The sequence below is a fragment of the Brevundimonas sp. T2-11 genome (assembly GCF_055397675.1).
The window spans coordinates 1,209,257-1,262,536 of the sequence record NZ_AP027920.1; the positions used below are offsets into that span (position 1 = coordinate 1,209,257).

Sequence of the window (53,280 nt, forward strand, 5' to 3'; positions counted from 1 at the left end):
AAGGTCATCTTGTTGCCGGGCAGGAAGGTCCGGGGGTTTTCCAGCCAGTGATCCAGTTTTTCGGCGTCCCAGGTGAAGCCGGCCGACCGCAGGGCGTGGGAGTAGCTGTACTTGTCCAGGGCCCCGGCCTGGCGCCCGAAGACCCCGTAGAGGTTCGGTCCAGCCATGTTGGGGCCGCCCGGCGTAATGGTGTGGCACGAGCGGCAACGGGCGAAGGCGCGACGGCCGTTCTCCAGATCGCCGTCGTTGTAGGGGGCGGGCAGGGCGGCCAGCATGGCCGTTTTCTCCGCATCCGTCAGAGCCGGGGGCGGCGGCGCCTTGGGCGCTTCATCGGCGGCGGGCGTGGAGGCGTCTCCGCAGGCGCCGAGGGCCAGGGGAGCGATAAGGGCGGCGGACAGGGCGAGAAGGCTGCGCATGACGGCCTTCATAGGCCATGCCGCCAGGATCGCCGATGGGCATTTGGTCTCAGCGTCGACGGTTATCATTACTGGACGCAGGGTCTTCGCGCCTGATAATCGCTGTCAACAAATGTGAGCGGCGCCGGGCGCCGTCGTAATGAGCGCCATGACCGACACCATCAAACTCAGCCAGGCCCGACGCGGCGACCGCGGCGTCATCGTTCAGGTCGGCGCCCACTGCCACCATCTGGACCATGAGATCGAGCTGGAGCGCCGCCTGCTGGAGCTGGGCTTTGTCGAGGGCGCGCGCGTCGAGCTGCTGCACGAAGGTCTGTTCGGGCGTGATCCCATCGCCATGAAGGTGGACGACATGCGCGTGGCCCTGCGTCGGCACGAGGCCGCCAGCCTGACCATCCGTCTGGATGGAGGAAAAGCCTGATGGATGTGGCCGTTCGAACCGCCCGCGTCGCCCTGGTCGGCAATCCCAACAGCGGCAAGACCGCCCTGTTCAACGCCCTGACCGGCGCGCATCAGAAGGTCGCCAACTACGCCGGCGTCACGGTGGAACGCAAAGAGGGGCGCATCCACGCCGCCGACGGCCGCACCCTGTCGGTGCTGGACCTGCCGGGCACCTATTCGCTGCGCGCCCGCAGCCTGGACGAGGAGGTCACCCGCGACGCCGTGCTCGGCGCCTTGCCGGGCGAGACCCCGCCGGACGTTGTGGTCTGCGTCGCCGACGCCACCAACCTGCGTCTGGTGCTGCGGCTGGCGCTGGAGCTGAAGCAGGTCGGGCGGCCCATGGTGCTGGCGCTCAACATGTTCGACATCGCCCAGCGTCAGGGCCTGCGCATCGACCTGGAGAAGCTGTCGGCCGAGATCGGCGCCCCCGTGGTCACCACGGTCGCCACGCGCAAGCGCGGGATCACTGAACTGGTCGCCGCGGTCCAGGCCCAGGCCGATCAGGCCGTGGGCGAGACCCGCAGCGAATGGCACGCCCCGTCCGCCGCCGAAATCCGCGACGCCCACCGCGAGGCCGAGCGCATCATGAAGGCTTGCGTCCGCCCGCCCGAGCGGCCCGACACCCTGACCGGCAAGATCGACAGCGTCCTGCTGCATCCCGTCGCCGGTCTGGTCATCCTGCTGGGCATCCTGTTCGTCATGTTCCAGGCCGTCTTCACCTGGGCCACGCCCGCGATGGACGGCATCGAGGCCTTCTTCGCCCTGGTCGGCGGCTGGGTGGCCACGGTCCTGCCGGATCAAGGCTTCACCGGCCTGCTGCAGAGCCTGATCGTCGATGGTCTGATCGGCGGGGTCGGCAGCGTCCTGGTCTTCCTGCCGCAGATCCTGATCATCTTCCTGTTCATCATCGTGCTGGAAGACTTCGGCTACATGGCCCGGGCGGCCTTCCTGATGGACAAGATCATGGGCGGGGCGGGGCTGCACGGCCGGGCCTTCATCCCCCTGCTGTCCAGCTTCGCCTGCGCCATTCCCGGCATTATGGCGACGCGGGTGATCGAGGCGAAGCGCGACCGGCTGACCACCATCCTGATCGCGCCGCTGATGACCTGCTCGGCGCGCATCCCCGTCTACACCCTGATCATCGCGGCCTTCATCCCCAACGAAACCGTCTGGGGCTGGGCCAGCCTGCAGGGCCTGGTGATGTTCGGCCTCTATGCGGCGGGCATCGTCAGCGCGCTTCTGGTCTCGCTGGTGATCCGTCGGGTCTTCTGGCGCGGCGCCGTCGAGCCCTTCATGATGGAACTGCCCGCCTACAAGATCCCCGACATCAAGAGCGTCCTGTTCAATCTGTGGCTGCGGGCCAAGATCTTCATCCGCCGCGCGGGCAAGATCATCCTGCCGCTGATGGTCATCGTCTGGGCCTTGTCGACCTTCCCCTATCCGCCGGAAGGGGCGACGGGACCGGCCATCGACTATTCCTTCGCCGGCATGATCGGCAAGGCGCTGGAGCCCGTCTTCGCCCCCATCGGCTTCAGCTGGCAGATGGTGGTGGCCCTGGTGCCCGGCATGGCCGCGCGCGAGGTCGCCGTGGCGGTCCTGGGCACGGTCTATTCCATCGCCGGCGCGGAAGAAAACGTCGGCGCCCTGGCCTCGGTCCTGTCGGCCGACTGGTCGCTGGCCACGGGTCTGGCCTTCCTGGCCTGGTACGTCTTCGCGCCGCAATGCCTGCCCACCCTGGGCGTGGTCCGTCGCGAGACCGGCTCGATGAAGTGGACCATGATCATGGTCGGCTATCTGTTCGGCCTCGCCTATCTGGCGGCCTTCATCGTCTATCACGTCGCCGTGGCGCTGGGCGGGGGCTGAGCCAGATATCTCCTCCCCACCTCGTGGGGAGGGGGACCGCGAAGCGGTGTAGGGGCTTGGTTGAGCTTTGGCTCGCAGCGCCCCTCCGTCACATCGGCTTCGCCGCCGCGCCACCTCCCCACGAAGTGGGGAGGAAAAGTCAGCGCCCCGTCGTCAGTTTCACGACGATATGCGCCGTCGTATCGACAATGGCCTCGGGCGTGTCGGCGCGGCGCATCAGGGCGAAGCCGGCGGCGACGGACTCCACCAGATTGGCGGTCTCATAGGAGGTCAGGCGGGGGCTCAGGCCCTCAGGATGCATGCCGTTGGCCTTGGCCTGGGCGATGCGGCGCTCCAGCGCCAGGTGCAGACGCCGCATGCGCTTGATGCGGCTTTCGGCGAAGCCCGGCTCGCCCTTGTCGGCCAGCATGTGCTCGACCCGCAGCACCGGCCCGTGGTCGTTCCACAGGGCCAGGACCTCCAGCACATAGGCGCGCACGGATTCGAAGGCGCGGTCGGCGGTCCAGTCGGCGTGAATGTGCCGGGCCAGCCGCTGGAAGTCCTCGCCGGCCTCCTCGCACAGGATCAGCAGGCCTTCCTCGACCGACTTGAAATAGGTGTAGAAGGTCGGCGCCGAGACGCCTGCCGCCATCGCCACGTCGGCGGCGCGGATCTCGCCCAGGTGCTTGTGGTTCAGCAGCTCGCGCAGGGCGTCGAGAATGGCCCGGCGGGTCCGCGCCCCGCGCGTCCCGATCTTGTGGCCCAGCTTGTTGGTCGTCTCGGACATGGGAGGAGGCGGCCAGAAGAAGTGGTGCCGGATGCAGGATTTGAACCCGCGACCTTCGGTTTACAAAACCGCTGCACTACCACTGTGCTAATCCGGCGTTGCGGGCCTTATGCTGGTGGAATCGTCAGGACGCAAGCACAGTCCGACCATGCCGATGACGCCCTATCTCACGCCGATCCTTCTGCTGGCCCTGTCGAACGTCTTCATGACCTTCGCCTGGTACGGCCATCTGAAATTCGGCTCGAAGCCCTTGTGGATCGTGGTGATCCTGAGCTGGGGGATCGCCTTCTTCGAATACTGCCTGGCCGTGCCCGCCAATCGCATCGGTCATCAGGTCTATTCGGCGGCCGAGCTGAAGACCATGCAGGAGGTGATCACCCTGGTGGTCTTTGCCGTCTTCTCGGTGCTCTACCTTGGCGAGAAGCTGACCCTGAACCATCTGGTCGGCTTTGCGCTGATCGCGGGCGGGGCCTTCTTCATCTTCAAGGGGCCGTTGTAGTCAGTCCAGTTCGGCGGCGATCCGCGCGGCCAGGGCCTTGAGCTGTTCGGCGTCGGCCATGGGGGCATGGCCGTGGCCCTTCAGGGCGCGATCGGCCCAGCGCGGCACGATGTGGAAATGCAGGTGGAAGACGGTCTGGCCCCCGGCCTCGCCGTTGAACTGCATCAGGCTGAAACCCTCGGGCTTCAGCGCCTTCTCCACCGCGCGGGCTGTGCGCTGGACGGCGGCGGTCAGCTTGGCGAGGACTTCCGGCTCGATCTCCAGCAGGTTGCGGGCCGTCGAGGTCTTGGACACCACCAGGACATGACCCTCGGATTGGGGGAAGACGTCCATGAAGGCCAGGACGTCGTCGTCTTCCCACACCTTCACGCTGGGGATTTCGCCGCGCAGGATCCTGGCGAAGATGTTGTCGGGGTCGTAGGCGCCGTGAAGGCTCATGGGGAGGCTCCGTCAGAGGTGTCCACGGAAGGCTAGCAGGGCGGGGCGGATTTCGCACGGGAGCGAAAAGCGATCTGACGCACTATATGGTCAAGGTTCACGGAGATTGCTTTCCATGCTGCGTTTCATCGTTCAGGCGGTCGTCACCGCCCTTGGACTGTGGTTGTCGGCCAAGGTCGTGCCAGGGGTGGACTTCACCTCTACGGGATCATTGGTCGCGGCGGCGGTGATCCTCGGTCTGGTCAACGCCATCGTGCGGCCGATCATGGTGATCCTGACCCTGCCGCTGACCATCGTGACCCTGGGTCTGTTCCTGCTGGTGGTGAACGCGGCGATGATTGGACTGACGGCCTGGTTCCTGGGCGGTTTCTCGGTCAACGGTTTATGGGCCGGGATCGGGGCGGCTATCGTGACGGGGGGGGTCAGCTGGATCGCGGCCTCCCTGTTTGGCGAGGGCGAGCGGGCGCGCTGAATAAATCCGGGTAATATTGACGCGGATATTTTGCCCGGGTAAATCGTCGCGACCTCAAGGAGCTGATGATGCCCACTGAAACCTGCACCGCCTTTGCCGGAAATCGTCTGATCGCTTCGGGCGCGCCGTCTGAGGTCGTGGCGGCGGTCAAGGCGGCGCATGATGCGGGCGAGTCGGTCCTGATTTTTGACGACGCCGACGCCCGACCGATGGAGTTCGATCTGCGCGGCGATCTGGCGGCTGTGCTGGCGCGTCTGCCGGTCGAGGCTGTGGAGAAGCGCGGCCCGGGACGGCCCAGGCTGGGAGTCACGGCGCGCGAAGTCACCCTGTTGCCGCGTCACTGGGACTGGCTGGCGTCCCAGCCGGGCGGGGCTTCGGTCGCGCTGCGGAAGCTGGTCGAGAACGCTTTGCGCGCAGCCGAGGGGCCGGATCGCGTGCGCCGCAGTCGCGAGGCCGCCTATCGCTTCATGACCGCCATGGCCGGCGATCAGCCTGGCTATGAGGAGGCGACCCGGATGTTGTTCGCCGGCGACTGGGTCGCCTTTGACGCCGCGATCGAGGCCTGGCCGTCGGACGTGCGCGACTATGCCCGTCGGCTGGCCGAGGGAAGTTGGCGCAATGGTCGCGGCGCGATCTAGCTGGGGCGGATGACCATGCAGGTGACGCGACGTTCGCCCAGAGCCTCGCAGGCGGCCTCGGCCGAAGCCTGGGTCATGCCGGTGAAGCGCGAGCGATACCAGCCATCGGCGCTCTGAACATCGCGCTGCGCCTCGGTGAACTGGGTGCGGAATCGCCGGCTGACCTCGTTGAGCCAGTTGCGGGCCACGGTCTCGTCACGGAAGGCGCCGACCTGAACCGTCCAGCGTCCGGCGGGCGCGCGTGAGGCTTCACGTGTCGGTGAGCGGGCAGGGGCGGATGCGCGTCGCGACGTCGTGCTGCCGTTTAGCGAAGCGGTCAGGCTTTCGGGCGAGCGCGGAGTCTCCGCGCGCTGCGCTGGGGGCGTTGTGCGTGAGGTTGCGGCGCGGGCCGACGGCGGCGGCGTCACTTCGGTCGGCAGGTTTGCCGGCGGCGAGCCAGAGACATAGGCCACGGCGGTCGAGCCGACGCCTTCGCCGTCTTCATCAGAGACCGAGGCGTACTCGACCGGCGGATTGGGATCGGCGCTGATGCCGTAGCCGCGCTGTTCAAAGAAGGTCTGGGCGACCTGAATGCGCTCGCCCTGGCTGCGTCGGCGCTGGACCTCGAAGCCGGTGTCCATCAATTCTGCGACGTGGTCGTTGCGGGTCCGCGTCGAACGGCCGCCCATGACGATGGTGATGATCCGCTTGCCGTCGCGCACCGAGGAGGCAGCGAGATTGTAACCCGAGGCGTTGGTGAAGCCGGTCTTGATGCCGTCGTAGCCGCGACCGGTGGCCAGCAGGCCGTTGGTGTTCCGGTAGTCGCGGCCGTTGTAGTACCAGTCGTGCAGTCCGAGGTAGCGATAGTACTGCGGATAGTCGCGCATCACCGCACGGCTCAGGATGGACAGGTCGCGAGCAGTCGTCGCCTGGCGTGTGTCGGGCAGGCCGTTGGCGGTCGTGAACCGGGTGTGGTCCATGCCCAGTTCCCTGGCCTTGGCCGTCATGCGGGCGGTGAACTGGGCTTCGGAGCCGCCAATGTGTTCGGCCAGAACCACGGCCATGTCGTTGGCGCTACGGACGGCCGTGGCCTTCATGGCGTCGTCCAGGCTGATCGACTGACCGGCGGCCAGGCCCAGCTTGGAAGGCGGTTGTGAAGCGGCGCGCGGTGATACGGTCAGGTTGTCCGTCAGCTTGACCTTGCCGGATTCCAGGGCCTCGAAAACCAGATACAGGGTCATGACCTTGGTGATCGAGGCGGGGTAGCGCCGGGCGTCTGCGAAGCGTGAGAACAGCACCTCGCCCGAGGCGGCGTCGACCACGATGGAGGCGTAGCGCGAGTTGTCCGAGGACTGAGCGACCGGCGGGGGCGCGCCCAGGGCGGGCGTGAGGACCACGCCGCCCAGAACCAGGGCGGCCAGGAAGCGACGGCGGAATGCTGCGTTCATGGTCAATCTACTAGCCTCGTCACTGTGGCGCGAAGACGACCCTGATCACCGCGCTTTACAAAAGCTAACATCCGTCGCGGGGGTTTCGAGAGGGTTAACAAGGCGTCAACGGAGTTGTGATCGCGCCTGCGCGGGCAGGTGATCGGTGTTTATATGTTGCATCGCACAAAATTCACTTGAAGTCATTTCGCACTTGCACCATATGGCCATCGTCGCGATGGACCCGTTTGTCGCGAAACCCCTCATCGCTTCAGGAGAGTCCCCATGGCTGACGCCGCAGAGACTGTTAAGAAGACCGTCGAACAAACCACCGCCAAGGCGAAAGCCCAGGCTGAATCCATCCAGGCCGCTGGCGCCAAGGCTTTCCGCGAAGGCGTGGACAAGTCGGTCGCTTCGCTGACCGAGCTGAACGCTCACGGCAAGAAGAACCTCGAGGCCGTCGTCGAGTCGGCCGCCGCCGCCCAGAAGGGCGCCGAGGCTCTGTCGCAGGAAGCCATCGCCTTCTCGAAGAAGTCCTGGGAAGACGGCGTCGCCGCCGCACAGTCGATCAGCCAGGCCCGCTCGGTTCAGGAACTGGTCGAACTGCAGACCTCGTGGGCCAAGTCGGCCGCTGAGGCCTATCTGGCCCAGTTCGGCAAGACGACCGAGATCTTCACCGCCTCGGTGAAGGACAGCTTCAAGCCGATCAACGAGCGCGTCACCGCGACCGTCGAGAGCTTCCAGGCCGCCCGCTAAGCCGGACGATCTTCTGTAGCGTACAATCAGGCCCCGGCGGAAACGCCGGGGCCTTTTTTGCGTCCGGCGCCGCTCCGGGTGCGGCAAGTCGGCCGTTCACGCAACGCGTGACTGGACGCCTCTACAAATCAGGCCATCATCACCTATCTGATCCATCGACTCCCCCCGAAGACGGACAACGAATGCCTACCAGACGGCCAGGTGAACAAGGCGGAGGCGCAGGCGCCGCCGTCGTCACCGAGACAAAGCCGAAGCTTCAGCGGCCCTCGCTTTATCGAGTGCTGATCCTGAATGACGACTACACGCCGATGGAGTTCGTCATCTATGTGCTGGAACGGTTCTTCCAGAAGAGCCGGGAAGACGCGACCCGCATCATGCTGCATGTGCACCAGCATGGCGTCGGGGTCTGCGGCGTCTTCACCTACGAAGTGGCCGAAACCAAGGTCGCCCAGGTGGTTGAGACGGCGCGCCGTCACCAGCACCCTCTGCAATGCACGATGGAAAAAGACTGAGAGGATCTCCCATGCCCTCCTTTTCTCGTCCTCTCGAAGAGACCCTGCACCGCGCGGTCCACTATGCGAACGAGCGCCGGCACGAGTACGCCACGCTTGAGCACCTGCTGCTGGCCCTGATCGACGACACCGATGCGTCGGCGGTCATGACGGCCTGCAACGTTGATCTGGGCGCGCTGAAGACGGCGCTGACCCTCTATGTCGATAACGACCTGGCCGCCCTGGCCACGGCGGACGGCGACGACGCCAAGCCCACGGCCGGCTTCCAGCGCGTGATCCAGCGCGCCGTCATTCATGTCCAGTCGTCGGGCCGCGAAGAGGTGACGGGCGCCAATGTCCTGGTCGCTATCTTCTCGGAACGCGAAAGCCACGCCGCCTACTTCCTGCAAGAGCAGGACATGACGCGCTATGACGCGGTCAACTTCATCGCCCACGGCATCGCCAAGAAGCCGGGCGCGGCCGAGACCCGTCCCGCCAAGGGCTCGCCCGAGGAGGCCGAGGACGCCGCCGCCGTCAAATCGGGCGGAGAGGCGCTGGAGGCCTATTGCGTCGACCTGAACGAGAAGGCGCGACACGGCAAGATCGACCCCCTGATCGGCCGTCAGGCCGAGGTCGAGCGTTCAATCCAGATCCTGTGCCGCCGGACCAAGAACAATCCGTTGCTGGTCGGCGATCCTGGCGTCGGCAAGACCGCCATCGCCGAGGGCCTGGCCCGCAAGATCGTCAACGGCGAGGTGCCCGAGGTCCTGAAGGACGCCACCATCTACTCGCTCGACATGGGGGCGCTGCTGGCCGGCACCCGCTATCGCGGTGATTTCGAGGAGCGGCTGAAGCAGGTCGTCAAGGAACTGGAGACGCACGAGAACGCGGTCCTGTTCATCGACGAAATCCATACTGTGATCGGCGCCGGCGCGACGTCGGGCGGGGCGATGGACGCTTCCAACCTGCTGAAGCCGGCTCTGGCGTCCGGCAGCCTGCGGTGCATGGGCTCGACTACCTACAAGGAGTATCGCCAGCACTTCGAGAAGGACCGCGCCCTGGTGCGGCGCTTCCAGAAGATCGACGTCAACGAGCCGACGATCGAGGATACGGTGAAGATCCTCAAGGGACTGAAGACGACCTATGAGACGCACCACAAGCTGCGTTTCACCGACGCCGCCATCCGCACGGCGGTGGATCTGTCGGCGCGCTACATCACTGACCGCAAGCTGCCGGACAAGGCCATCGACGTGATCGACGAGGCGGGGGCGTCGCAGATGCTGCTGCCGGAATCGAGGCGCAAGAAGGTCATCGGCCAGAAGGAGGTCGAGGCCGTCATCGCCAAGATGGCCCGCATCCCGCCCAAGTCGGTCAGCAAGTCGGATACGGAATCCCTGCGCGAGCTGGAATCCGACCTGAAGCGCGTCGTCTACGGCCAGGAGCAGGCCATTGATCAGGTCTCGGCGGCGATGAAGCTGGCGCGGGCGGGTCTGCGCGACCCGAACAAGCCGATCGGCGCCTTCCTGTTCAGCGGTCCGACCGGTGTCGGCAAGACCGAGGTGGCCAAGCAACTCGCCGCCACCCTGGGCATCGAGATGCAGCGCTTCGACATGTCGGAATACATGGAGCGCCACACGGTCAGCCGTCTGATCGGCGCCCCTCCGGGCTATGTCGGCCACGACCAGGGCGGCCTGCTGACCGACGCTGTCGATCAGCACCCGCACTCGGTGGTCCTGCTGGACGAGATCGAGAAGGCCCACCCCGACGTCTACAACATCCTGCTGCAGGTGATGGACAACGGGACCCTGACCGACGCCGTGGGCAAGAAGGTCGACTTCAGGAACGTCATCCTGATCATGACCACCAACGCCGGGGCCGCCGACAACGCCCGGGCCTCCATCGGCTTCGGCCGGGGCAAGGTCGAAGGCGAGGACGACAAGGCCATCCAGCGCCTGTTCGCGCCGGAGTTCCGCAACCGCCTGGACGCCATCGTGGCCTTCAAGCCGCTGGGCGCCGAGACGATCCGTTCGGTGGTCGGCAAGTTCATGATGCAACTGGACGCCCAACTGGCGGACCGCAACATCACCATCGAACTGACCGACGAGGCGACCGACTGGCTGGCCAAGAACGGCTTCGACGAACTGTATGGCGCACGACCCCTGGCCCGCGTCATTCAGGAGCACATCAAGAAGCCCCTGGCCGACGACATCCTGTTCGGCCGTCTGACGCGCGGCGGACACGTCAAGGTCGAGCTGAAGGACGGCAAGATCGCCTTCGACATCACCCCGGCCAAGGGCGCGGCGGTGAAGGAAGAGGAAGAAGAAACGGCCTGATTTCGCTCAGGTTTGCATGCTGAGGCCCGGGCGGAAACGCCCGGGCCTTTTCTTTGGCGCGGGCAGAGGCGCATGGTCGCGCAAGGACGGAGGGGTAGATGACCGCAGTGCTGACGGAGCGACAGAAGAAGTGGTTCGCCACAGTCCAGGCCAATCTGGAAAAGAACACCGGCAAGCCGCTGGCCGACTGGGTGGCGATCATGAAGTCCTGCCCCGAGACCGCGCCGCGCGCCCAGGCGGCCTGGCTGAAGGCGACATATGGCGTGGGTCAGAACCACGCGGCGCAAATTCTCGACGCCTGTTGCCCCGCCGACGGCCCAGGCTGGGACGAGCCTGAGGCCCTGCGCGCGGCGCTGTGGAAGGATGCGGCCTCCCTGGCGATCCTGGAGGCGGTCGAGCGCGTCGCTGACGGCGTCGAAGACGTCATTTCGGGGCAACGCAAGGGCTACACGGCATTTTCGCGCAGCGTGCAGTTCGCAGCCATGCGCCCGTTGAAGGGCGGGCGGGCTTTGCTGGGATTGAAGCTGGCGCCGGAATTATCCTCGCGCCTGTCACCGTCGGCGCGACGTGAAAGCTGGTCCGAGCGGCTGACGGCGACGATCGAACTGGACGCCGCCGATCAGGTGGACGCGGTTGTCGGCCGCCTGTTCGCCCAGGCGGCCGACAACGGTTGAGACCTAGCGCCTGCGGCCCAGCGCGCCGAGAAGCACAGCCGCACCGGCCAGAATGCCGGTGGTCAGCAAGGGTTTGCGACGGGCGAAATCCAGACCCTTGCGGGCGGGCTCGCGCAGATCGGCGGGCGCCTTGTCCACCATGCCGTCCAGACCGTCGATGACGCGGCCATAGGCGTCCAGCGCCTTGCCCTTGACCTCGTTCAGCCTGCCCTCGACCTGCAGCTTGCTGTCGCCGGTCAGGCGGCCGAGGCCGCTCTGGGCCTTGCCCTTAAGTTCCGTCGCGACGCCTTCGATACGTTGATCGGTCATGGTGATCCCTGGATGTGAGTGAGGAGCCTCGTAGTCCTAGCGCCTGGCGTCCTGCCAGGTTCCAGCATCCAGTTGCAGCGAGAGCGAAGAGACTGAATTAGCCGCCCGGCGGAGTGTACTGGACGGAGCCGCTGGTCTGGGTGATGCCACGGGCCTCGATGGCGTGGGCTGCTTCAATGGCGTCCCATTGGGCGCGTGTGCGGCAAACGCGTTCTCGTCTGGATTGCAGGCGCGATTCCACGCCGTCGCGGCTACGGCAGACAAGACGCTCACGCGGTGCGGCCGGTTGCGCGGCGGCGGTTTCGGCGACGCGAGTCACGGCGACGGTTTCAGCCGCAGGAGCCTGATCTGAGGTTTGTCCCATCAACAGGGCCATAAGAACCAAGGGCAGCATCTTCTTTCCTTTGATAGCCAGGCGGCGACGATGGTTTGAAATTACGGGAAAGTCAAAGACCGTCGTTCGTTTACGGGGCGTGGCTGTGAAAGGCTTCGAAGGCGGCAAAAATCGACGTTGTCCCTTCGTGCCGCCGCCTCACGTCAACCTGGCGCCGCGATAGGGCGACAGATCCGCCCGCATGGTTTCCATTTCCGCCTCAACCGCCGGGCGCTCGTTGTCGAGGTAGCGGGCGACCGGATCACGCAGGGCCGGATCGGCGATCCAGTGGGCGGAATAGACGGGGGAGGGCAGATAGCCGCGGGCGATCTTGTGCTCGCCCTGGGCCCCGGCCTCGACGCGTGACAGGCCCCGGGCAATCGCGAAGTCGACAGCCTGATAATAGCAGAGCTCGAAATGGAGGAATGGCACATCCTCGAGCGCGCCCCACTGACGGCCGTAGAGGGCGTCGCGGCCGATGAAGTTCAGGGCGCCGGCGATGGGCGTCCCGTCGCGGAAGGCCATGACCAGGGCGATGCGGTCAGCCATGGTGGCGCCGACGCGGGCGAAGAAGTCCCGCGTCAGATAGGGCCGGCCCCACTTGCGGTCGCCGGTGTCCATGTAGAAGGCGAAGAAGGCGTCCCAATGGGCCTCGGTGATCTCGGCGCCGGTCAGGACGCGGATGTCGAGCCCAGCCTGGGCCTCGCGCCGTTCGCGCCGGATGGTCTTGCGCCGATTGGACGACAAGGCGGCCAGGAAGTCATCGAAGGTCTGATAGCCCTCGTTGCGCCAGATGAACTGGATGTCGCGGCGCGGCAGCAGGCCCGCCTCGGTCACGGCGCGCCATTCCGGCTCGGTCGGGAAGTTGATGTGCAGGGAGGAGACACCGAGCCGCTCGACCAGGGTCAGCGCGCCTTGCAGCAGGGCCTCGCGCACGGTGGCGGCGTCCGTGCCGGGCGCGTTCAGGAAACGCGGCCCCGTGGCGGGCGTGAAGGGCACGGCGCCCAGAAGCTTGGGGTAGTAGCGGCCGCCGGCGCGCTGATAGGCGTCGGCCCAGCTGTGATCGAAGACGTATTCGCCCTGGCTATGGCCCTTCAGATAGAGGGGCATGACGCCGATCACGGCGTCTTCGTCATGCAGGGACAGGTGACGCGCCGCCCAGCCCTGGGACGGGACGGCGCTGCCGGACGCCTCGCAGGCGTGCAGGAAGTCGTAGGAGACGAAGGGATCGCCGGTCGGGGCCGCGCAGGCGTCCCACGTGTCCCGGCCTATCGCGGCGATCCCGTCGTGGACCTGAAGCGTGAAGCTCACTTCACCTCGATGATGGCGTCGATTTCCACGGCGAAGCCGAGCGGCAGCTTGTAGACGCCGACGGCCGAGCGGGCGTGCTTGCCGGCGTCGCCGAAGACCTGGACCATCAGGTCCGAGCAGCCGTTGACGACGGCCGGGATGGCTTCGAAATCGGGGCCGGCCTGGACGAAGGCGCCCAGCTTGACGATGCGGACCACGCGATCCAGGTCGCCGTCGACGGCGGCGTTGATCTGGGCCAGCAGGTTGACGCCGCACAGACGGGCGGCCTCGGCGGCCTGTTCCGGCGTCACATCGACGCCGACGGTGCCCTTGACGCCGCCATTGGCGTCGTTCGACAGCTGGCCCGAGATCAGGACCTGGTTGCCGGTGCGGACATAGGAAACGTAGCTGGCGACCGGCTTGGCCGGCTCGGGCAGGGTGATGCCGAGTTCGGCGATGCGGGCGTGGATGCTCATGTCGGAGGCTCCGTTGAGGGGTTCGGGCGGGGTGTAGCGCGCCGGGCGGGCCACGTCATCCGGGCTTCTTGAGCGCGCGGCCCGCAACCACGGCGGCGGCTCCGAATTTCTCGCGCAGGGCGTCGATGGCGGTCTCGGTCTTCAGGGCGCGCGTCTCGGCGGTGGCGAACAGACCGGCGGGGGCGGCGCCCGCTTCAGCGATCTCGGCCAGGCCGATGCCGATCAGGCGATAGGGCTCGCCCAGTTCGGGCTTCAGCAGGTCGCGCCCGGCGGAAAACAGCACCCGCGCCGTCTGCACCGGCTCGGCCAGGGTGATGCGGCGGGTGACGATTTTGAAGTCGGCCTTGCGCAGTTTCAGCACCACGACGCGGCTGGCCACGCCGTCGCGGCGCGCCTTGGACGCCAGCTTCTCGCACAGGGGCCACAACTCGGCCTCCAGATCTTCGGCGTCGGTCAGGTCGTCGTTGAAGGTGGTCTCGGCGCTCATCCCACGCCGGTCGTGGTCGGGGCGTACCGGGCGGGCGTCGCGAGCGTGGCTCAGGTCGTAGAGGCGCAGGCCCGTCTCGCCGTAGCGCCGGACCAGATCCTTGACGTCGGCGGCGGCCAGATCGCCGACCGTGGCGAAGCCGTCGGACCTCAGGGTGCGCCCGAACACCGGCCCGACGCCGGGCAGGATGTTGACCGGGCGCGATGCCAGCAGGCTCTTGGCCTCGGCCGCGCCGATGACCGAAAAACCGCGCGGCTTGTCCAGTTCCGACGCGATCTTGGCCAGGAAGCGATTGGGAGCCAGGCCGATGGAGACGGTCAGGCCGGTCTCGTCTTCGATCCATTTCTGCAGGCGGATCAACTGAAAGGCGGGCGAGCCGCCGTTCAGGCGCTCGGTCCCGGCCAGGTCGATCCAGGCCTCGTCCAGCGACAGGGTCTGGACCAGGGGCGTCAGCCTGCCGACCGCGCCGAAGATGCGCTCGCTTTCGGCGACGTACTTGCGGAAGTCCGGCTTGATGACGACGGCGTCGGGGCAGGCCTTCAGAGCCTTGTACATGGGCATGGCTGAGCCGACGCCGTGCAGTCTCGCCACGTAGCAGGCGGTCGAGACCACGCCGCGCTTGCCGCCGCCGATGATGACCGGCTTGTCGCGCAGTTCAGGCCGGTCGCGCTTTTCCACCGAGGCGTAGAAGGCGTCGCAATCCAGATGGGCGATGGTCAGCTCGCCCAGTTCGTCATGGCTGATGACGCGGCGCGAGGCGCACGAAAGGCACCGCTCGACCTTGCGGTCGCCGGTCCACAGGCAGTCGCGGCAAACGGCCTTCAGGGCCAAATTGAACTCCGTCGGCGCTCAAGCAGTGCGAAGCCCGATAGCGCAATGAGAAATGGCAGCTTCACTTCAACTTAAGACTGCGCGGCCCAAGGTGCATCCGAAGAAGGCGAAAAGCCCTGCGCAACGGCGCAAATTTTTGGCGAAACAGCCGGGTGGCGGATGTCCAAGAAAGTCCTCATCGTCGAGGATAACGAGCTGAACATGAAGCTTTTTCATGATCTGCTCGATTCCCAGGGCTACGAGACCCTGCAGACCCGTGAAGGGCTGCAGGCGCTTGCCATTGCCCGCCAGCATCGCCCCGACCTGATCCTGATGGATATTCAGCTGCCGGAGATTTCCGGGCTGGAAGTGACCAAATGGCTCAAGGACGACGAGGAGCTGAACCATATCCCTGTCATCGCTGTTACAGCCTTCGCCATGAAGGGCGATGAGGAGCGGATCAGGCAGGGTGGTTGCGAGGCCTATATCTCCAAGCCCATTTCGGTGGTGTCGTTTCTCGAGACGATCCGCAAGCATCTGGGGTAGGGCGGCATGAGCGCGCGTATCCTGGTGGTGGACGACGTCGAGACCAATGTCCGACTGCTCGAAGCCAAGCTGACGATTGAATACTATGACGTTCTGACCTGCGGGGACGGGCTGACGGCCATCGCCCTGGCGACGTCTGAACAGCCGGACCTGATCCTTCTTGATGTCATGATGCCCGGCATGGACGGGTTCGAGACCTGTCGTCGGCTGAAGGACGACGCCAGGACACGCCATATCCCGGTGGTGCTGGTGACGGCGCTGGACGGGCGGCATGACCGGATCAAGGGGCTGGAATCCGGCGCCGATGACTTCCTGACCAAGCCTCTGGACGACGTGATCCTGATGGCGCGGGTCAAGAGCCTGACGCGTCTGAAGATGGTCATGGACGAGTTGCGCGAGCGCGAGGAGAGCGGGCGGCGCGTCGGCGTCGACACCGCCGGCGTGGCGCGGCTGAAGGGTTCGGGCGGGCGCGTTCTGGTGGTGGACGACAACGTCCTGCAGGCTGCGAAGGTGGCGCAGGAACTGGCGCTGGAGCACCGCCCCTTGATCGAAGCCGATCCCGTCGCGGCGCTGGAGGCGGCGCGCGGACCGGTTGACCTGATGATCGTCAATGTGACCTCGGACGGCTTTGACGGACTGCGCCTGATCGCCCAGGCGCGTTCCAAGGAGCCGACGCGGCGGCTGCCGATCCTGGCCCTGGTCGATTCGCAGGACCGGCCCCGGCTGCTGAAGGCGCTGGAGTTGGGGGCCAATGATCTTCTGACCCGGCCGGTGGACCCGGAGGAGCTGTCGGCGCGTGTGCGGACCCAGGTGCGGCGCAAGCGTTATGGCGACTTCCTGCGCGAGAAACTGGATCACAGCCTGGAGATGGCTGTCACGGACGCCCTGACCGGGCTGCATAACCGTCGCTATATGTCGAACCAGCTGCAGGCGCTGGTGGCGCGCACCAATCGCGGCGGCGAGCCGGTGGCGGTGCTGGTTCTCGACATCGACCACTTCAAGGCCGTGAACGACGGCTTCGGTCACGACGCCGGCGACGAGGTGCTGCGCGAATTCTCGGTGCGGCTGGCCACGAATGTGCGCGCCGTTGACCTGCCGTGCCGATTCGGCGGCGAGGAGTTCGTGGTCGTCATGCCCGGTACGACGCTGGAGGACGCCCATCGAATCGCCGAGCGGATCCGGCGCGACGTGGGCGCGGCGCCCTTCCGTGTCATGGACGGCAAGGCGCATCTGAACATCACCGTCTCGGTGGGCGTGGCCGCTACCATGGGAGCCGACGACACGCCCGAGGCCCTGCTGAAACGCGCGGACGAGGGGGTCTATGAGGCCAAGGCGTCGGGGCGGAACAAGGTCGTCGCCCGCGCGGCCTGACAGGGCGATCCTGTTGATCACGCAACGAAAAACGCCCGGCTGAAAAGCCGGGCGTTTCGAATTCTGCAGTCAAGCGAACCCGGGGGTTCGAGCCGTCAAGGGCCTTACTTGATCTTGCCTTCCTTGAACTCGACGTGCTTGCGGACGACCGGGTCGTACTTCTTGACGACCATCTTTTCGGTCATCGTACGAGCGTTCTTCTTGGTCACGTAGAAGAAGCCGGTGTCAGCGGTGGAGTTCAGGCGGATCTTGATGGAAGCCGGTTTGGCCATCGGAATTACCTTTGCGACGGCGAAAGCCGCATGAAACGAGAGGCGCGGAACATACTCAGGCGCTGACCAAAGTCAACGCCCGCGATGTCGCGTTGAGGAAAGGCTCCTAAAGGTTAGGGTGACGAAATGAAAGCCCTGACCTCGATCGCCCTTGCGGCCGCCGCCCTGACCCTGTCGTCCTTGCCCGTCGTCGCGCGCGCCGACACGCCCCAGGACGCCTTCTTCAAGAATCTGAGCGCCCTGTGCGGCCAGAGATTCGAGGGCAAGGTGGTCACCACGGATTCCGCCGATTCGGATTTCGCCAGCCAGAGGCTGTTGATGCATGTGCGTGACTGTTCTGCCGAAGAGATTCGCATTCCCTTCTGGGTCGGCGCCGATCGGTCACGGACCTGGGTGGTGAAGCGCACGGCCACGGGCTTGCGGCTGAAGCATGATCATCGCCACGATGACGGCACGACCGACACCCTGCACTGGTACGGCGGGGACACGGCGGGCGCCGGCACGGCCGAACGGCAGGAATTCCCGGTGGATCAGGAATCCATCGACCTGTTCAACGCCAACAACGCCTCGGTCTCGACCACCAATGTCTGGGCGATGGAGATCCATCCCCGGCACATGTTCGCCTATGAGCTGCGCCGTCCGAACCGTCATTTCCGCGTCGAGTTCGATCTGACCAGGCCCGTCGCGCAGTAGGGCCTAGAGAGCTTTCCACGGCGCCAGCGGGCGGACGGTGGCGCAGGCCGGACCGCCGTCCTTGGCTCGACCCGGCAGGCGAGCTTCCAGAATGCGGCCCTGGCGGGCGGCCTCCAGCAGGTCTGCGGGGATGTCGTGGACGTCGATCTTGGCGCGACGGCTCCATGCCGCGTCGGAAAAGCCCGCATGGGTTCCGATGCCGATATAGACGAAGCGACGCGTCGGCCCCTCGCGCCGCACGAAGGGGCCGGTCAGGCGGTTGTCGTCGTTCAGGACGACGGGCGCGTCCAGCGATAGCGGGGCTTCGGTTGCGGTCATGGCGTCGACCGGCTCGCCCTCCTTGCCCTGCAGGCTGTAGCAGACGCCCGGCACAGGGTTCTCGATGGTCAGGCGCAGAAGGATGGTCTGCCTGGCCATGGCCTCAGTCCTGATGTTCGACGACGTGACGGCCACGCACCATGCGCACGAAGGGCAGGGGGCGGTCGGGATGGCTCAGCCGCTCGGCCACCTCGCCCAGGACGAAGCGGGTGATGGCGGGCAGGTCCAGGCTCTGCGCCTCGTCCAGTGGCAGCCAGGCGATCTCGTCCAGTTCGCCTGATCCCTCGATCCGGTCGGGATCGCGCAGGGCCTCGACCGGGGCCATGAAGAAACGGGCGTCGAAGCGGCGGGTGCGCCCCGGCGGCGTGATGGCGCGGGCCACATAGGACAGGACCGACAGGTCGGGCAGGGCGCCTGCCTGACGATAGTCCCGCCACGGCCCGGCGACGGAGGCGGACGGCGCGGTTCGGCCCAGGATCAGTCCGGTTTCCTCAAAGGTTTCGCGCACGGCGGTCAGGGCCAGGGCGCGGGCGCGGCGGGCAGGCATTTCCGCCTCCAGCCGCCGGGCTACGTCCGACGACAGTTCGCCGGTCGAGGCGGCGGTGAAGTCGGACCGGTCGATGCGCCCGCCGGGAAAGACCCACTTCGAGGCCATGAAGACGTGACCCGGCGCGCGGCGGCCCATCAGGACTTCCGGCCGCTCTGCGCCCCGCGTCAGGATCAGGGTGGCGGCGTCCTTGGGCCGCTGAGCGCCGCCGGTGCGCGGGGCGTCGGCCAGGTCCTGAGCGGCGTCGAAGGGGGCGGCGGGCTTCACCGGCGCTTGCCCTTGCGCACCCCCTTCAAGCCGCCCGACGGCTTGCCGCCGTTGCGCGGCTTGGGACCGCCGGGGCGGCCTTTTCCGCGCATCGGCGGGCGGTCGCCGCCGCGTCCACGGACGCCGTAGCGCGGGGCCGGAGCATTGGGATCGCGCGGTTCAGGGTCGGACAGCATCTCCAGCACCAGACCGCCGGTGACCGGCGTGGCCTCGGCCAGACGAACCTCGACGCGGCGGCCCAGGGTGTAGCGCTGGCCCGTGCGCTCGCCGATCAGGGCATGGGCGCGATCGTCGTGGGTGAAATACTCATGGCCCAGCGAGGATACGGGGACCAGACCGTCGGCGCCCGTCTCGTCCAGCCGGATGAAGAGGCCGAAGCGCGTCACGCCGGTGATGCGCCCGGTGAAGGTCGCGCCGACGTGGTCTTCCAGGAAGGCGGCGATGTAGCGGTCCATGGCGTCGCGTTCGGCGGCCATCGAGCGACGCTCGGTCTCGGTGACGTGCTCGGCGATGCCTTCCAGTTCGGCGATCTCGCGGTCCGTCAGCCCGTCCGAGCCCAGGTTCAGGCCGCGGATCAGGCCCCGGTGCACGATCAGGTCGGAATAGCGGCGGATCGGCGAGGTGAAGTGGGCGTAGCGGTCCAGATGCAGGCCGAAGTGGCCGACGTTGTCCGGCGAATAGACCGCCTGCATCTGGGTGCGCAGGACCACCTCGTTGACGACCTCGGCGTGGGGGCCGTCGCGCATCTCGTCCAGCAGCTTGTTGAAGCGCTTGGTGGTCGGCGCCTCGCCCTTGTTCCAGGGCTTGCCGATGGTGTGCAGGAAGTCGGCCAGGTTGAAGATCTTCTCCTGGCTGGGCGTTTCGTGGACGCGATAGATCAGGGGCGTGCGCGTCCTCTCCAGCGTCTCGGCGGCGCAGACGTTGGCCTGGATCATCATTTCCTCGATCAGGCGGTGGGCCTCCAGCGATTTGCGCGGCTCGATGGCGGCGATGCCGCCGCCGGGGGCCATGATGACGCGCCGCTCGGGGCTCTCGATGGCCAGGGGGCTGCGGCGCTCGCGGCCCTTCAGCATGGTCGAATAGGCGTTCCACAAGGGATAGAGGATGGCGTCCATGATCGGACCCGTCACGTCGTCCTGCTGACCGTCGATGGCGGCCTGGGCCTGTTCATAGCTGAGCTTGGCGTGCGACCGCATCAGGCCGCGCATGAACTTGTGCCCGGTCTTCTTGCCGTCCTTGTCGAAGATCATGCGCACGGCCATGCAGGCGCGGTTTTCGCCCTGCTTCAGACTGCACAGGCCGTTGGACAGGACTTCCGGCAGCATCGGCTCGACGCGGTCGGGGAAGTAGGTCGAGTTGCCCTTGTCGCGCGCCTCGCGGTCCAGGGCAGAGCCTGGGCGGACGTAGGCGGCGACATCGGCGATGGCGACCCAGACGATCCAGCCGTCGGCGTTCTTCGGATCGGTGTCGCGCTCGGCGTAGACGGCGTCGTCGTGGTCGCGGGCGTCGGCCGGGTCAATGGTGATGAAGGGCACCTCACGCAGGTCCTCGCGGCCCTTCAGCGTCGGCAGGGCCTGATCTTCGGCCTCGCGCTCGACCAGGTCCGAGAAGCCGGTCGGCAGGCCGTGGGCGTGGATGGCGATGATCGAGGCGGCGCGGGGATCGTCCTCGCGGCCGATGGACTCGAGGATCTTTCCGCGCTTGGGACCGTAACGGTGGTCGCCCTTTTCGATCGAGGCCAGCACCAGATCGCCGTCGCGCAGGTCGCCCGCCACCGCCGAGGGGATCAGCAGGACGTCCTTGGAGCGTTTGTCGACCGGCTCGACGCGGGTTTCCCGCGCCGACTTGCGGATCACGCCCAGGACGCGGTTGGTTCCGGCGTCCAGCCGTTTGACCAGGCGCGCCTCCCAGCCCTCGGCCCCGCGCGCGAACTTGACCAGCAGGCGGTCGCCCAGACCGGGCGCAGGCGTCTTGCCCTCGCGGTCGGGCAGCAGCAGGGCGCGCGGCGCGTCGTCCCCGCCCTTGACCAGTTCGACATAAAGCTCGCCGTCCGCGTCGCGATCCACCACGTCGACCACGCCGACGGGGGGCAGGGCGCCGGCCTCGGAAAAACCCTTGCGGCCGCGCTTGCCCAGGGCGCCTTCGGCCTCCAGCGTCTTCAGCATTTCGCGCAGCTGGCGGCGTTCGACGCCCTTCAATCCGAAGGCGCGGGCGATGTCGGCCTTCTCGGCCTCGCCCGCCTCGCGCAGGAAGGCCAGCAGGGTGTCTTTATCGGGCAGGCCCGCGGCGGGGCGTTTCGGCGTCTTGGTCATTGCGTCCTATGTAATGCGCTTCGGGCCAAATGGGTGAAAACTTGCGTGAGTTGACCAAGTGCGTGCCGACGCCCAGCTTCCGCCCCTGAACACGCCTTTTTCGGAGCCTTCCGTATGTCGATGTCCGACGCCCCTGTCCTGTCCCGCCCCGTGGGCTCGCTGCTGGACCTGATCGGCAAGACGCCCATGGTCGAGGTGACGCGGATCGACACCGGCCCCTGCCGCCTGTTCCTGAAGCTGGAGAGCCAGAACCCCGGTGGGTCGATCAAGGACCGCATCGCCCTGTCGATGATCGAGGCGGCAGAGAAGGCCGGCTGGCTGAAGCCCGGCGGCACCATCGTCGAGGCGACGGCGGGCAACACCGGCTTGGCCCTGACCCTGGTCGGCAAGCAGAAGGGCTATAACGTCCTGCTGGTCATTCCCGACAAGATGTCCAAGGAGAAGATCCAGCACCTGCGCGCCATGGGCGCCGACGTGCGTCTGACCCGCTCGGACGTGCCGCACGGCCACCCGGAATACTACACCGACATGGCCGAGCGCCTGGCCCAGCAGATCCCCGGCGGCTACTTCGTCAACCAGTTCGCCAACGACGCCAACACCGCCGCCCACTTCAAGACGACTGGTCCTGAAATCTGGGCGCAGATGGACGGCGACATCGACGCCTTCGTCGCCGGCATCGGCTCGGGCGGGACGATCACGGGCAACGCCCAGTACTTCAAGTCGCAGGGCTCGGACGTCAGGATCATCCTGGCCGATCCGGTCGGTTCGGCCCTGGCGGGTCTGGTCAACGAGGGCGTAGCGGGTCCCGACGGCAGCTATGCGGTCGAAGGCATCGGTCAGAACTTCATGCCCGACACGGCCGACGCCGACCTGATCGACGTGGCCTATTCCATCCCCGACAGCGAGGCGATCGCCACTGTGCGCGAGTTGCTGCTGAAGGAAGGCATCCTGGCGGGGTCGTCGTCGGGCACCTTGATCGCCACCGCCCTGCGCTGGTGCCGCGAACAGACCGAGCCGAAGCGGGTCGTCACCTTCGTCTGCGACACGGGCGCCAAGTATCTGTCCAAGGTCTATAACGACGCCTGGCTGGCCGATCAGGGCCTGACCCAGCGCGAGCTGCACGGCGACCTGTCGGACCTGATCACGCGCAAATACGCCAACGGCGACGTGGTGGTGATCGGTCCCGACGACACCCTGGACACCGCCTTCAAGCGGATGAAAGGGGACGGCGTGTCGCAACTGCCGGTCATTCAGGACGGCCGCCTGGTCGGCATTCTGGACGAGAGCGACATCGTCCACATCATGAACACCGACGAGATCACCCGCAAAGAGCGCTTCGCCAAGCCGGTGTCCTCGGCCATGACGCGCGATCTGGACACCCTGCAGGTCAGCGAGACGCTGGACGCCCTGATCCCGATCTTTGATCGCGACCGCGTGGCTATTGTTCTGGACGGCGAGACCTTCGTCGGTCTGATCGCCCGCACCGACCTGATCAACCACCTCAGCCTGAACCGGTAAGACCATGGCCGACCTGAAGAACAGCCAGGGTTTCTCGACCCGCGCCATCCACGCCGGCCAGAAGCCCGACCCGACGACGGGCGCGGTGATGACGCCGATCTACGCCACCTCGACCTACGCCCAGGAAAGCCCGGGCGTGAACAAGGGCTATGAATACGCCCGCGGCAAGAACCCGACGCGCGAGGCCTTCGAGGCCTGCATCGCCGATCTGGAGGGCGGGGTTCAGGCCTTCGGCTTCGGCTCGGGCATGGCGGCGACCTCGACGGCGCTGGAGCTGCTGGACGCCGGGTCGCACATCGTCACCGGCGACGACCTGTACGGCGGCTCGTGGCGGCTGTTCGAGCGGGTGCGTCGTCGGTCGATGGGGCTGGACTTCAGCTATATCGACCTGACGGACCTCAAGGCCGTCGAGGCGGCGATCACCGACAAGACGCAGATGCTGTGGGTCGAGACCCCCACCAACCCGCTGATGAAGCTGGCCGACATCGAGGCCTTGTCCAGGATCGCCAAGGCCCACAAGCTGATCCTAGTGGTCGACAACACCTTCGCCACGCCGTGGAGCCAGCAGCCGCTGGCGCTCGGCGCCGACGTGGTCATGCACTCGGCGACCAAGTATCTGAACGGCCACTCCGACATTGTCGGCGGGGTTCTGGTCGCCAAGGACGCCGAGATGGCGGCCCAGCTGAAGTTTCTGCAGAACTCCATCGGCGGCGTCATGGGGCCGTTCGACGCCTTCCTGGCTAATCGGGGTCTGAAGACCCTGGGCCTGCGCATGAAGGCGCACAATGAGAACGCCATGGCCGTGGCCCGCTGGCTGGAAGACCGGGCGGGGGTGGCCAAGGTCATCTATCCGGGCCTGATCAGCCACCCCCAGCACGAACTGGCCGCGCGTCAGATGAACGGCCGCTTCGGCGGCATGGTCACGGTGCTGATCGACGGCGACCTGGAGCGCACCCGGCGGGTGTTGGAGCGGGTGCAGGTCTTCACCCTGGCGGAGTCCCTGGGCGGCGTCGAAAGCTTGGTGAACCACCCGGCCATCATGACCCACGCCAGCGTGCCGAAAGAGGTGCGCGAGGCGGGCGGCGTCACCGACAACCTGATCCGCCTGTCGGTCGGGGTCGAGGACATCGACGACCTGATCGCCGATCTGGATCAGGCGTTGTCCTGATCGAAAACGAAAAAGGGGCGCTCCGGCTGACCGGAGCGCCCCTTCGATTTCTTCGCCTGGGCCAGAGCCCTGACGAGGCCGAAATCAGCCTTCGGTCTTCAGTTGACCGGCCGATTCCTTGCCCGAGCGACGGTCGCGCTCGATTTCGTACGAGACCTTCTGGTTCTCGTCGAGGCCACGCAGGCCGGCTTGCTCGACGGCCGAGATGTGGACGAAGACGTCCTTGCCGCCGTCATCCGGTTGGATGAAGCCGTAGCCCTTGGTGGAGTTGAACCATTTCACAGTGCCGGTAGCCATTTTCAGGACCTCCGCTAGTCGTTGACCTCAGGGAAGAGCCCCCTTGGCCTGTCGGGTCTGAATGGATCGGCCTAGTCCTCGGTGCGCAGAGCAAAGAGTCAGCAGCGTTACGCAGAGAGATCGACGGCGATAAGATGGACGGCAATCGTGTCCAGCGCAAGACCCCTTGGCCTCAGGCGTCTTCCTGGGCGGCCGGGGCGTCGGGGCCGCCGGCGAAGTTTTCCTGGCAGAGCTTGCGCAGGGCGGCGGTCACCGTGCCGCCGTAGAGGCTGTCCTGAATGCGGTCGTAGCCTTCGCTCTGAAGGGCCTGCTTGACCTCGCCTACTGTGCGACAGGCGCCGCTTTCAGCCAGTTGATACGCACGTTCCAGGGTAGTGGGGCGGAAAGTCATGACCCTAACCTAAGGACTTTCCGCCGATTGGCTACCGCTGATCGGTCACAAGATCAGAACGAGAAGTTGATCCCGGCCACCAGGGCGCCCTTGTACTGTTCGCCCGGAACGTCGGCGTCGGTGTCATGCCAGCGCAGGTCCAGCTCGACCTTGGGCGTCAGGGCGTAGGCGCCGCCGACGTTCCAGCCGGTGTAGTCGATGCTGTTGTCCTGCTCGCGACGGCCGACCTCGGCCGAGACGTTCAGCTTGTTAGTGAAGTCCCAGCCGCCACGCAGGGCGACCCAGGTCCAGGCCTCGGTCGAGCCGGTGCCGTCGGGCGAGTGCTGCAGCCGCAGACGGGCGCTGGCCGGGCCGATCGAGCGCTTCATGTCGGCGGTGAACTCCCAGGCATCGTCGTCATAGCCGGGGTTGGCGTCGAAGCGATACTTGTGAGCGACGTTCAGGTCGAAGTCGAAGCCGGCGAACTCGGGGCGGACGCCCGCCACCAGCTCGGACTCCAGCTTGGAGCCGCCGCCGTCGATGGTCTCCAGCCCGCCCGAACCGTAGAAGAGGCCGCTGGCGCTCTCCCATTCGGCGACGCCGTAGACGAAGGGATCGCCGTCGGACTTGGACGCCGCCTTGGAACGGTTGTCGGTCGCGGCGCCGGCCGAGAAGGACCATTTGCCCCCACTCAGATCAGCATCCTGGGCATGGGCGCCGGAGGCCAGCAGGACCAGGGGAGCGGCGGCGAGAAGGGCGGCGTTCGTCAGGGTGCGGAGCATGAAAAGCCTCGTGAAGCGACAGGGCCGCTCCTAGAGGCGCTTCTTGTCGAATTTATCACAGGCCTGTGAAAACTCGTCCGCCAACCGCGCCACAAGCTGAGCCGTAGTGGGGCTGTCGTGGATCGAGCCGGAACCTTGCCCCGCCGACCAGATGGTCTTCCACGCCTTGGCCTCCTCGCCCATGTCCAGCTTGTGTTCGGGCAGGGACTTCGGGTCGATCTTGTTCTCAACCAGCGAGGGGGTCAGGAAGTTGGCCGGGATGCCCGAGACGGCGGGCGTATAGGTGATGTCGGCCGAGCCTGAGGCGACGATCAGGTCCTTGTAGTGGGGCTGGGCCGCGCTTTCGGCCGTGGCGATGAAGCGGGTGCCCATATAGGCGAAGTCGGCGCCCATCATCAGGGCGGCGGCCACGTCCTGACCCGTCGACAGGCAGCCCGCCAGGATGATGGTCCCGTCATAGAAGCTGCGGACCTCGTTGATCAGGGCGAAGGGGTTCACGACGCCCGCGTGGCCGCCCGCGCCGTTGGCGACCAGGATCAGGCCGTCGACCCCGGCCTCGGCGGCTTTACGCGCATGACGGACGTTGGCGATGTCGTGGAAGACCACGCCGCCATAGCCGTGGACCGCGTCCACCACGTCGCGCACGGCGCCGAGCGAGGTGATGATCAGCGGCACCTTTTCCTCGACCGAGACCATCATGTCGGCCATCAGGCGCGGATTGGTCGGGTGGACGATGTGGTTGACGCCGAAGGGCGCGGCGTCGGGCTTCAAGCGCGACTTGATCTCTTGCAGCCACTCCCGATAGCCCTCGGTCGTGCGCTGGTTCAGCGAGGGAAAGGTGCCGATCACGCCCGCATTGCAGGCCTCGACCACCAGATCCGGCCCGGACACCAGGAACATGGGCGAGGCGATGACCGGCAGCTTCAGGCCGGACTGCAGGGAAGCGGGAATGGCCACGGGTTGTTTCCTGGAATGGTTTCTGCGGGTTGTTTTAAGGGACGCTAACCGGGCGCCGCCGGGGAAGGCAATCACGCTTTCCTCCCCATGAAATGGGGAGGGGGACCGCGTAGCGGTGGAGGGGTTGCTTGGCTTCAACCCGCCCCTCCGTCACGACGCCTTCGGCGCCGCGCCACCTCCCCATGACATGGGGAGGAGAAAACAGAGTCCAATTCGTCTGAATCGTCTGAAATCCCCCTCAGGCTCATCCGTCCGCGACCCGCATCCTACCACGGCGGGGAGGGGCGCCAGGTCGATTGTGGAAATCCCCGCGCGGCGGCAGGATTTTCTTTGGCGGGCCAAGCGCCTAAATGGCGGGCATGACGCACTATACCGACAGCCTGTCCCAGCTCGGCGCCCAGACCGCCGCCCCGACCAACCCGGAAGAGGCGGTGCTGGAACGCGTGCCCAATCCGCACGCCGACACGCTCTATGTGGCGCGCTTCACCGCGCCCGAGTTCACCAGCCTGTGCCCGGTCACGGGCCAGCCCGACTTCGCCCACATCGTCATCGACTATGTGCCGGGCGACTGGCTGGTCGAGAGCAAGAGCCTGAAGCTGTACCTGACCAGCTTCCGCAACCACGGCGCCTTCCACGAGGACTGCACCGTCGCCATCGGCAAGCGCCTGGCCGACCTGCTGCAACCGAAATGGCTGCGCATCGGCGGCTACTGGTACCCGCGCGGCGGCATCCCCATCGACGTCTTCTGGCAGACCGGCGCGCCCATCGAAGGCGTCTGGCTGCCGGATCAAGGCGTCGCGACCTATCGTGGACGGGGGTGAGGGGGGGCGACCAACCTTTATTATGCTAGCAAGTCGTCGATATCGACATTCGCTTTCTTGCTGTCTTTGATCTCCCTTAGGAGCTCTACGAATGCCAAAGAGTATTTGTGAGTCGTGCTGGTCTGGCCCGTCTTAATTGCAACATGGTATTCGCCATCGGTCGCTTTGATGTCGTACCCTACTTTTTTGTTCGCCTCAGGAATGAGTTTATTCGCCCCATTCCAGCCTTTGAACCCTAAAAGATTTCCAACTTGGGTTAGAACATAAGGGTGGTTGAGGTTGGGATTTTCAGATTTTCCTATCCCTAAGACCATCGCTAGCTCTTCAGGATTGTCGTTCAAATTTTCTATGTGCTTATAGTTTATTTTTAAGTTGTTCTGTGGTGCATCGACGCGAACGATATTTACAACGCGGGCAGCGAGTTGCCTTAGAACTTTGCTATTTACAGGGTATGGGGAGGCGTAATCATTTAGAGCTTTGAATACCCACGAGAGATCGGACGTAACGATTGTTTTGATTCTTAGTGGCGGTAGACTTCCGTCGCCGACTGGAATGGCATGCTCTTCTTTAAGTGATTTTAGCTTCGATACGTCCTCTACCCATTCAATGTAGCATACATTGTCGAGTGATCCGCCTCTGTCTTTTAAGGCCTCGCCTAGGTCGGATATTATGCTGTTTACGTTGGTGTCGCCTAATCCGTATCCAAATATGAACACTGGATATTCGGCAAAATACGTCATCATTTTTGCGGAGATGTAGCGACGCTTCTTGGAAAATCTAGCGTAATCTTGTTCGGTTAGGACTAGTGATGATGGATCGCTAGTGGTTCCGTGTATTTTGTAAAGCTCTCCCATGATATTCATGGACATTGGAATTATTTTTTCTCCAACCACGAGTTCGTAGTCAGGGAAGAGCTTGTCTATCAGCGGATCGAAATTGGTGGTGATGATAGCGTGAGGGGATACGCTCTTTAGAAGGGCTGCCTCGTCGTTTTGATCTAAATCATCGACAGAATTTTGATAAGAATCGGAAAGAATATCTGACGCTAATTTCTTGATAAATATTTCTTTTTCAAAATCTTTTGTGAAATATTCGGATGGGAAGCTATTCTTTCCTGAGGCCCATGCCCACGCATGAACTTCGTCTGCGAGCAGCGTTCCAAGTTGTATCGGTTCGTTGTCCGCTTTCTGAGAAAGAAATGTGAATTTATCTTCTGGTATGCCTGCTTTATCTGCAATTGCGGCGAGCAGTTCCATCCAGCTTGGAGCGCCGATCAAGCGGCGGCTTACTCCTGATCCGAGGAACAATACGGGGCGGCAAGCAGTCCCCTGCAGCATCGCCTCGATGAACTCGAGGTTTTTCGTTTGGTATTGTTCGTAGTCGTCCGCGCTAACCATTTAACGAATCTCATGTTTTGATTCCGCACATTACCCTATTTCGGCTTCCACATGCTGCTTCCCTCTGATGTGCCATCTCTGATGAGTTGCGAGCGATGGGGAGCTATCGGTTCCAACGAAGGGATTCCTTTCCCGGTACGGTATGCTTCTCGCCCATGACCCCATCCCCCCGTCTCCCGCTCGAAGCCTGGGGCCGTCGTTTGATGACCCGCGCCGAGGCGTGGGCGGATCGGGGGCGGTGGCGGGGGTATGCCTATGAGTTCCTGTGGTTCGGGCTGAAGCAGGGGTGGGCCTGTCTGTTCGGCGGGGCCATGCTGGTGCTGCTGGTCGGGACGCATCTGCTGTGGCCGGATGCGGCGCCGGTGTCGCGCTATGACTTTCTGGTGGTCGGGGCCCTGGCCATTCAGGGGCTGATGCTGGCCTTCAGGCTGGAGAGCTGGGAGGAGGCGCGGGTCATCTTCCTGTTCCACATCGCCGGGACGATCATGGAGCTGTTCAAGACCTATCACGGGTCATGGATCTATCCCGAGGAGTCGCTGCTGCGGATCGGGGCGGTGCCGCTGTTCTCGGGCTTCATGTATGCGGCGGTCGGCAGCTACATCGCGCGGGTGCAGCGCATCTTCCATATCCGGGTGCGGGGGTATCCGCCGCTGTGGGCGACCTGGGTGCTGGCGGCGGCCATCTATGTCAACTTCTTCGCCCATCACTGGCTGCCGGACGTGCGGATCGCGCTGTTCATCGCGACGGCGCTGCTGTTCGGGCGGGGCTGGTTCTACTTCACGGCGGACCGGCGGCGGCGGTCGATGCCGCTGCTGCTGGGCTATTTCCTGGTGGCCCTGTTCATCTGGTTCGCGGAGAACCTGGGGACCTTCGCGCGGGCCTGGGTCTATCCGGGGCAGGCGGACGGCTGGGAGATGGTCAGCCTGAACAAGCTGGGGGCGTGGTTCCTGCTGATGATCATTTCGGTGGTGCTGGTGTCGCTGGTGCACCGGCCGGAGGAGGAGGGGCGCTGATCTCCTCTTCCGTCATCCTCCGGCGAGCGTAGCGAGACCGGGGGACCCAGTGGCGCCGAAGGCGATCTTTGAGGCAGGCGTTGCGCGTGGAGTTTTCGCCCTGACGGGCGCCGCTGGGTCCCCCGGTCAGCGCCGCTGCGCGGCTTGCCGGAGGATGACGGAAGAGAGGGCGTTACGCCCTACGCTCGACCTTGTGCGCCATGTTGGGGCGGGGGCGCTCCAGCGGGGCTTCGGTCAGGGTTCCGATGTGGATGAAGCCGGCGATGGTCTCGCCGTCCTGAACGCCGAACAGGGCGACGGCGGCGGGGTCGTAGGCATACCAGTCGGTGATCCAGCTGGCCGAATAGCCCAGGGCGTCGGCGGCGTGTTCCAGGTTCATGCAGACGGCGCCGGCGGACAGCTGCTGCTCCCAGACCGGGACCTTGTGGCCCTGAACGGGGGTCGAGACGACCATGACGGTCAGGGGCGGATTGGCCAGCTTGGCCAGGACGGCCAGGTCCTTGTCGACGCGGTTCTGGCTTTCGGCCAGGGCGGCGAGGGCTCCGGACAGGTCGGCGCGGCTCTGCGGGCCCAGGACGACGAAACGCCAGGGGAAGAGCTTGCCGTGGTCGGGGGTGCGGGCGCCGAGGTGCAGGATCTGCTCGATCTCGGCCTCGGACGGGCCGGGGGCGGCCAGAAGCTGGGCCGAGGCCGAGCGGCGGACGGCCAGACGGGCCAGGGCTTCGTCCGAACGGACGGGCAGGGGCAGGGCGGCGTTGAGATCGGTCATGCCGTCTAGCTAGGATTTCGCGACGCCTGGCGCCATAGCGGAGGCATGCACGATATTCCCGACATCAAGCCGCGCTGGGCGGAGCAACTGCCCGAACCGCCCAAATGGGTCAGTCACGGCGACAGCGTCCTGATCGACACGCCGTGGATGCAGGTGACGCGGCACCCAGCGACGGCGCCGACGGGCGCGCCGGCCGACTATCAGGTGGTGCGGCCGAAGAATGTGGGGACGGGGGTTCTGCCTCTGCATGAGGACGGGACGGTGACCTTGGTGGGGCAGCACCGTTTCGCCCTGATGCGTTATTCCTGGGAAATGCCCGAGGGCGGGGCGCCGATGGACGAGGACCCCTTTGACGCCGTGCGCCGCGAACTGGCGGAGGAGGCGGGGCTGGCGGCGGAATGCTGGCGCGCGGCCCTGGATCTGGACCTGTCGAACTCGATCACCGACGAGCGCGCCATGACCTGGGTGGCCTGGGGGCTGAGCGCGGTTCCGGTCGATCCGGACCCGACCGAGGTGATCGTGGCGGCGCGCGTCCCCTTCCGCGACCTGCTGGCCGAGATCGAGCGCGGGGCCGTGCGCGACGGGCTGACGGTGGCGACGGCCTACAAGGCCTACCATATGGCGCGCGAAGGCGAACTGCCCGCCGCGCTGGCGCAGGCCATGCTGGGAGCGTAGGATCGCGTGACGGAAACGGGAGGCCCGATGGCCAAGCTGGAAATCGTGCCGCAAGAACCGGACCTGTGGGCGCAGCTGCGCGCCGCAGCCGAGGAGGCCGCGCGCGAGGAGCCGAGGCTGGCCTCGCAGCTGAACGCCGTGGTGCTGGCGCATGACGATCTGGCCGGGGCGCTGAGCTTCCAGATCGCGCGCAAGCTGGGCGACGCCGAGCTGGGGGCCATGTCGCTGCGCGAGGTGGCCCTGTCGGCCTTCGCGGCCGATCCCGGCATCCTGACGGCGGCCGAAGCCGACCTGAAGGCGGTGCAGGACCGCGACCCGGCGATCCGGTCGCTGTTGCAGCCCTTCATGTATTTCAAGGGCTTCCAGGCCTTGCAGGCGTGGCGCGTGGCGCATTGGCTGTGGGGGCAGGGGCGCGACACGCTGGCGTTTCATTTCCAGAGCCGGATTTCGGAGCTGTTCCAGCTGGACATCCATCCGGCGGCGCGGATCGGATCGGGCGTTTTCGTCGACCACGGCACCGGCATCGTTATCGGCGAAACGGCGGTGGTGGGCGACGAGGTATCCATGCTGCACGCCGTGACCCTGGGCGGGACCGGGGCCGAGCGGGGCGACCGTCACCCCAAGATCGGGCGTGGCGTCCTGCTGGGCGCTGGGGCCAAGGTGCTGGGCAATATCGTGGTCGGGGACTACGCCAAGGTGGCGTCCGGTTCCGTGGTGCTGAAGCCGGTGCCGGCGGGCTGCACCGTGGCCGGGGTGCCGGCGCGGGTCGTGGCCTGTCCGACCGACGCGGCGCCCGCGCGGACCATGGACCATACCCTGGCCGACATCGCCTATGATTACGTGATCTGATCCTGCCGCCTGTGGACGCCCGATACGCGGGCTTCCCATGAGGGGGCGTGTTCTCTAGGTTCCGCCGTCAACGACACCAACGAGGCTACCCCCGTGAAAGAATCCGATCTGAAGCGCGTCGAGACGCACCTGAAGCGCACCTTCAACCACGGCGGCATCAAGGTGAAGGCCCGCAAGGTCGCCGACTCCGCCGAAGTCTATGTCGATGACGAGTTCATCGGCGTGGTGTTCGAGGACGAGGACGAGGCCGGCTCGTTCATGTTCGAGATGGCGATCCTGGCCGAAGACCTGCCGCAGGACTAAGCCGCGCCTTCAGGGCTTTCTCCGGAAAGCGCGCACGAAAAAGGCCGGAGGGGCGAACCCTCCGGCCTTTTGTCGTTTCAGGCGATCACCAGCCGAACAGACGGGCGAAGAAGCCCTTCTTCTTTTCGGGCTGAGGCGCGGCGGCGGCGGGCGCCGGTTGCGGAGCCGCAGCCGCCGGAGCGGAGGCGGGCTTGGGCGCTTCGACCGGCTTGGGCGCCGGGGCGGCGGCGACCGGCGCGGGCGCAGGGGCCGGAGCCGCAACCGGAGCGGCGGCGACGGCGGGCTTGGGCGCCTCGACCGGCTTGGCGGCGGGTTTCGGAGCAGCGGCGGCCTTGGGGGCTGCAGCCTTCTTCGGGACGGCGGGCTTGGCGGCGGCCTTCGGAGCGGCGGCTTTCGCAGCGGGCTTGGCGGCGGCCTTGGGCGCAGCGGCCTTTGCAGCCGGAGCCTTTGCAGCGGGCGCCTTGGCGGCGGCGGGTTTCGCGGCGGCCTTGGGCGCAGCCTTTGCGGCCGGCTTGGCGGCGGCCTTCGGAGCAGCCTTGGGCGCGGCGGCCTTCACGGCCGGCTTGGCGGCGGCGGCGGCCTTGGGCGCGGCGGTTTTCGGCGCGGCCTTCGGTTTTGCAGCGGCCTTGGGCGCCGCAGCGCTCGACTTTGCCGCCGGTTTCGGCTTGGAAGCGGCAGGCGCCGCTTTCGGTGCAGCAGATTTCGACTCAGACGGTGCTTTAGCCATGGATACCCCGACCCCTAGATGGACACGGGCATTCCGTACGCCCGCACGCGTTGCGATTCGTCATAATAACGGTGTTTGAGAAATGTCCGAGTCCGCAGTTCAAGTGATCGCACGCGGCGACCGCGCCCCGGCCGAAGCCGCCGCCGAAGCGATCGACGCCAATCCCCTGCTGGAAAACGCGACCTATTCCATTCTGGAAGAGGATGAGGACAAGGGTGTCTGGCGTATCGACGCCTTCCCCACGACCGACGAGGAAGCCGAGGGCATCGCAGAGATCCTGCGCGCGACGCCGGGTCTGGAGGTGATCGTCGAGAAGCTGGCCGACGCGGACTGGCTGGCGATGAGCCTGTCGGGCCTGCCGCCGGTCGAGGCCGGGCGCTTCTTCGTCTATGGCGCGCATGATCAGGGCAAGATTCCCGAGGGGCGGGTCAATCTGAAGATCGACGCGGGCGCCGCCTTCGGCACCGGCCACCACGGCACCACGGTCGGCTGCCTGGAGGCCTTCGACAATCTGCTGGCGACCGAGACCTTCGAGAAGGTGCTGGACGTGGGCTGCGGCACGGGCGTGCTGGCCATCGCGGCGGCCAAGACAGGTTCGCCTATCGCCGTCGGCACCGACATCGACGAGCCGTCGGCCCGCATCGCCAACGAGAACGCGCAGATCAATGACGCGAAGTGCGAGTTCTATTTCGCCGACGGCCTGAGCGATGCGCGCATCGCCCAGCATGCGCCCTATGATCTGGTCTTCGCCAACATCCTGGCGGCGCCCCTGGTGTTTCTGGCGCCCGAGATCGCCGCGGCGCTGAAGTCGGGCGGGGTCGCCATCCTGTCGGGCCTGCTGCGGACGCAGGAGGAGCGGATTCTGGAAGCCTATCTGCCGCTGGGCTTCGTGGTGGAGCAGACGATCCATCATGACGCCTGGAGCGCGCTGCAACTGCGGAAGAAGTAGGGGCGAATTCCCTTCTCCCCTTGCGGGAGAAGGTGGCTCGCGAAGCGAGACGGATGAGGGGGTGCTGGACATCGAAGTCTGGCAACCCCTTTTGCGTTGAGAAACCCCTCATCCGCCCCTCCGGGGCGCCTTCTCCCGCAAGGGGAGAAGGGTATAAGAGCCCTCATGCGCCAGACATTCGACGAAACCACTGATCCGTCCTTCGGGGCCAGACACCTGCCTCTGCTTCGCGCCGAAATGGCCAAGCAGGGCCTGGACGGTCTGCTGGTCCCGCATGAGGACGAGCATCAGAACGAATACCTGCCCGACGCCAGCGAGCGTCTGGCCTGGGTCAGCGGCTTCACCGGCTCGGCCGGGGCGGGCGTGGTGCTGAAGGACAGGGCGGCGGTCTTCATCGACGGCCGCTATACGGTTCAGGCCAAGGCCCAGACGGACGAGGCCCTGTTCGAGCGCCAGCCGCTGAACAAGCTGGCCGCCTGGCTGGAAGACGTGAGCGCCGGTTCGATCATGGGCTATGATCCGCGCCTGCACAGCCCTGACGCGCTGGCGACCTTGCGCGCGGCCGTCGAAAAGGCCGGGGCGACGCTGAAGGCGGTCGAGGCCAATCCGATCGATCTGGCCTGGGGCGACGCCCGCCCGGCCCAGCCGCAGGCGCCGGTGGTCCCGCACGAAGACCGCTATTCCGGCGAGGACGCCGCGTCCAAGCGCGCCCGCATCGGCAAGGCCATCGCGGACGCCGGGGCCGAGGCCGCCGTGCTGACGGCGCCGTCGTCGCTGGCCTGGCTGTTCAACATTCGCGGCGGCGACGTGATCCGCACGCCGCTGCCGCTGGGACAGGCGGTGGTGAAAGCGGACGGCACGGCCAGCGTCTTCCTGGATCCCGTCAAGGTGACGAACGAACTGCCCGGCTGGCTGGGCGACGCCGTGACGCTGGAGGCGCCCGAGGCGCTGCCCGGCGCGCTGGACGCCCTGTCAGGACGCAAGGTGATGATCGACCCGTCCGTGTCCTCGGCCTGGTATTTCGACCGGCTGGAAGCAGCGGGCGCAAGCATCGTTCGCGGCATGGACCCCTGCGCTCTGCCGCGCGCCCGGAAGAACGAGGTCGAGATCGAGGGCAGCCGTCGGGCGCACATTCGCGACGGCGCGGCCCTGACGCGGTTCCTGCACTGGGTTGATACCGTGGCGCAGAAGACCTTGCCGGACGAGCGGGCGGTGGTCGAGGCGCTGGAGGGCTTCCGCGAGGCGACCGGCATGTTGAAGGACCTGTCCTTCGACACCATCGCCGGGGTCGGGCCGAACGGCGCCCTGCCGCACTACAAGCCGGTCGGGGCCAAGATCCGGCCGATGGAGGCGGGTTCGCTGCTGCTGGTGGACGGCGGCGGCCAGTATCTGGACGGGACCACGGACGTGACCCGCACCATGGCCATCGGCGAGGGCACGGCCGACCAGCGCCGGATGTTCACCCTGGTCCTGAAGGGCCATATCGCCATGGCGGTGATCCGCTTCCCCGCCGGCACCAGCGGGCGCCAGCTGGACGCCATTGCGCGCCAGCCGCTGTGGAACGCAGGCTTCGACTTCGACCATGGCACGGGCCACGGCGTGGGCTCCTATCTGGGCGTCCATGAGGGGCCGCAGCGCATCGCCGGCTGGGGCACGGACCAGCCGCTGCTGACCGGCATGATCCTGTCGAACGAGCCGGGTTATTACCGCGAGGGCGAGTGGGGCATCCGCATCGAGACGCTGCAGGTCGTCACGGCCCCGGCGCAGGTTCCGGGCGGCGAGCGGCCGATGCACGGGTTCGAGCAACTGACCCTGGCGCCGCTGGATCGCCGTCTGATCGATGTGGCGCTGCTGACGGCGGACGAGCGGGCCTATGTCGACGCCTATCACGCCGAGGTTCTGGCCAAGGTCGGGCCTCTGCTGGCCGAGGGCGTGCAGAAGGACGAGGCGGCGCTGGAATGGCTGAAGGCGCAGACGGCGCCGCTGTAAGGCGATGATCGGCGCCATCGCCCTGCTGCTCGTCTGCCAACTGGCGGGCGAGGTGATCCACCGGCTGACGGGCCTGCCCCTGCCGGGGTCGGTGATCGGCATGGTGCTGTTGCTGGCATGGCTGGCCTTTGTGCCGAGGGAGCGGCTGACGCTGACCCAGGTGACAGGCTGGCTGACGGCGCACCTGTCGATCATGTTCGTGCCCGCCGCCGTCGGCCTGATGGAAGAGGGGGCGATCCTGTCGCGCTACGGCCTCGGCATCGTCGTGGCGGTGGCGGTCTCAACCCTGTTGACCCTGGCGGTGACGGCGCTGGTGTTCCGCGCCGTGGCGGGGCGCGACGAGCCAGAGCCTGAAGCCGAGCCAGAGATGGGGGAGGGCGCGTCGTGAGCGATCTGATCGCGACGCCTCTGCTGTGGCTGGCGGTGACGCTGGTGGTGTTCGAGGCGGCGGATATCCTGTCGCGGCGCAGCGGGCGCCATCCGCTGTGCCATCCGGTGCTGCTGGCCACGCCGGTGCTGATCGGCGTCTTGCTGGCGACGAAGACGCCCTATGCGACATACGCCGAGGCGACGCAGGTGCTGGGCTTCCTGCTGGGACCGGCGGTGGTGGGGCTGGCCGTGCCCATCTGGGCGCAGCGGGCGACGATCCGGCGGCTGGCGAAGCCGCTGGCTTGCGCCCTGCTGGCGGGGGCTGCGACGGCCATCGTCAGCGCCGTGGGCATTGTCTGGCTGTTCGGGGCGCCGCTTGAGATCATGGCCTCCATCGCCCCGCGCGCCACGACCACGCCGGTGGGGATGGCGGTGGCCTCTCAGCTGGGCGGGATACCGGCGCTGGCGGCGGTGATCGTGCTGATGTCGGGGGTGTTCGGGGCGATGACGGCGACGCCGCTGCTGAACCTGCTGAAGATCAGGGATTGGCGAGCCAGAGGCTTTGCGGTCGGTGTGTCGGCGCACGGATTCGGCGCGGCGCGGGCGTTTCAGGTGGATCAGACGGCGGGCGCCTTCGCCAGCCTGGGCATGGCGCTGAACGCGGTGGCGACGGCGACCATCCTGTCCATCGTGGCCAGTCTGATCTGAGGCGGGCCCCTTGAAATAAGGCCATACGGCGCCCATCTGAAGCGCGTCGGCGGATGCGCCGCCGACCCCCTCACATCAGAAGGAATGCGCGGATGAAGATGCGCAAGCTGGGCCGTAACGGCCCTGAGGTCTCGGCCGTGGGTCTGGGCTGCATGGGCATGAGCGCCTTTTACGGCGGCGCCGACGAGGCCCAATCCATAGCGGTGATCCACCGCGCCCTCGACCTGGGCGTCACCCTGTTCGATACGGCCGAGATGTACGGCCCTCACACCAATGAAGTCCTGCTGGGCAAGGCACTGAAGGGGCGCAGGGACGAGGCCTTCATCGCCACCAAGTTCGGCATCAACCGTCAGGCGGACGGCTCGGCGATCACGGACGGCTCGCCCGCCAATGTGCGCCGCGCGGTCGAGGGCAGCCTGATCCGGCTGGGCGTCGACCACATCGACCTCTATTACCAGCACCGCATCGACCCCAATACGCCGATCGAGGAGACGGTCGGGGCGATGGCTGAACTGGTGAAGGAGGGCAAGGTGCGCTTCCTGGGCCTGTCGGAGGCGGCGCCCGCCACCCTGCGCCGCGCCCACGCCGAGCATCCGATCACGGCGCTGCAGACCGAATATTCGCTGTGGAGCCGCGATCCGGAGGAAGAGCTGCTGGGCGTGGTGCGCGAACTGGGCATCGGTTTCGTGCCCTACAGCCCGCTGGGCCGGGGCTTCCTGTCGGGCGAGATCAAGTCGATCGACGACCTGGCGCCGGACGACTTCCGCAGGACCAATCCGCGTTTTGCAGGCGACAACTTCCAGAAGAACCTCGATCTGGTCGACGCGGTCGGCGCCATCGCGGCGGACAAGGGCGTGACGGCGGCGCAACTGGCCCTGGCCTGGGTGCTGGCGCAGGGGGAGGATCTGGTCCCCATCCCCGGCACGCGCCGCATCGCGACGCTGGAGCAGAACGCGGCGGCGGCGGATATCGTGCTGACGCCGGATGATCTGGCGCGGATCGAGGCCGTCTTCCCGCGCGGGGCGGCGGCGGGCGAGCGCTATGCGCCCGGCGGCATGAGCTCGCTGAACCGCTGATGTGAAAACGCCTCCCTCGCGATCGCGGGGGAGGCGTTTTTCGTTCAGGCTGTGCGCCTCGGCTACTGGATGCGGGTCCAGGTCTGGGTCTTGCACAGGGGGGCGACGATGCAGCCGCGCAGGCGCAAGGAATTGTCGTTGGTCATGGTGATGGTGCCGCGATAGGTGCCGCCGTCCGCCGGATTATAGACCGAGCCGCCGCGCCACTCGGTGGGGCCGCCGGTAAAGCCGCTGAGCATGGTCAGGCCGCGCAGGGGGCGGTTGCGCTGGCTGGCGTCCTTGTTGTGCTCGTCGCGGGCGTTGGGCTGGGCGCGGATGTGGTCCGAGGTCACCAGGGCGCCGCACAGGGCCTGACCGCAGCGGGTGATGCGGACCTGACCGCCGTTGGTGGGCGTCTGCCACAGGCCGGTGGGGTCGCCGGCGAGGGCGGGCGAGGCCAGGGCCGCAGCGACGACGGCGGCGGCCGCCAGGACGGAGAACTTCATCGGCGTATTCCTTCAGACGGATCGTTGAGCCGATCCTTGTCGATGAAGGGTGATACCGGTTTGGGTCTGAAACAAGGCCCAAATTCATGACATTCGCTCAATGATTACATGACCTTAGGTCAATGTTTGAGCGCGTTGGACGACTAAGGCGATGGATTTTGGGCGCTTTCCGCCATTCGTCAGGCGACGCGTGGTCGGCGCGGGCGCGAGCCGGCCGAGGAGCAGGGGCTGTAGCCGGCGGCGTGCAGGCGACCGAGGCTGACGCCGGTCGCGCCGGCGAGCGTGGCGGCGCAGGCGGCCCGATGCATTTGCAGCGCCTCCAGCGCGACCGAGGCGCAGGCGAAGGCGTCTTCGGCGGCGTCGTGGTGTTTGAACCGGATGCCCAGCTCGGCGCAAACGTTGTTCAGCTTGTGCGAGGCGAACTCCGGCCAGGTGATCTGGGCCAGCTTGACGGTGCAGAGGTAGTCGAACTCGGGATAGGTCAGGCCGTAGTGGTCGCAGGTCCCGCGGATGACGCTGACGTCGAAGGCGGCGTTGTGGGCCAGCACGGTGCGGCCCTGCAGGCGCGGGGCGATGGCGGCCAGGACCGCCGGGAATTCCTCGGCGTCCTCGACCTGCTCCGGGCCGATGCCGTGGAAGGCGATGTTGAAGCTGGCGAAGCGCATTCCCGGCGGGCGGATGTAGTGGTGCTCGACGGATTCGATGACGCCGTCGTTGATCCAGGCGAGGCCGATGGAGCAGGGGCTGGACCTCTGCTCGTTGGCGGTTTCGAAGTCTATGGCGACGGCGTGCATCAGGCGATCATAGTTCAGGCGATGAGGGCCAGCCACTCGTCCTCGGTCAGGACGGCGACGCCGTGTTTCTCGGCGTCCTTCAGCTTGGACCCGGCGCCGGGGCCGGCGACGACATAGTCGGTCTTCTTCGAGACCGAGCCCGAGACCTTGGCGCCCAGACTTTCGGCGCGGGCCTTGGCTTCGTCGCGGGTGAAGCGTTCCAGCGAGCCGGTGAAGACGACGGTCTTGCCCGCCACGGGGCTGTCGGTCGTCGGGGCGGCCACGTCCTCGACGGCATCCAGTTCGGCCAGCAGGGCGTCCATGACGGCCTGATTATGCGGCTCGTGGAAGAAGTGGGCCAGGGCTTCGGCGGCGACCGGCCCGACGCCAGAGACGCCCGCGATCTGGTTCAGGATCTCGGACGGGCCCTCGTTGCGCGCCACGGCGGCCCAGCGGGTCAGGTCGTTCCAACCTTCGGAGATTTCCGCCAGCGAGCGGCGGGCGGGGGCGGCCATGCCGGGGAAGGCGAGGGCGATCTTCTGATCCATCGGCGCCTCGGGCCAGGGATCGTCTGCGGGCGGCGTCGCCTCGGCCATCAGGGTCAGGACGCGGGTGGAGATGGCGTGGGTGGCGGCCAGCGTCTTCCAGTCGTCGCTGGCCAGACCATTGGAGGCGGCCATGCAGGCGTCCTTGAAGGCGGTCCAGCTGCCGAAGGCGCGCGACAGGACCAGCGAGGTCTGCTCGCCGATGTCGGGCACGCCCAGACCGAAGATCAGGCGGTCGAGGCTGATGGTGCGGCGGGCGTTGATTCCGGCGATCAGGTTGCGGACGCTGGTCTCGCCATAGCCGTCCTCGGCTCGCAGCAGGGCCAGCTTTTCCTCGTCGCGGGCGAGGCGGAAGATGTCCGCCGGTTCCTTGATCCAGCCGCGCGCGTGGAAGGCGATCAGCTGCTTTTCTCCAAGCCCTTCAATGTCAAAGGCGCGGCGGCTGACGAAGTGCTTTAACCGCTCGACGATCTGGGCGTCGCAGATCAGGCCGCCGGTGCAGCGGCGTTTGACCTCGTCGCCCTCGCGCACGGCCTCCGATCCGCAGACGGGGCAGACGTGGGGGAAGGCGAAGGGCACGGCGCCTTCGGGGCGCAGGTTTTCCACCACGCCGACGATCTGGGGAATGACGTCGCCGGCGCGTTGCAGGATGACGGTGTCGCCGATGCGCACGTCCTTGCGGGCGATCTCGTCCTCGTTGTGCAAGGTGGCGTTGCGCACCACGACGCCGCCGACGGTGACGGGGTGCAGGCGGGCGACGGGGGTCAGGGAGCCGGTGCGGCCGACCTGGATGTCGATGCCTTCCAGCACGGTCGTCGCCTGTTGCGCCGGGAACTTGTGAGCGATGGCCCAGCGGGGACTGCGGGCGATGAAGCCGAGGCGCTGCTGCCAGTCCAGCCGGTCGACCTTGTAGACCACGCCGTCGATGTCGTAGCCGAGACGGGCGCGGTCGGCTTCCAGTCCGCGATAGACGTCGATCAGGCCTTCGGCGCCCTCGACGCGGGTCGAGCGCTCGTTGACCTGGAAGCCCCATGCGCGGAAGGCCTCCAGTGCGCCGTGCTGCGTCTCGGCGAACGGGGCCGAGGTTTCGCCCCAGGCGTAGGCGAAGAAGGTCAGGGGGCGCAGGGCTGTGATCTTCGGATCCTTCTGGCGCAGCGAACCGGCGGCGAAGTTGCGCGGGTTGGCGTAGGTGCGGCGGCCTTCCGCTTCGGCGGCGGCGTTGAAGGCGTCGAAGGCGTCGTTGGGAGCATAGACCTCGCCGCGGATCTCGATGACGTCGGGCCAGCCCGAGCCGGTCAGGGTCTGGGGGATGGATGCGAGCGTGCGCAGGTTGGCGGTCACGTCTTCGCCGGTCTTGCCGTCGCCGCGCGTGGCGCCCTGGACCAGAACGCCCTTTTCATAGCGCAGGCTGGCGGACAGGCCGTCGATCTTGGGCTCGGCGACAAAGGCGATGGGTTCGTCGCCCGGTAGTTTCAGGAAGCGGGCGATGCGGGCCACGAAGTCGCGCACCTCGCCGTCGTCGAAGGCGTTGTCCAGCGACAGCATGGGCACGCCGTGGCGGACCTCGGCGAACTGGCTGGAAACCGGGGCGCCGACCCGTTGCGACGGCGAGACGGGGCTGGTCAGGGCGGGGAAGGCGGCTTCGATGGCCAGGGCGCGGCGCTTCAGCTCGTCGTAGTCGGCGTCGGAAATCTCGGGCGCGGCGTCGGCGTAGTAGAGGGCGTCGTGGCGGGCCAGTTCGGCCGACAGTTGCGCCAACTCCTCGCGGGCCTGGTCTTCGGTCAGGGTTTCGACGGGAGTTTCGGACATGGGAATCGCGCGGTCAGCCTTGTTCAGTCGCGCTGTTTAGCACCGGCGGCCACGAGATCGCAGCGTCCATGACAGAAACGTAATCTGACGCGACAAGCTTGGCCCGCTAGCGTCCCGCCGACTGATATTCCGGAGCCCTTCATGCGTCCTGTTCTCGCCAGCCTGACCGCCATCGCCGCCGCCCTGACGCTGGCCGCCTGTGAGACCACGACGCCCGAAGCGGATGCGACGGGTCCCGTCGCGGCGACCGCCGCCGACTATACTCAGCTGATGGACGACCTGCGCATCCTGTCGGCGGACGACATGCAGGGCCGCGACACGGGCTCGGAAGGCGGGGCCAAGGCCCGCGACTACATCGTCGGACGGCTGGAGGCCTTGGGCGTTCAGCCGTCGTCGATGGGGCGGTTGCAGCCGTGGGAGATGCAGGGCCGCACGCGCGAAGGCGTGAAGACCTTCAGCGGGACCAACATCATCGGCGTCATTCCGGGGACGCGCGTGGCGGACAAGTACATCGTGATCACGGCCCACTACGACCACGTGGGCGTCAATGACGGTCAGGTCTACAACGGCGCCGACGACAACGCCTCGGGCGTGGCGACCATGCTGGAACTGGCCAAACGGCTGAAGGCCAATCCGCCGGAGCATACCGTTCTGATCGTCGCCCTGGACGGCGAGGAGCGGGGGCTTCTGGGGGCCAAGCATTTCGTCGAGGCGCCGCCGGTGCCGCTGTCGTCGATCTCCATGAACCTCAACTTCGACATGACGGCGCGGGCCGACAGCGACGGCAAGCTGTGGGTCACCGGCACCTATCAGCATCCCTATTTCCGCCCGGTGCTGGAGCGGATCGCGCCGCGCGGGACGGTGTCGCTGGCCTTCGGCAAGGACACGCCCGAGGACAAGGGCGCCGACAACTGGGTCGAGGCCTCGGACCACGCCGCCTTCCACCGCGCGGGCCTGCCCTTCCTCTATTTCGGCGTGAACTATCATGCCGATTATCACCGCCCGAGCGACGACTTCGAGAAGATCGTGCCGGCCACCTTCCAGTCCTCGACCGAGCTGGCGATCGAGGGCTTCCGGGCCCTGGATCAGTGGCTGGATCAGTGATGAAGCGGGCGTTTGCCGTTGCGGCCCTGACCGGACTGCTGGCGCTGGCGGCCTGTGACCGACCGGCAAAGACGCCGGAGGCGCCGACGGCGGCGAAGGCGGCAGCCTTCAAGCACGACCTGCCTGAAGACGTATCCGGCTACTACCTGCCGACCGAGGAGGTGAGGGTCGACAACTGGCGGCTGCACCACGTCTTCATGGGGCAGGTCCCGGACTTCATCGCCTGGGAGGGCGGCCAGCATCCGGCGGGCTTTGCGCCGGTGATGATCGAGTTCGAGGACATGGTCGGCCCGCCGCTGGAAAGCGGGAACCGGCGTCGGCTGCGGCTGATTCCGGCGGGTTATGACGTGACCGAGGATCGGGTGCGGGTTCAGGCCCTGTCGGGAGGCCTGGGCGCGGTGTCGTTCGATGGGAAGCTCGACCAGGGGGCGCTGGCGACGGCGCGGCGCAATCTGGGAGACAGGGGCGTCGTCCTGACGGGGACGCTCAAGGTCGGAAACCGGACCTTCAACAAGGTATCGATGCGGTGGTGGGCGGGGGACTGATCCCTTCTCCTCCCCATGCAATGGGGAGGTGGCGCGGCGCGTTAGCGCCGTGACGGAGGGGCCGTTTCAAGCGTCGCAGCCCCTCCACCACTTTGTGGTCCCCCTCCCCACAGAGTGGGGAGGGGAAGATCCTCAGGCGACGGTCGCCTTGACGATCTTGCCCGGAGCGCGGGGCGGCTCGCCCTTGGGCAGGGCGTCGACATGGTCCATGCCTTCGATCACTTCGCCCCAGACGGTGTACTGTTTGTCCAGGAAACGGGCGTCGTCGAAGCAGATGAAGAACTGCGAGTTGGCGCTGTCGGGGTTGGCGGTGCGGGCCATCGAGCAGACGCCGCGGACGTGCGGCTCGGCCGAGAACTCCTGCTTCAGGTTCGGCTTGGACGAGCCCGAGGTGCCGGTGCCGGTCGGGTCGCCGCCCTGGGCCATGAAGCCCGGGATCACGCGGTGGAAGACGACGCCGTCATAGAAGCCTTCCGAAGCCAGGTCGGTGATCTGCTTGACGTGGTTCGGCGCCAGGTCGGGGCGCAGCTTGATCACGACGTTGCGCTCTTCGCCGTCGCCGGTGTCGAGGGTGAAGGTCAGGGTTTGGTCGGCCATGAGGCTCTCCTTGGGGTGGAAGGCTAGAATTATGCGCGGGTCATAGCGGCTGAACGCTGTCACGGCTATGTGGTAAGCATGACTGACGACGAAAAGCCCTCCGAGAAGCCGCCGGAACGCCGCCGGATGGTGCGCCCGCCCACGGGCGGCACCGCCGCCGGGCGCGGCCTGGGCCAGAAGATGAAGACGGCCGACACCAAGTCCATGTCGAGCCAGCAGTGGATCAAGCGCCAACTGTCGGACAAATGGTCCGAGCGGGCGCGGGCCGAGGGCTGGCGCAGTCGTGCGGCCTTCAAGCTGATCGAGATCGACGACCGGTTCCGCCTGATCAGGAAGGGTTCGCGCGTCATTGACCTGGGCGCGGCGCCGGGGGGTTGGGTGCAGGTGGCGCTGGATCGCGGCGCGGCGGCGGTGGCGGGCGTGGACCTGTTGATGATCGAGCCGGTCCCCGGCGCGACCCTGATTCAGGCCGACTTCACCCATCCGGGCGTGGACCAGCAACTGATCGACGCTATCGGCGGACGGCCGGATCTGGTGCTGTCGGACATGGCGCATAACACCGTGGGCCATCGCAAGACCGACCACCTGAAGATCATCGCCCTGATCGAGATCGCCGCTGACTTCGCCATCCGCACGCTGAAGCCGGGCGGGAACTTCGTGTCCAAGAACTTCCAGGGCGGCGACGCCGGGGGCGTGCTGGCCCGTCTGCGCGAGGAGTTCGAGACGGTGAAGTATGTGAAGCCGGAATCGAGCCGTAAGGGCAGCGCCGAGGTGTTTCTGGTGGCGCTGAACAAGAAGTAGGGCTCAGGCGACCGCCGCCTGTATCTCGGCCGACATCCTCGGGCTTGATCCGAGGATCGAGGCGGGCGGGATGGGCGTCTAGGTCGGTTCAGGCCGTCGCGGCTTGCGCCGCGCGTTGCGCCTTCCTGACCTCGATCCGTGTCCAGATGCGGTCGTGAAGTGTAAAGAAGACCGTTTGCACCAGGGGCTCGACCGTGCCGATGGCCAGGGCGATGCGCCAGTCGCGGGTCAGGGCGAAGGCCACCAGAACCGCCACGGTGAAGTGCATGACGCCATAGGTCACGGTCTTCAGCGCTACCTGCTTCAGGCTGCGCGGCAGGGCGTGGCTGTGGCCGTGATGGCCGTGGTGATTGTGCGCCCGGTTTTGCTCGTGGGCGTCCATCAGTTCCAGACGAGCGGTGAAGGCCTCGGCCGTCTCTTCGACGCCCGACAGCATCTTGCGGCGTTCGATCCGGTGCCAGACGCGATCGTGGATCGAATAGGCCACCGTCTGGAAGACGGGTTCGACCACGCCGACCGCCAGAGCGATGCGCCAGTCACGCGTCAGGGCGAAAGCCGTCAGGATCGCCACGATCAGGTGCATGGCGCCATAGCTCGCGATCTTGAGCGCGAGGCGACGGGCGGTGCTGATCAAGATGCGAACCATTATCGAAACATGTGGCGAGCGCGGCTCAGGTTCAAGGCAATTCCTCTTATTCTCAGCATAGCTCCCGCCTGGGGTTGCGGTTCCCCGGCATGGGGCGTTATACGCGGCCCGCAAAACGGAGACTCCCCCATGGAGATACGCGAAGGCCTCACCTTCGACGATGTTTTGCTCGAACCCGGCGCATCCGAGATCATGCCAGCGATGGCGGACGTCTCGACCCAGCTGACGCGCAGCATCAAACTGAACATCCCGCTGCTGTCGTCCGCCATGGACACGGTGACCGAAAGCCGGCTGGCCATCGCCATGGCGCAGGCCGGCGGTCTGGGCGTGCTTCATCGCAACATGACCATCGAGGAGCAGGCCGAGCAGGTCCGCGCCGTCAAGCGCTATGAAAGCGGCATGGTCATCAACCCGGTGACCGTCTCGCCCGACACGACCTTGGGCGAGGTTCGTCAGATCGTCGCCGCCAAGAAGATCACCGGCTTCCCGGTGGTCGATCCGGCGACGGGCAAGCTGGTCGGCATGCTGACCAACCGCGACATGCGTTTCGAAGGCGACCCGTCGATCAAGGCCTCGGCCCTGATGACGACCGGCGACCTGATCACCGTGCGCGAGGGCGCCGGTCGTGAAGAGGCCCGGAACCTGCTGCGCACCCGCAAGATCGAACGCGTCATCGTCGTCGACGAGGACTATCGCGCGGTCGGCCTGATCACGATGAAGGACATCGAGAAGGCCCAGGCCTTCCCGAACGCCGCCAAGGACGAGCAGGGTCGCCTGCTGGTCGGGGCCGCCTCGACGGTCGGCGACGCCGGCTACGAGCGGGCCATGGCCCTGGCGGAAGCCGGCGCCGACGTGGTGGTGATCGACACCGCCCACGGTCACTCGGCCTCGGTGGCCCAGGTGGTCGAGCGCATCAAGCGCGAGAACAACCGTCTGCAGATCATCGCCGGCAACGTCGCCACCTATGACGCCACCCGCGCCCTGATCGACGCGGGCGCCGACGCCGTGAAGGTCGGCATCGGCCCGGGCTCGATCTGCACCACCCGCATCGTCGCCGGCGTGGGCGTGCCGCAGCTGACGGCCATCATGGATTCGGCCCGCGCCGCCAAGGGCACGGGCGCCACGGTCATCGCCGACGGCGGCATCAAGTATTCGGGCGACATGGCCAAGGCCATCGCGGCCGGCGCCAGCGTCGCCATGATGGGCTCGATGTTCGCCGGCACCGACGAAAGCCCCGGCGAGGTCTTCCTGTATCAGGGCCGCAGCTACAAGTCTTACCGCGGCATGGGCTCGGTCGGCGCCATGGGCGCGGGTTCGGCGGATCGCTACTTCCAGAAGGAAGTCTCGTCCGAGAAGCTGGTGCCGGAAGGCATCGAGGGCCAGACCGCCTACAAGGGGCCGATAGCACCGGTCATCCACCAGATGGTCGGGGGGCTACGCGCCTCCATGGGTTACGTCGGCGGCGCGACGATCAAGGACTTCCAGGAACGCGCCCGTTTCGTGCGCATCACCAATGCGGGCCTGCGCGAAAGCCATGTCCACGACGTGATGATCACGCGCGAGGCGCCGAACTATCGTCAGGGCTGATCCCCTGATCCGCTCCCGGTCTTCGGATCGGGAGCGGTTTCGTTTTGACGGGTTGCGGAGGGCCGGGGCGTGACGACTGAACTGATCTATCTGGTCGCGACCCTGGTCCTGGCCCTGGTGCAGATACTTCTGCCCGCAGGCGCACGGACGCTGGAGTTCGGCGTCGGCTGGAACGCCGGGGCGCGGGATCGGACGCCGGAGTCGCATAACCCCGTCGTCGGTCGCCTCGAAAGAGCCCAGAGCAACCTCTATGAGACCCTGCCGCTGTTCATCGGCGCTGTCCTGATCGCCCACGTCACGGGTGCGGAGAGCGCCCTGACCCTGTGGGGCGTCGCCCTCTATTTCTGGGCGCGCGTCGCCTATGTTCCGCTTTACGCCCTTGGCGTGCCCTATATCCGGTCGCTGGTCTGGCTGGTCTCGCTCGCGGGACTGATCATGATCTTCACGGCCCTTTTCATCTGATCCGAGACCCGATTGACCCCTGCAGCCCGCCTCGCCGCCGCCGCCTCCGTCCTCGACAGTATCGCTCACAGCCGCCAGCCGGCCGAGGTGGTGCTGAAGGCCTGGAGCGCGGCCAACCGCTATGCGGGGTCCAAGGATCGTCGCGCCATCGCCGACCGCGTCTACAAGGTCATCCGGGCGCGTGGACGCCTGGTCTGGGCCATGGGCGGGCGTGAAGACGGCCGGGCCCTGGTCATCGGCTCGCTGTCGCTGATCGACGGCCTGCCGCTGGACGAGATCGAGGCCCTGCACTCGGGCGAGGGCTATGGCCCGCGTCCGCTGTCGAAGCAGGAGCGCGGCCGCATCGTGGTGACGCCCGGCGAACTGCCGGGCTGGGTCGCCGCGGGCCTGCCCGAGTTCGTGGTCGAGGACTTCAAGACGACCTTCGGCGACCGCTGGACCGAGGAAGCCCACGAACTGATGGCGCCGCGCGCGCCGATCGACCTGCGCGTCAACCTGGCCAAGACCACGGTTGCGGGCGTCGAGGCGGAACTGATCGAGGCCGGTCTGTCGCCCCAACGCACGCCGTGGTCGGCGGCGGGCCTGCGCCTGTCCGCCGAGCCGCCGCCGAACGTTCAGGCGCTGGAGGCCTTCAAACAGGGCCATATCGAAATTCAGGACGAAGGCAGTCAGGTCGCCTGCTGGCTGACGGGTGTTCAGCCCGGCATGACGGTCGTCGACTATTGCGCCGGCGGCGGCGGCAAGACCCTGGGTCTGGCCATGCTGGGTCAGCCGGTCGCGGCCAGGGCCGCCGCAGCCGAGGCGCCTGCCGCCCCGGTGGCCGTCTGGTCGCCGGTCGGCGGGGACGGGCAGGGGGCTGTGGTCCAGCCCAAGCCCAAGGCCAAGCCGGCCGAGATGGGCATCCGCCTGTTCGCCTATGACGTGGTGCAGAAGCGTCTGGACAACATCCGTCCGCGTCTGGCCCGCGCCGGCGTCACCGCCGACCTGCGCCTGCTGGGCCAGAACGGCGGCGGGGTCGAGGATCTGGTGCGTCAGGCCGACGTGGTGCTGGTGGACGCCCCATGCAGCGGCTCGGGCACCTGGCGTCGTCGTCCCGAGGACGCCTGGCGTCTGAAGTCCGCCGAGGTCGAGCGCCTGCACGCCCTGCAGGTCCAGATCCTGGGCCGCGCCGCCGAGCTGGTGAAGCCGGGCGGGCGTCTGATCTTCGTCACCTGCTCCATGCTGCGCGGCGAGAACGAGGCCACGGCGGACGCCTTTGAGGAAAACAACCCCGCCTTCGCCCCGGTCCCGGTGGCCGAGGCCCTGAAGGCGGCGAACCTGACCGATGCGGCGCGCGAGCGTCTGGGCGCGCTGGCCGAGGGGCATCGCCTGCGCCTGTCGCCGGCCTCGACCGGCACCGACGGCTTCTTCGCCGCCGTCTATGAGCGCACGGCATGAGCGACGGGCGCTCAGAGGACATCTACGGCCTGACGGTTCTGCCGGTCATGGCGGCGCCGGCGGAATACGGCGCGGCCTTGCAGGCGCGGATCACGCCCCTGATGACCGGCATCGGCCCGGTCGAGGGGGCCATCGCCCTGACCGCCGCCCTGACGCGGCTGGAGGCGGACGACGCCCTGCCGGACCTGATCGTGTCGCTGGGCTCGTGCGGATCGCGTGATCTGGAGCACGCGGCGGTCTATCAGGCCTCGTCGGTCAGCTACCGCGACATGGACGCCAGCCCCTTGGGCTTCGAGAAGGGCAGGACGCCGCTGCTGGACCTGCCCGCCGTCCTGCCTCTGCCTTGCCCCATCCCCGGCGTCCCGACCGCGACCCTGTCGACCGGCGCCAATGTCGTCTCGGGCGCCGCCTATGACGCCATCGACGCCGAGATGGTGGACATGGAGACCTTCGCCCTGCTGCGCGTGGCCCAGACCTTCGGCGTGCCTCTGGTGGCGCTGCGCGGGGTCAGCGACGGCAAGAGCGAACTGACCAAGCTGGAGGACTGGACCTCCACCCTGCATCTGGTCGACGCCAACCTGGCCGAGGCCTGGGATCGCCTGTCCGAGGTGCTGACGACGCAAGGTCTGGCCGCGCTGGCCGATGTGCCCGCCTCAAGACTTGATCCCGACGTCTTCACCCGTCAAGAACCTGCCCCATCAACGCCTGCTTCGGATTCTGAGCCCTCATGACCGCGCCCCACACGCATGAAGCCGTCCTGATCGTCGATTTCGGCAGTCAGGTGACCCAGTTGATCGCGCGTCGCTTGCGCGAAGCCGGCGTCTATTGCGAGATCCACCCGTTCAACAAGGCCGGCGAGGCGCTGAAGGCGGTGTCGCCCAAGGCCATTATCCTGTCGGGCGGCCCCAACTCCACGACCGACGCCGACAGCCCCAAGGCTGACCACGCCCTGTTCGAGGCGGGCGTGCCGGTCCTGGGCATCTGCTACGGCGAGCAGACCATCTGCGCCGAGCTGGGCGGCAAGGTCGAGAGCGGCCACCATCGCGAGTTCGGCCGCGCCGAGATCGTCATCACCCGCGAAAGCCCGCTGTTCGCTGGCATCGGCGCCGTCGATCACCGCGAGACGGTGTGGATGAGCCACGGCGACCGTGTCACCGCCATCCCCGAAGGCTTCCACGTCATCGCCACCTCGGAAGGCGCGCCCTTCGCCGCCATCGCCAATGAGGACAAGAAGATCTACGGCGTGCAGTTCCACCCGGAGGTGATGCACACCCCGCGCGGCGCCGTGATCCTGAAGAACTTCACCCATGGCATCGCCGGTCTGACCGGCGACTGGACCATGGCCGCCTATCGCGACGAGCAGATCGCCAAGATCCGCGAACAGGTCGGCTCGGCCAAGGTGGTCTGCGGCCTGTCGGGCGGGGTGGACAGCTCCGTCGCCGCCGTCCTGATCCACGAGGCCATCGGCGATCAGCTGACCTGCGTCTTCGTGGACACCGGCCTGCTGCGCAAGGACGAGGCCAAGCAGGTCACGGAACTGTTCCGCGAGCACTACAACATCCCGCTGGTGCATGTTGATGCGTCGAAGGAATTCCTCGGCGAACTGGCCGGGATTTCGGACCCGGAGACCAAGCGCAAGACCATCGGCCGCGTCTTCATCGAGATCTTCGACCGCGAGGCCGCCAGGATCGAAGGCGCCGAGTTCCTGGCCCAGGGCACCCTCTATCCCGACGTGATCGAGAGCGTCTCGGCCTCGGGCGGTCCCTCGGCGGTGATCAAGAGCCACCACAATGTCGGCGGCCTGCCGGACTTCATGAAGCTGAAGCTGGTCGAGCCGCTGCGCGAACTGTTCAAGGACGAGGTCCGCGCCCTGGGGCGCGAACTGGGCCTGACCGACGCCTTCGTCGGACGCCACCCCTTCCCGGGGCCGGGCCTGGCCATCCGCATCCCCGGCGATATCACGCCGGAAGCGGTCGCCACCCTGCAGGACGCGGACGCCATCTATCTGGAGGAAATCCGCAAGGCCGGTCTCTACGACGACATCTGGCAGGCCTTCGCCGTCCTGCTGCCGGTCAAGACGGTCGGCGTCATGGGCGACGCCCGGACCTATGAAAAGGTCCTAGCCCTGCGCGCCATCACCTCGACCGACGGCATGACCGCCGACTTCTACCAGTTCCCCTGGGACATCCTGGCCAAGACCGCCACGCGCATCATCAACGAAGTCCGCGGCGTCAACCGCGTCGTCTATGATGTCACGTCCAAGCCCCCCGGCACCATCGAGTGGGAATAATTCAGGCTTGCGATCTTTTTGAGCGCTGCCTCAAAATTGTTCAGCTAGGTTGCTGATTTCTAAGTCAAATGAGAGGCTCTTCGAATTCGAGGGGCCTCTTTTTTGTGCCCGAGCCGGACGCTGCTGCGTTAGTGGATCAGGGTTCGCCGTCGCCTTCGTGGATCAGCGTGGGGAATGGTCCTTATGCGCGCCTTATGCGTGCGGACGGCTTTCCGCATGGCTCCCTTACGCGCTTAGGGCGTCTCTTCCGGCTCTCAGTCGAGCTGGAGGTGTCGGCATGGCCGATGTGATTTTTCTGGCGATCGGCGGCGGGGCCTTTCTGTCCTTCGCCGCCCTCGCTGTTGCGTTGAAGAGGTTGTGACGATGGTGCTGAACGTCCTGTGGGGCGCCGGCGCTCTCGTCATCGCCGGCTACATGGTCGCGGCCCTGCTGCGCCCCGAGCGGTTCTGAGCGGAGCCGCTAACTCATGAATATTCAAGGATGGGCGGAAATCGCCCTGACCCTGGGTCTGGCCGTCGTGCTCGGCTGGCCGATCGGGGTCTATATGTCGCGCGTCTGGAACGGCGAGCGGATCTGGCTGGACCCGGTGCTGAAGCCGGTCGAGGGCCTCTTCTATCGCGCCGCCGGGGTGGACCCGAGCCGCAGCCAGGGCTGGCTGGGTTACGCCGGCGCCCTGCTGGCCTTCAACCTCGCGGGCTTCCTGCTGCTGTATGGCCTGTTGCGCCTGCAGGGCGTGCTGCCGATGAATCCGCAGGGGTTCGGCGGTCTCAGCCCGCATCTGGCCTTCAACACCGCCGTCAGCTTCGTCACCAACACCAACTGGCAGAGCTATGGCGGCGAGACCACCGTCTCGACCTTCAGCCAGATGGTCGGGCTGACGGTGCAGAACTTCGTCTCGGCGGCCACCGGCGCGACCATTGCGGCGGCGCTGGCGCGCGCTTTCCTGGCCGATCGCGGCGAGGGCGTCGGCAACTTCTGGGCCGACCTGACGCGCACCAGCCTCTATGTCCTGCTGCCCATCGCCTTCATCGTGTCGGTGGTTCTGGCTGGTTTGGGCGTGGTGCAGTCGCTGGCGGCCTCGGCTCAAGCGACGACGCTGGAGGGCGGATCGCAGACGATCAGCCTGTTCCCTACCGCCAGCCAGCTGGCCATCAAGCAGTTGGGCATCAACGGCGGCGGCGTGTTCAACGTCAACTCGGCCCATCCGCTGGAGAACCCGACGCCGCTGACCAATCTGATCACGGCGATCAGCATCAACGTGCTTGGCTGGGCGGCCTTCTTCGCCTTTGGCCGCAGCGTCCTGGCCAAGAAGGACGTGCGCGCCCTGGTGGTGGCGGCGGTCATCCTGCTCGGCGCGGCGGGTTCGGCTCTCTACGTCATCGAAAGCCAGCCGGCGCCCGCCCTGGTCGCCGCTGGGGTCGAGACGTCTGTCGGCAATATGGAAGGCAAGGAGGTCCGCTTCGGCGTGCCGTCTTCCGTCGCCTGGGCGGCCCAGACGACCGGCGCCTCCAACGGCTCGGTCAACTCCATGCACGCCAGCTACATGCCGCTGGGCGGGGCTGTGACCATGTTCCTGATGCAACTGGGCGAGATCCTGCCCGGCGGGATCGGTTCGGGCATCGCCGTCATGGTGTTGATGGCCATGCTGGCGGTCTTCGTGGCGGGCCTGATGGTCGGCCGCACGCCCGAATACCTGGGCAAGAAGATCGAGGCGCGCGAGATCCAGTTCGCCATGCTGGCGGTCCTGGTCGTGCCTCTGTCGGTGCTGGGCTTTTCGGCCGTCGCGGCGGTCCTGCCCGCAGCCCTGGCCGGACTGCTGAACAAGGGGCCGCACGGCCTGTCCGAGGTCCTCTACGCCTACACCTCGGCGACCGGCAACAACGGTTCGGCCTTCGCCGGTCTGACCGCCAACGCCCCCTGGTGGAACACCACCCTGGGTCTGGCCATGCTGCTGGGCCGGTTCGTGCCCGCCATCGCGGTTCTGGCCGTCGCCGGGGCGCTGGTGGCCAAGCCTCGTCTGGCGCCTTCGGTCGGCGCAATGCCCACCCATGGCCCGCTGTTCATCGGCCTGCTGATCGGGGTGATCCTGATCCTCGGCGGCCTGCAGTTCTTCCCCGCACTCTCCCTGGGTCCGATCGTGGAGCATTTCGACATGCTTCAGGTCGTGGCCCGGTTCTGATCGGATAATCCCATGACTC

General features: G+C 66.7%; 60 protein-coding genes and 1 tRNA gene (2 of these 61 only partly in view). 35 read left to right on the plus strand and 26 right to left on the minus strand.

The window, feature by feature from the left end:
* Nucleotides 1-416: the 5' portion of a c-type cytochrome gene (locus ACZ5XO_RS06070; protein WP_464164380.1), read on the minus strand. 118 nt of this gene lie to the left of the window's left edge; 416 of the gene's 534 nt are visible here — the first part of the coding sequence; it begins with the start codon at nt 414-416; its stop codon lies beyond the left edge, outside the window.
* A gap of 148 nt (nt 417-564) precedes the next feature.
* Between ACZ5XO_RS06070 and ACZ5XO_RS06075 the strand changes: the two genes are divergently transcribed.
* A complete protein-coding gene (locus tag ACZ5XO_RS06075) occupies nt 565-837 on the plus strand; it encodes a FeoA family protein (protein WP_464164381.1) in 273 nt (90 codons plus the stop codon).
* Complete coding sequence (feoB, locus tag ACZ5XO_RS06080) at nt 837-2,720, plus strand: ferrous iron transporter B (RefSeq protein WP_464164382.1); 1,884 nt, start codon at nt 837-839, stop codon at nt 2,718-2,720. Before ACZ5XO_RS06075 ends, feoB begins: the two co-directional genes overlap by 1 nt.
* A 139-nt stretch (nt 2,721-2,859) precedes the next feature.
* Here feoB and ACZ5XO_RS06085 read toward each other — a convergent pair whose 3' ends face one another.
* On the minus strand, nt 2,860-3,486 hold the full coding sequence (locus ACZ5XO_RS06085; RefSeq protein WP_464164383.1) for a TetR/AcrR family transcriptional regulator: 627 nt from the start codon (nt 3,484-3,486) through the stop codon (nt 2,860-2,862).
* 22 nt (nt 3,487-3,508) lie between these two features.
* A tRNA-Thr gene (locus ACZ5XO_RS06090) sits at nt 3,509-3,583 on the minus strand.
* A gap of 51 nt (nt 3,584-3,634) precedes the next feature.
* Between ACZ5XO_RS06090 and ACZ5XO_RS06095 the strand changes: the two genes are divergently transcribed.
* Nucleotides 3,635-3,985, plus strand: a complete 351-nt coding sequence (locus tag ACZ5XO_RS06095) for a DMT family protein (protein WP_464164873.1) — start codon at nt 3,635-3,637, stop codon at nt 3,983-3,985.
* On the opposite strand, the gene ACZ5XO_RS06100 is transcribed toward ACZ5XO_RS06095, so the two are convergent.
* Complete coding sequence (locus tag ACZ5XO_RS06100) at nt 3,986-4,423, minus strand: HIT family protein (RefSeq protein WP_464164384.1); 438 nt, start codon at nt 4,421-4,423, stop codon at nt 3,986-3,988. It lies immediately after the preceding gene.
* 115 nt (nt 4,424-4,538) lie between these two features.
* Here ACZ5XO_RS06100 and ACZ5XO_RS06105 point away from each other — a divergent pair, with 115 nt between their 5' ends.
* Nucleotides 4,539-4,895, plus strand: coding sequence for a phage holin family protein (locus ACZ5XO_RS06105; protein WP_464164385.1), 357 nt, complete (start codon nt 4,539-4,541; stop codon nt 4,893-4,895).
* Nucleotides 4,896-4,963: 68 nt separating this feature from the next.
* Nucleotides 4,964-5,533 carry a DUF2239 family protein gene (locus ACZ5XO_RS06110; RefSeq protein ID WP_464164386.1) on the plus strand — a complete coding sequence of 190 codons (570 nt, stop codon included), beginning with the start codon at nt 4,964-4,966 and terminating at the stop codon, nt 5,531-5,533.
* Here ACZ5XO_RS06110 and ACZ5XO_RS06115 read toward each other — a convergent pair.
* Nucleotides 5,530-6,960, minus strand: coding sequence for a serine hydrolase (locus ACZ5XO_RS06115; RefSeq protein ID WP_464164387.1), 1,431 nt, complete (start codon nt 6,958-6,960; stop codon nt 5,530-5,532). The genes ACZ5XO_RS06110 and ACZ5XO_RS06115 overlap by 4 nt on opposite strands.
* Nucleotides 6,961-7,224: 264 nt before the next feature.
* Between ACZ5XO_RS06115 and ACZ5XO_RS06120 the strand changes: the two genes are divergently transcribed.
* From ACZ5XO_RS06120 to ACZ5XO_RS06135, 4 genes are all read left to right on the plus strand, one after another.
* The gene (locus ACZ5XO_RS06120; RefSeq protein ID WP_207826524.1) at nt 7,225-7,695 is read left to right on the plus strand and encodes a phasin family protein; all 471 of its coding nucleotides are present in this window, start codon (nt 7,225-7,227) and stop codon (nt 7,693-7,695) included.
* Nucleotides 7,696-7,877: 182 nt separating this feature from the next.
* Nucleotides 7,878-8,207: an ATP-dependent Clp protease adapter ClpS gene (gene clpS, locus ACZ5XO_RS06125; protein ID WP_105564763.1), complete on the plus strand. Its 330-nt coding sequence runs from the start codon at nt 7,878-7,880 to the stop codon at nt 8,205-8,207.
* 11 nt (nt 8,208-8,218) lie between these two features.
* Nucleotides 8,219-10,519, plus strand: a complete 2,301-nt coding sequence (gene clpA / locus ACZ5XO_RS06130; protein WP_464164388.1) for an ATP-dependent Clp protease ATP-binding subunit ClpA — start codon at nt 8,219-8,221, stop codon at nt 10,517-10,519.
* 98 nt (nt 10,520-10,617) lie between these two features.
* Nucleotides 10,618-11,193, plus strand: coding sequence for a DUF4287 domain-containing protein (locus tag ACZ5XO_RS06135; protein ID WP_464164389.1), 576 nt, complete (start codon nt 10,618-10,620; stop codon nt 11,191-11,193).
* Nucleotides 11,194-11,196: 3 nt separating this feature from the next.
* Here ACZ5XO_RS06135 and ACZ5XO_RS06140 read toward each other — a convergent pair whose 3' ends face one another.
* The 5 genes from ACZ5XO_RS06140 to ACZ5XO_RS06160 all read right to left on the minus strand — a co-directional run bounded on the left by ACZ5XO_RS06140 (nt 11,197) and on the right by ACZ5XO_RS06160 (nt 14,959).
* Nucleotides 11,197-11,502, minus strand: coding sequence for a CsbD family protein (locus ACZ5XO_RS06140; protein WP_464164390.1), 306 nt, complete (start codon nt 11,500-11,502; stop codon nt 11,197-11,199).
* A gap of 97 nt (nt 11,503-11,599) precedes the next feature.
* Complete coding sequence (locus ACZ5XO_RS06145) at nt 11,600-11,896, minus strand: hypothetical protein (RefSeq protein WP_464164391.1); 297 nt, start codon at nt 11,894-11,896, stop codon at nt 11,600-11,602.
* Between the two features lie 138 nt (nt 11,897-12,034).
* On the minus strand, nt 12,035-13,186 hold the full coding sequence (locus ACZ5XO_RS06150; protein WP_464164392.1) for a GNAT family N-acetyltransferase: 1,152 nt from the start codon (nt 13,184-13,186) through the stop codon (nt 12,035-12,037).
* Entirely contained in the window at nt 13,183-13,641 is a 459-nt protein-coding gene (locus tag ACZ5XO_RS06155; protein WP_464164393.1) for a RidA family protein, read from the minus strand. Before ACZ5XO_RS06155 ends, ACZ5XO_RS06150 begins: the two co-directional genes overlap by 4 nt.
* 55 nt (nt 13,642-13,696) lie before the next feature.
* On the minus strand, nt 13,697-14,959 hold the full coding sequence (locus ACZ5XO_RS06160) for a DNA polymerase IV (RefSeq protein WP_464164394.1): 1,263 nt from the start codon (nt 14,957-14,959) through the stop codon (nt 13,697-13,699).
* Between the two features lie 159 nt (nt 14,960-15,118).
* On the opposite strand from ACZ5XO_RS06160, the gene ACZ5XO_RS06165 reads away from it, so the two are divergent.
* Together ACZ5XO_RS06165 and ACZ5XO_RS06170 are read left to right on the plus strand one after the other, a co-directional pair.
* A complete protein-coding gene (locus tag ACZ5XO_RS06165; protein WP_184273318.1) occupies nt 15,119-15,484 on the plus strand; it encodes a response regulator in 366 nt (121 codons plus the stop codon).
* Between the two features lie 6 nt (nt 15,485-15,490).
* Nucleotides 15,491-16,855, plus strand: a complete 1,365-nt coding sequence (locus tag ACZ5XO_RS06170) for a PleD family two-component system response regulator (protein ID WP_464164395.1) — start codon at nt 15,491-15,493, stop codon at nt 16,853-16,855.
* Nucleotides 16,856-16,959: 104 nt separating this feature from the next.
* On the opposite strand, the gene rpmG is transcribed toward ACZ5XO_RS06170, so the two are convergent.
* The gene (gene rpmG / locus ACZ5XO_RS06175; RefSeq protein ID WP_003164451.1) at nt 16,960-17,127 is read right to left on the minus strand and encodes a 50S ribosomal protein L33; all 168 of its coding nucleotides are present in this window, start codon (nt 17,125-17,127) and stop codon (nt 16,960-16,962) included.
* A 126-nt stretch (nt 17,128-17,253) separates the two neighbouring features.
* Between rpmG and ACZ5XO_RS06180 the strand changes: the two genes are divergently transcribed.
* Complete coding sequence (locus ACZ5XO_RS06180) at nt 17,254-17,820, plus strand: hypothetical protein (RefSeq protein ID WP_464164396.1); 567 nt, start codon at nt 17,254-17,256, stop codon at nt 17,818-17,820.
* Nucleotides 17,821-17,823: 3 nt separating this feature from the next.
* On the opposite strand, the gene ACZ5XO_RS06185 is transcribed toward ACZ5XO_RS06180, so the two are convergent.
* From ACZ5XO_RS06185 to rnr, 3 genes are read right to left on the minus strand one after another with little or no spacing between them, the layout of a single operon-like run.
* Complete coding sequence (locus tag ACZ5XO_RS06185) at nt 17,824-18,237, minus strand: DUF5990 family protein (protein ID WP_464164397.1); 414 nt, start codon at nt 18,235-18,237, stop codon at nt 17,824-17,826.
* A gap of 4 nt (nt 18,238-18,241) precedes the next feature.
* Nucleotides 18,242-18,952 (minus strand): NUDIX hydrolase, encoded by a 711-nt coding sequence (locus tag ACZ5XO_RS06190; RefSeq protein WP_464164398.1) that lies wholly within the window; start codon nt 18,950-18,952, stop codon nt 18,242-18,244.
* Nucleotides 18,949-21,264 carry a ribonuclease R gene (rnr, locus tag ACZ5XO_RS06195; protein ID WP_464164399.1) on the minus strand — a complete coding sequence of 772 codons (2,316 nt, stop codon included), beginning with the start codon at nt 21,262-21,264 and terminating at the stop codon, nt 18,949-18,951. The genes ACZ5XO_RS06190 and rnr overlap by 4 nt, the downstream gene beginning before the upstream one ends.
* Nucleotides 21,265-21,378: 114 nt before the next feature.
* Between rnr and ACZ5XO_RS06200 the strand changes: the two genes are divergently transcribed.
* Together ACZ5XO_RS06200 and ACZ5XO_RS06205 are read left to right on the plus strand one after the other, a co-directional pair.
* The gene (locus ACZ5XO_RS06200; protein ID WP_464164400.1) at nt 21,379-22,782 is read left to right on the plus strand and encodes a pyridoxal-phosphate dependent enzyme; all 1,404 of its coding nucleotides are present in this window, start codon (nt 21,379-21,381) and stop codon (nt 22,780-22,782) included.
* A 4-nt stretch (nt 22,783-22,786) separates the two neighbouring features.
* Nucleotides 22,787-23,950 carry a cystathionine gamma-synthase gene (locus tag ACZ5XO_RS06205; RefSeq protein WP_464164401.1) on the plus strand — a complete coding sequence of 388 codons (1,164 nt, stop codon included), beginning with the start codon at nt 22,787-22,789 and terminating at the stop codon, nt 23,948-23,950.
* 84 nt (nt 23,951-24,034) lie between these two features.
* On the opposite strand, the gene ACZ5XO_RS06210 is transcribed toward ACZ5XO_RS06205, so the two are convergent.
* From ACZ5XO_RS06210 to ACZ5XO_RS06225, 4 genes are all read right to left on the minus strand, one after another.
* Nucleotides 24,035-24,247, minus strand: a complete 213-nt coding sequence (locus ACZ5XO_RS06210; RefSeq protein WP_003164457.1) for a cold-shock protein — start codon at nt 24,245-24,247, stop codon at nt 24,035-24,037.
* Nucleotides 24,248-24,419: 172 nt separating this feature from the next.
* The gene (locus ACZ5XO_RS06215) at nt 24,420-24,638 is read right to left on the minus strand and encodes a hypothetical protein (protein ID WP_207826548.1); all 219 of its coding nucleotides are present in this window, start codon (nt 24,636-24,638) and stop codon (nt 24,420-24,422) included.
* Between the two features lie 53 nt (nt 24,639-24,691).
* Entirely contained in the window at nt 24,692-25,399 is a 708-nt protein-coding gene (locus ACZ5XO_RS06220) for a TorF family putative porin (protein WP_464164402.1), read from the minus strand.
* A 30-nt stretch (nt 25,400-25,429) separates the two neighbouring features.
* Nucleotides 25,430-26,356 carry an NAD(P)H-dependent flavin oxidoreductase gene (locus ACZ5XO_RS06225; RefSeq protein ID WP_464164403.1) on the minus strand — a complete coding sequence of 309 codons (927 nt, stop codon included), beginning with the start codon at nt 26,354-26,356 and terminating at the stop codon, nt 25,430-25,432.
* Between the two features lie 359 nt (nt 26,357-26,715).
* On the opposite strand from ACZ5XO_RS06225, the gene queF reads away from it, so the two are divergent.
* Entirely contained in the window at nt 26,716-27,177 is a 462-nt protein-coding gene (gene queF, locus ACZ5XO_RS06230; protein WP_207826552.1) for a preQ(1) synthase, read from the plus strand.
* A 20-nt stretch (nt 27,178-27,197) separates the two neighbouring features.
* Here queF and ACZ5XO_RS06235 read toward each other — a convergent pair whose 3' ends face one another.
* On the minus strand, nt 27,198-28,574 hold the full coding sequence (locus tag ACZ5XO_RS06235; protein ID WP_464164404.1) for an SIR2 family protein: 1,377 nt from the start codon (nt 28,572-28,574) through the stop codon (nt 27,198-27,200).
* A gap of 155 nt (nt 28,575-28,729) precedes the next feature.
* Here ACZ5XO_RS06235 and ACZ5XO_RS06240 point away from each other — a divergent pair, with 155 nt between their 5' ends.
* Nucleotides 28,730-29,587 carry a DUF817 domain-containing protein gene (locus ACZ5XO_RS06240; RefSeq protein ID WP_464164405.1) on the plus strand — a complete coding sequence of 286 codons (858 nt, stop codon included), beginning with the start codon at nt 28,730-28,732 and terminating at the stop codon, nt 29,585-29,587.
* Between the two features lie 172 nt (nt 29,588-29,759).
* On the opposite strand, the gene ACZ5XO_RS06245 is transcribed toward ACZ5XO_RS06240, so the two are convergent.
* Nucleotides 29,760-30,356 (minus strand): nitroreductase family protein, encoded by a 597-nt coding sequence (locus tag ACZ5XO_RS06245; RefSeq protein ID WP_464164406.1) that lies wholly within the window; start codon nt 30,354-30,356, stop codon nt 29,760-29,762.
* Nucleotides 30,357-30,401: 45 nt separating this feature from the next.
* Here ACZ5XO_RS06245 and ACZ5XO_RS06250 point away from each other — a divergent pair, with 45 nt between their 5' ends.
* From ACZ5XO_RS06250 to ACZ5XO_RS06260, 3 genes are all read left to right on the plus strand, one after another.
* Nucleotides 30,402-31,031, plus strand: coding sequence for an NUDIX domain-containing protein (locus ACZ5XO_RS06250; RefSeq protein WP_464164407.1), 630 nt, complete (start codon nt 30,402-30,404; stop codon nt 31,029-31,031).
* Between the two features lie 27 nt (nt 31,032-31,058).
* The gene (cysE, locus tag ACZ5XO_RS06255; protein WP_464164408.1) at nt 31,059-31,880 is read left to right on the plus strand and encodes a serine O-acetyltransferase; all 822 of its coding nucleotides are present in this window, start codon (nt 31,059-31,061) and stop codon (nt 31,878-31,880) included.
* Nucleotides 31,881-31,973: 93 nt separating this feature from the next.
* On the plus strand, nt 31,974-32,183 hold the full coding sequence (locus tag ACZ5XO_RS06260; protein WP_105564438.1) for a DUF3126 family protein: 210 nt from the start codon (nt 31,974-31,976) through the stop codon (nt 32,181-32,183).
* A gap of 85 nt (nt 32,184-32,268) precedes the next feature.
* Here the strand turns inward: ACZ5XO_RS06260 and ACZ5XO_RS06265 are convergent, their stop codons facing one another.
* A complete protein-coding gene (locus tag ACZ5XO_RS06265) occupies nt 32,269-32,910 on the minus strand; it encodes a hypothetical protein (RefSeq protein ID WP_464164409.1) in 642 nt (213 codons plus the stop codon).
* 82 nt (nt 32,911-32,992) lie between these two features.
* Between ACZ5XO_RS06265 and ACZ5XO_RS06270 the strand changes: the two genes are divergently transcribed.
* The 5 genes from ACZ5XO_RS06270 to ACZ5XO_RS06290 all read left to right on the plus strand — a co-directional run bounded on the left by ACZ5XO_RS06270 (nt 32,993) and on the right by ACZ5XO_RS06290 (nt 38,001).
* The gene (locus ACZ5XO_RS06270) at nt 32,993-33,859 is read left to right on the plus strand and encodes a 50S ribosomal protein L11 methyltransferase (RefSeq protein ID WP_464164410.1); all 867 of its coding nucleotides are present in this window, start codon (nt 32,993-32,995) and stop codon (nt 33,857-33,859) included.
* Nucleotides 33,860-34,024: 165 nt separating this feature from the next.
* Complete coding sequence (locus ACZ5XO_RS06275; RefSeq protein ID WP_464164411.1) at nt 34,025-35,848, plus strand: aminopeptidase P family protein; 1,824 nt, start codon at nt 34,025-34,027, stop codon at nt 35,846-35,848.
* 4 nt (nt 35,849-35,852) lie between these two features.
* The gene (locus ACZ5XO_RS06280) at nt 35,853-36,236 is read left to right on the plus strand and encodes a CidA/LrgA family protein (RefSeq protein ID WP_464164412.1); all 384 of its coding nucleotides are present in this window, start codon (nt 35,853-35,855) and stop codon (nt 36,234-36,236) included.
* The gene (locus ACZ5XO_RS06285; RefSeq protein WP_464164413.1) at nt 36,233-36,925 is read left to right on the plus strand and encodes an LrgB family protein; all 693 of its coding nucleotides are present in this window, start codon (nt 36,233-36,235) and stop codon (nt 36,923-36,925) included. The genes ACZ5XO_RS06280 and ACZ5XO_RS06285 overlap by 4 nt, the downstream gene beginning before the upstream one ends.
* Nucleotides 36,926-37,017: 92 nt before the next feature.
* Nucleotides 37,018-38,001, plus strand: a complete 984-nt coding sequence (locus ACZ5XO_RS06290) for an aldo/keto reductase (protein WP_464164414.1) — start codon at nt 37,018-37,020, stop codon at nt 37,999-38,001.
* A gap of 62 nt (nt 38,002-38,063) precedes the next feature.
* On the opposite strand, the gene ACZ5XO_RS06295 is transcribed toward ACZ5XO_RS06290, so the two are convergent.
* The 3 genes from ACZ5XO_RS06295 to ligA all read right to left on the minus strand — a co-directional run bounded on the left by ACZ5XO_RS06295 (nt 38,064) and on the right by ligA (nt 41,613).
* Nucleotides 38,064-38,486, minus strand: a complete 423-nt coding sequence (locus ACZ5XO_RS06295; RefSeq protein ID WP_464164415.1) for a DUF2147 domain-containing protein — start codon at nt 38,484-38,486, stop codon at nt 38,064-38,066.
* 179 nt (nt 38,487-38,665) lie between these two features.
* The gene (locus ACZ5XO_RS06300) at nt 38,666-39,316 is read right to left on the minus strand and encodes a 3'-5' exonuclease (protein WP_464164416.1); all 651 of its coding nucleotides are present in this window, start codon (nt 39,314-39,316) and stop codon (nt 38,666-38,668) included.
* Nucleotides 39,295-41,613: an NAD-dependent DNA ligase LigA gene (gene ligA, locus ACZ5XO_RS06305; RefSeq protein ID WP_464164417.1), complete on the minus strand. Its 2,319-nt coding sequence runs from the start codon at nt 41,611-41,613 to the stop codon at nt 39,295-39,297. The genes ACZ5XO_RS06300 and ligA overlap by 22 nt, the downstream gene beginning before the upstream one ends.
* A gap of 141 nt (nt 41,614-41,754) precedes the next feature.
* On the opposite strand from ligA, the gene ACZ5XO_RS06310 reads away from it, so the two are divergent.
* Together ACZ5XO_RS06310 and ACZ5XO_RS06315 are read left to right on the plus strand one after the other, a co-directional pair.
* Nucleotides 41,755-42,717, plus strand: a complete 963-nt coding sequence (locus tag ACZ5XO_RS06310) for a M20/M25/M40 family metallo-hydrolase (RefSeq protein ID WP_464164418.1) — start codon at nt 41,755-41,757, stop codon at nt 42,715-42,717.
* Nucleotides 42,717-43,262, plus strand: a complete 546-nt coding sequence (locus ACZ5XO_RS06315) for a hypothetical protein (RefSeq protein ID WP_464164419.1) — start codon at nt 42,717-42,719, stop codon at nt 43,260-43,262. Before ACZ5XO_RS06310 ends, ACZ5XO_RS06315 begins: the two co-directional genes overlap by 1 nt.
* Nucleotides 43,263-43,394: 132 nt before the next feature.
* Here ACZ5XO_RS06315 and ACZ5XO_RS06320 read toward each other — a convergent pair whose 3' ends face one another.
* Nucleotides 43,395-43,859, minus strand: coding sequence for a peptidylprolyl isomerase (locus ACZ5XO_RS06320; protein ID WP_464164420.1), 465 nt, complete (start codon nt 43,857-43,859; stop codon nt 43,395-43,397).
* 78 nt (nt 43,860-43,937) lie between these two features.
* Between ACZ5XO_RS06320 and ACZ5XO_RS06325 the strand changes: the two genes are divergently transcribed.
* Complete coding sequence (locus ACZ5XO_RS06325) at nt 43,938-44,660, plus strand: RlmE family RNA methyltransferase (protein WP_464164421.1); 723 nt, start codon at nt 43,938-43,940, stop codon at nt 44,658-44,660.
* A gap of 88 nt (nt 44,661-44,748) precedes the next feature.
* Here ACZ5XO_RS06325 and ACZ5XO_RS06330 read toward each other — a convergent pair whose 3' ends face one another.
* Nucleotides 44,749-45,294 carry a DUF2061 domain-containing protein gene (locus ACZ5XO_RS06330; RefSeq protein ID WP_464164422.1) on the minus strand — a complete coding sequence of 182 codons (546 nt, stop codon included), beginning with the start codon at nt 45,292-45,294 and terminating at the stop codon, nt 44,749-44,751.
* 141 nt (nt 45,295-45,435) lie between these two features.
* Here ACZ5XO_RS06330 and guaB point away from each other — a divergent pair, with 141 nt between their 5' ends.
* From guaB to kdpB, 8 genes are all read left to right on the plus strand, one after another.
* A complete protein-coding gene (gene guaB, locus ACZ5XO_RS06335) occupies nt 45,436-46,893 on the plus strand; it encodes an IMP dehydrogenase (protein ID WP_464164423.1) in 1,458 nt (485 codons plus the stop codon).
* 69 nt (nt 46,894-46,962) lie between these two features.
* Nucleotides 46,963-47,355: an MAPEG family protein gene (locus tag ACZ5XO_RS06340; RefSeq protein WP_464164424.1), complete on the plus strand. Its 393-nt coding sequence runs from the start codon at nt 46,963-46,965 to the stop codon at nt 47,353-47,355.
* A 12-nt stretch (nt 47,356-47,367) separates the two neighbouring features.
* On the plus strand, nt 47,368-48,792 hold the full coding sequence (locus ACZ5XO_RS06345) for an RsmB/NOP family class I SAM-dependent RNA methyltransferase (protein ID WP_464164425.1): 1,425 nt from the start codon (nt 47,368-47,370) through the stop codon (nt 48,790-48,792).
* Entirely contained in the window at nt 48,789-49,523 is a 735-nt protein-coding gene (locus tag ACZ5XO_RS06350) for a 5'-methylthioadenosine/S-adenosylhomocysteine nucleosidase (protein WP_464164426.1), read from the plus strand. The genes ACZ5XO_RS06345 and ACZ5XO_RS06350 overlap by 4 nt, the downstream gene beginning before the upstream one ends.
* Entirely contained in the window at nt 49,520-51,082 is a 1,563-nt protein-coding gene (gene guaA / locus ACZ5XO_RS06355; protein ID WP_464164427.1) for a glutamine-hydrolyzing GMP synthase, read from the plus strand. The genes ACZ5XO_RS06350 and guaA overlap by 4 nt, the downstream gene beginning before the upstream one ends.
* Before the next feature lie 363 nt (nt 51,083-51,445).
* On the plus strand, nt 51,446-51,532 hold the full coding sequence (locus tag ACZ5XO_RS06360) for a potassium-transporting ATPase subunit F (RefSeq protein WP_366871977.1): 87 nt from the start codon (nt 51,446-51,448) through the stop codon (nt 51,530-51,532).
* Nucleotides 51,533-51,548: 16 nt separating this feature from the next.
* Nucleotides 51,549-53,261, plus strand: a complete 1,713-nt coding sequence (kdpA, locus tag ACZ5XO_RS06365) for a potassium-transporting ATPase subunit KdpA (RefSeq protein ID WP_464164428.1) — start codon at nt 51,549-51,551, stop codon at nt 53,259-53,261.
* A gap of 12 nt (nt 53,262-53,273) precedes the next feature.
* Nucleotides 53,274-53,280 carry the beginning of a potassium-transporting ATPase subunit KdpB gene (gene kdpB / locus ACZ5XO_RS06370; RefSeq protein WP_464164429.1) on the plus strand. 2,060 nt of this gene lie beyond the right edge of the window, so the window shows 7 of its 2,067 coding nt (coding positions 1-7); its start codon is at nt 53,274-53,276; its stop codon lies beyond the right edge, outside the window.

Bases quoted from the DNA above. Each gene is read 5' to 3' on its own strand.
- ACZ5XO_RS06075 (WP_464164381.1), top strand. From the start codon at position 565: ATGACCGACACCATCAAACTCAGCCAGGCCCGACGCGGCGACCGCGGC.
- feoB (WP_464164382.1), top strand. From the start codon at position 837: ATGGATGTGGCCGTTCGAACCGCCCGCGTCGCCCTGGTCGGCAATCCC.
- ACZ5XO_RS06085 (WP_464164383.1), bottom strand. From the start codon at position 3,486: ATGTCCGAGACGACCAACAAGCTGGGCCACAAGATCGGGACGCGCGGG.
- ACZ5XO_RS06095 (WP_464164873.1), top strand. From the start codon at position 3,635: ATGCCGATGACGCCCTATCTCACGCCGATCCTTCTGCTGGCCCTGTCG.
- ACZ5XO_RS06100 (WP_464164384.1), bottom strand. From the start codon at position 4,423: ATGAGCCTTCACGGCGCCTACGACCCCGACAACATCTTCGCCAGGATC.
- ACZ5XO_RS06105 (WP_464164385.1), top strand. From the start codon at position 4,539: ATGCTGCGTTTCATCGTTCAGGCGGTCGTCACCGCCCTTGGACTGTGG.
- ACZ5XO_RS06110 (WP_464164386.1), top strand. From the start codon at position 4,964: ATGCCCACTGAAACCTGCACCGCCTTTGCCGGAAATCGTCTGATCGCT.
- ACZ5XO_RS06115 (WP_464164387.1), bottom strand. From the start codon at position 6,960: ATGAACGCAGCATTCCGCCGTCGCTTCCTGGCCGCCCTGGTTCTGGGC.
- ACZ5XO_RS06120 (WP_207826524.1), top strand. From the start codon at position 7,225: ATGGCTGACGCCGCAGAGACTGTTAAGAAGACCGTCGAACAAACCACC.
- clpS (WP_105564763.1), top strand. From the start codon at position 7,878: ATGCCTACCAGACGGCCAGGTGAACAAGGCGGAGGCGCAGGCGCCGCC.
- clpA (WP_464164388.1), top strand. From the start codon at position 8,219: ATGCCCTCCTTTTCTCGTCCTCTCGAAGAGACCCTGCACCGCGCGGTC.
- ACZ5XO_RS06135 (WP_464164389.1), top strand. From the start codon at position 10,618: ATGACCGCAGTGCTGACGGAGCGACAGAAGAAGTGGTTCGCCACAGTC.
- ACZ5XO_RS06140 (WP_464164390.1), bottom strand. From the start codon at position 11,502: ATGACCGATCAACGTATCGAAGGCGTCGCGACGGAACTTAAGGGCAAG.
- ACZ5XO_RS06145 (WP_464164391.1), bottom strand. From the start codon at position 11,896: ATGCTGCCCTTGGTTCTTATGGCCCTGTTGATGGGACAAACCTCAGAT.
- ACZ5XO_RS06155 (WP_464164393.1), bottom strand. From the start codon at position 13,641: ATGAGCATCCACGCCCGCATCGCCGAACTCGGCATCACCCTGCCCGAG.
- ACZ5XO_RS06165 (WP_184273318.1), top strand. From the start codon at position 15,119: ATGTCCAAGAAAGTCCTCATCGTCGAGGATAACGAGCTGAACATGAAG.
- ACZ5XO_RS06170 (WP_464164395.1), top strand. From the start codon at position 15,491: ATGAGCGCGCGTATCCTGGTGGTGGACGACGTCGAGACCAATGTCCGA.
- rpmG (WP_003164451.1), bottom strand. From the start codon at position 17,127: ATGGCCAAACCGGCTTCCATCAAGATCCGCCTGAACTCCACCGCTGAC.
- ACZ5XO_RS06180 (WP_464164396.1), top strand. From the start codon at position 17,254: ATGAAAGCCCTGACCTCGATCGCCCTTGCGGCCGCCGCCCTGACCCTG.
- ACZ5XO_RS06185 (WP_464164397.1), bottom strand. From the start codon at position 18,237: ATGGCCAGGCAGACCATCCTTCTGCGCCTGACCATCGAGAACCCTGTG.
- rnr (WP_464164399.1), bottom strand. From the start codon at position 21,264: ATGACCAAGACGCCGAAACGCCCCGCCGCGGGCCTGCCCGATAAAGAC.
- ACZ5XO_RS06200 (WP_464164400.1), top strand. From the start codon at position 21,379: ATGTCGATGTCCGACGCCCCTGTCCTGTCCCGCCCCGTGGGCTCGCTG.
- ACZ5XO_RS06205 (WP_464164401.1), top strand. From the start codon at position 22,787: ATGGCCGACCTGAAGAACAGCCAGGGTTTCTCGACCCGCGCCATCCAC.
- ACZ5XO_RS06210 (WP_003164457.1), bottom strand. From the start codon at position 24,247: ATGGCTACCGGCACTGTGAAATGGTTCAACTCCACCAAGGGCTACGGC.
- ACZ5XO_RS06215 (WP_207826548.1), bottom strand. From the start codon at position 24,638: ATGACTTTCCGCCCCACTACCCTGGAACGTGCGTATCAACTGGCTGAA.
- ACZ5XO_RS06220 (WP_464164402.1), bottom strand. From the start codon at position 25,399: ATGCTCCGCACCCTGACGAACGCCGCCCTTCTCGCCGCCGCTCCCCTG.
- queF (WP_207826552.1), top strand. From the start codon at position 26,716: ATGACGCACTATACCGACAGCCTGTCCCAGCTCGGCGCCCAGACCGCC.
- ACZ5XO_RS06235 (WP_464164404.1), bottom strand. From the start codon at position 28,574: ATGGTTAGCGCGGACGACTACGAACAATACCAAACGAAAAACCTCGAG.
- ACZ5XO_RS06240 (WP_464164405.1), top strand. From the start codon at position 28,730: ATGACCCCATCCCCCCGTCTCCCGCTCGAAGCCTGGGGCCGTCGTTTG.
- ACZ5XO_RS06245 (WP_464164406.1), bottom strand. From the start codon at position 30,356: ATGACCGATCTCAACGCCGCCCTGCCCCTGCCCGTCCGTTCGGACGAA.
- ACZ5XO_RS06250 (WP_464164407.1), top strand. From the start codon at position 30,402: ATGCACGATATTCCCGACATCAAGCCGCGCTGGGCGGAGCAACTGCCC.
- cysE (WP_464164408.1), top strand. From the start codon at position 31,059: ATGGCCAAGCTGGAAATCGTGCCGCAAGAACCGGACCTGTGGGCGCAG.
- ACZ5XO_RS06265 (WP_464164409.1), bottom strand. From the start codon at position 32,910: ATGGCTAAAGCACCGTCTGAGTCGAAATCTGCTGCACCGAAAGCGGCG.
- ACZ5XO_RS06270 (WP_464164410.1), top strand. From the start codon at position 32,993: ATGTCCGAGTCCGCAGTTCAAGTGATCGCACGCGGCGACCGCGCCCCG.
- ACZ5XO_RS06275 (WP_464164411.1), top strand. From the start codon at position 34,025: ATGCGCCAGACATTCGACGAAACCACTGATCCGTCCTTCGGGGCCAGA.
- ACZ5XO_RS06280 (WP_464164412.1), top strand. From the start codon at position 35,853: ATGATCGGCGCCATCGCCCTGCTGCTCGTCTGCCAACTGGCGGGCGAG.
- ACZ5XO_RS06290 (WP_464164414.1), top strand. From the start codon at position 37,018: ATGAAGATGCGCAAGCTGGGCCGTAACGGCCCTGAGGTCTCGGCCGTG.
- ACZ5XO_RS06295 (WP_464164415.1), bottom strand. From the start codon at position 38,486: ATGAAGTTCTCCGTCCTGGCGGCCGCCGCCGTCGTCGCTGCGGCCCTG.
- ligA (WP_464164417.1), bottom strand. From the start codon at position 41,613: ATGTCCGAAACTCCCGTCGAAACCCTGACCGAAGACCAGGCCCGCGAG.
- ACZ5XO_RS06310 (WP_464164418.1), top strand. From the start codon at position 41,755: ATGCGTCCTGTTCTCGCCAGCCTGACCGCCATCGCCGCCGCCCTGACG.
- ACZ5XO_RS06315 (WP_464164419.1), top strand. From the start codon at position 42,717: ATGAAGCGGGCGTTTGCCGTTGCGGCCCTGACCGGACTGCTGGCGCTG.
- ACZ5XO_RS06320 (WP_464164420.1), bottom strand. From the start codon at position 43,859: ATGGCCGACCAAACCCTGACCTTCACCCTCGACACCGGCGACGGCGAA.
- ACZ5XO_RS06325 (WP_464164421.1), top strand. From the start codon at position 43,938: ATGACTGACGACGAAAAGCCCTCCGAGAAGCCGCCGGAACGCCGCCGG.
- guaB (WP_464164423.1), top strand. From the start codon at position 45,436: ATGGAGATACGCGAAGGCCTCACCTTCGACGATGTTTTGCTCGAACCC.
- ACZ5XO_RS06350 (WP_464164426.1), top strand. From the start codon at position 48,789: ATGAGCGACGGGCGCTCAGAGGACATCTACGGCCTGACGGTTCTGCCG.
- guaA (WP_464164427.1), top strand. From the start codon at position 49,520: ATGACCGCGCCCCACACGCATGAAGCCGTCCTGATCGTCGATTTCGGC.
- ACZ5XO_RS06360 (WP_366871977.1), top strand. From the start codon at position 51,446: ATGGTGCTGAACGTCCTGTGGGGCGCCGGCGCTCTCGTCATCGCCGGC.
- kdpA (WP_464164428.1), top strand. From the start codon at position 51,549: ATGAATATTCAAGGATGGGCGGAAATCGCCCTGACCCTGGGTCTGGCC.